This window comes from Streptomyces sp. NPDC052042 (genome assembly GCF_044548345.1).
Lineage (GTDB): Bacteria > Actinomycetota > Actinomycetes > Streptomycetales > Streptomycetaceae > Streptomyces.
The window spans coordinates 115,344-173,014 of sequence record NZ_JBIUBU010000003.1 but is presented as its reverse complement, the minus strand read 5'-3'; the positions used below and the strand labels follow the sequence as shown (position 1 = coordinate 173,014).

The 57,671-nt window shown below is 71.6% G+C and carries 45 protein-coding genes and 1 pseudogene; 29 read left to right on the top strand and 17 right to left on the bottom strand.

What is annotated here, in order from left to right; translation table 11 throughout:
• Positions 1–41: 41 nt before the first annotated feature.
• From ACIHCL_RS08175 to ACIHCL_RS08155, 5 genes are all read left to right on the top strand, one after another.
• Positions 42–560, top strand: coding sequence for a cupin domain-containing protein (locus ACIHCL_RS08175; protein WP_399858372.1), 519 nt, complete (start codon positions 42–44; stop codon positions 558–560).
• A gap of 315 nt (positions 561–875) precedes the next feature.
• Positions 876–1,754: a Scr1 family TA system antitoxin-like transcriptional regulator gene (locus ACIHCL_RS08170; RefSeq protein WP_399858371.1), complete on the top strand. Its 879-nt coding sequence runs from the start codon at positions 876–878 to the stop codon at positions 1,752–1,754.
• Positions 1,751–1,954, top strand: a complete 204-nt coding sequence (locus ACIHCL_RS08165; protein ID WP_399858368.1) for a DUF397 domain-containing protein — start codon at positions 1,751–1,753, stop codon at positions 1,952–1,954. Before ACIHCL_RS08170 ends, ACIHCL_RS08165 begins: the two co-directional genes overlap by 4 nt.
• 248 nt (positions 1,955–2,202) lie before the next feature.
• The gene (locus tag ACIHCL_RS08160) at positions 2,203–2,748 is read left to right on the top strand and encodes a GNAT family N-acetyltransferase (RefSeq protein ID WP_399858366.1); all 546 of its coding nucleotides are present in this window, start codon (positions 2,203–2,205) and stop codon (positions 2,746–2,748) included.
• A gap of 410 nt (positions 2,749–3,158) precedes the next feature.
• On the top strand, positions 3,159–5,192 hold the full coding sequence (locus tag ACIHCL_RS08155; RefSeq protein WP_399858364.1) for a M4 family metallopeptidase: 2,034 nt from the start codon (positions 3,159–3,161) through the stop codon (positions 5,190–5,192).
• A 133-nt stretch (positions 5,193–5,325) separates the two neighbouring features.
• On the opposite strand, the gene glgP is transcribed toward ACIHCL_RS08155, so the two are convergent.
• Entirely contained in the window at positions 5,326–7,950 is a 2,625-nt protein-coding gene (gene glgP, locus ACIHCL_RS08150; protein WP_399858362.1) for an alpha-glucan family phosphorylase, read from the bottom strand.
• A 590-nt stretch (positions 7,951–8,540) separates the two neighbouring features.
• On the opposite strand from glgP, the gene ACIHCL_RS08145 reads away from it, so the two are divergent.
• The 4 genes from ACIHCL_RS08145 (at position 8,541) to glgB (ending at position 16,748) form a co-directional block, all read left to right on the top strand.
• Entirely contained in the window at positions 8,541–10,613 is a 2,073-nt protein-coding gene (locus ACIHCL_RS08145; protein WP_399858360.1) for a maltotransferase domain-containing protein, read from the top strand.
• Positions 10,610–12,316, top strand: a complete 1,707-nt coding sequence (gene treS, locus ACIHCL_RS08140) for a maltose alpha-D-glucosyltransferase (protein ID WP_399858357.1) — start codon at positions 10,610–10,612, stop codon at positions 12,314–12,316. The genes ACIHCL_RS08145 and treS overlap by 4 nt, the downstream gene beginning before the upstream one ends.
• A gap of 349 nt (positions 12,317–12,665) precedes the next feature.
• Positions 12,666–14,066 carry a maltokinase gene (locus ACIHCL_RS08135; RefSeq protein ID WP_399858356.1) on the top strand — a complete coding sequence of 467 codons (1,401 nt, stop codon included), beginning with the start codon at positions 12,666–12,668 and terminating at the stop codon, positions 14,064–14,066.
• Between the two features lie 135 nt (positions 14,067–14,201).
• The gene (glgB, locus tag ACIHCL_RS08130) at positions 14,202–16,748 is read left to right on the top strand and encodes a 1,4-alpha-glucan branching enzyme (protein WP_399858353.1); all 2,547 of its coding nucleotides are present in this window, start codon (positions 14,202–14,204) and stop codon (positions 16,746–16,748) included.
• Positions 16,749–17,003: 255 nt separating this feature from the next.
• Here the strand turns inward: glgB and ACIHCL_RS08125 are convergent, their stop codons facing one another.
• Complete coding sequence (locus ACIHCL_RS08125) at positions 17,004–18,362, bottom strand: cation:dicarboxylate symporter family transporter (RefSeq protein ID WP_399858350.1); 1,359 nt, start codon at positions 18,360–18,362, stop codon at positions 17,004–17,006.
• Between the two features lie 169 nt (positions 18,363–18,531).
• On the opposite strand from ACIHCL_RS08125, the gene ACIHCL_RS08120 reads away from it, so the two are divergent.
• The 3 genes from ACIHCL_RS08120 (at position 18,532) to ACIHCL_RS08110 (ending at position 22,072) form a co-directional block, all read left to right on the top strand.
• Positions 18,532–20,340: an ATP-binding protein gene (locus ACIHCL_RS08120; protein ID WP_399858348.1), complete on the top strand. Its 1,809-nt coding sequence runs from the start codon at positions 18,532–18,534 to the stop codon at positions 20,338–20,340.
• Positions 20,337–21,008 carry a response regulator gene (locus ACIHCL_RS08115; RefSeq protein WP_399858345.1) on the top strand — a complete coding sequence of 224 codons (672 nt, stop codon included), beginning with the start codon at positions 20,337–20,339 and terminating at the stop codon, positions 21,006–21,008. The genes ACIHCL_RS08120 and ACIHCL_RS08115 overlap by 4 nt, the downstream gene beginning before the upstream one ends.
• A 422-nt stretch (positions 21,009–21,430) precedes the next feature.
• Positions 21,431–22,072, top strand: a complete 642-nt coding sequence (locus ACIHCL_RS08110) for a helix-turn-helix domain-containing protein (protein WP_399858957.1) — start codon at positions 21,431–21,433, stop codon at positions 22,070–22,072.
• A 76-nt stretch (positions 22,073–22,148) separates the two neighbouring features.
• On the opposite strand, the gene ACIHCL_RS08105 is transcribed toward ACIHCL_RS08110, so the two are convergent.
• Positions 22,149–23,174 carry an ATP-dependent 6-phosphofructokinase gene (locus ACIHCL_RS08105; protein ID WP_399858342.1) on the bottom strand — a complete coding sequence of 342 codons (1,026 nt, stop codon included), beginning with the start codon at positions 23,172–23,174 and terminating at the stop codon, positions 22,149–22,151.
• 296 nt (positions 23,175–23,470) lie between these two features.
• Between ACIHCL_RS08105 and pta the strand changes: the two genes are divergently transcribed.
• From pta to pyk, 3 genes are all read left to right on the top strand, one after another.
• On the top strand, positions 23,471–25,603 hold the full coding sequence (gene pta, locus ACIHCL_RS08100) for a phosphate acetyltransferase (protein WP_399858339.1): 2,133 nt from the start codon (positions 23,471–23,473) through the stop codon (positions 25,601–25,603).
• Positions 25,604–25,689: 86 nt separating this feature from the next.
• Entirely contained in the window at positions 25,690–26,907 is a 1,218-nt protein-coding gene (locus ACIHCL_RS08095; protein WP_399858954.1) for an acetate kinase, read from the top strand.
• Between the two features lie 74 nt (positions 26,908–26,981).
• Entirely contained in the window at positions 26,982–28,412 is a 1,431-nt protein-coding gene (gene pyk / locus ACIHCL_RS08090; RefSeq protein ID WP_399858337.1) for a pyruvate kinase, read from the top strand.
• A gap of 111 nt (positions 28,413–28,523) precedes the next feature.
• Here pyk and ACIHCL_RS08085 read toward each other — a convergent pair whose 3' ends face one another.
• The 4 genes from ACIHCL_RS08085 to ACIHCL_RS08070 form a co-directional block, all read right to left on the bottom strand.
• The gene (locus ACIHCL_RS08085; RefSeq protein ID WP_399858333.1) at positions 28,524–29,879 is read right to left on the bottom strand and encodes a hypothetical protein; all 1,356 of its coding nucleotides are present in this window, start codon (positions 29,877–29,879) and stop codon (positions 28,524–28,526) included.
• Positions 29,869–30,438: a DUF6114 domain-containing protein gene (locus ACIHCL_RS08080; protein ID WP_399858331.1), complete on the bottom strand. Its 570-nt coding sequence runs from the start codon at positions 30,436–30,438 to the stop codon at positions 29,869–29,871. The genes ACIHCL_RS08085 and ACIHCL_RS08080 overlap by 11 nt, the downstream gene beginning before the upstream one ends.
• A gap of 97 nt (positions 30,439–30,535) precedes the next feature.
• Positions 30,536–31,177: a DUF6230 family protein gene (locus ACIHCL_RS08075; RefSeq protein WP_399858328.1), complete on the bottom strand. Its 642-nt coding sequence runs from the start codon at positions 31,175–31,177 to the stop codon at positions 30,536–30,538.
• A gap of 632 nt (positions 31,178–31,809) precedes the next feature.
• Positions 31,810–32,784, bottom strand: a complete 975-nt coding sequence (locus ACIHCL_RS08070) for a tetratricopeptide repeat protein (protein ID WP_399858326.1) — start codon at positions 32,782–32,784, stop codon at positions 31,810–31,812.
• Between the two features lie 314 nt (positions 32,785–33,098).
• On the opposite strand from ACIHCL_RS08070, the gene ACIHCL_RS08065 reads away from it, so the two are divergent.
• Positions 33,099–33,728: a TetR/AcrR family transcriptional regulator gene (locus ACIHCL_RS08065; RefSeq protein ID WP_399858323.1), complete on the top strand. Its 630-nt coding sequence runs from the start codon at positions 33,099–33,101 to the stop codon at positions 33,726–33,728.
• 73 nt (positions 33,729–33,801) lie between these two features.
• Here ACIHCL_RS08065 and ACIHCL_RS08060 read toward each other — a convergent pair whose 3' ends face one another.
• The 4 genes from ACIHCL_RS08060 to ACIHCL_RS08045 all read right to left on the bottom strand — a co-directional run bounded on the left by ACIHCL_RS08060 (position 33,802) and on the right by ACIHCL_RS08045 (position 38,195).
• The gene (locus tag ACIHCL_RS08060; protein ID WP_399858321.1) at positions 33,802–35,502 is read right to left on the bottom strand and encodes a methylmalonyl-CoA mutase; all 1,701 of its coding nucleotides are present in this window, start codon (positions 35,500–35,502) and stop codon (positions 33,802–33,804) included.
• A gap of 106 nt (positions 35,503–35,608) precedes the next feature.
• Positions 35,609–35,941 carry a DUF3817 domain-containing protein gene (locus ACIHCL_RS08055; protein ID WP_399858317.1) on the bottom strand — a complete coding sequence of 111 codons (333 nt, stop codon included), beginning with the start codon at positions 35,939–35,941 and terminating at the stop codon, positions 35,609–35,611.
• 141 nt (positions 35,942–36,082) lie between these two features.
• Positions 36,083–36,592: a MarR family winged helix-turn-helix transcriptional regulator gene (locus ACIHCL_RS08050; protein WP_399858314.1), complete on the bottom strand. Its 510-nt coding sequence runs from the start codon at positions 36,590–36,592 to the stop codon at positions 36,083–36,085.
• Positions 36,593–36,602: 10 nt separating this feature from the next.
• Positions 36,603–38,195 (bottom strand): MFS transporter, encoded by a 1,593-nt coding sequence (locus ACIHCL_RS08045; protein WP_399858313.1) that lies wholly within the window; start codon positions 38,193–38,195, stop codon positions 36,603–36,605.
• A gap of 85 nt (positions 38,196–38,280) precedes the next feature.
• Here ACIHCL_RS08045 and ACIHCL_RS08040 point away from each other — a divergent pair, with 85 nt between their 5' ends.
• Positions 38,281–39,282, top strand: coding sequence for a DUF5937 family protein (locus ACIHCL_RS08040; RefSeq protein ID WP_399858310.1), 1,002 nt, complete (start codon positions 38,281–38,283; stop codon positions 39,280–39,282).
• Between the two features lie 130 nt (positions 39,283–39,412).
• On the opposite strand, the gene ACIHCL_RS08035 is transcribed toward ACIHCL_RS08040, so the two are convergent.
• Together ACIHCL_RS08035 and ACIHCL_RS08030 are read right to left on the bottom strand one after the other, a co-directional pair.
• Positions 39,413–39,709: an MTH1187 family thiamine-binding protein gene (locus ACIHCL_RS08035; protein ID WP_399858307.1), complete on the bottom strand. Its 297-nt coding sequence runs from the start codon at positions 39,707–39,709 to the stop codon at positions 39,413–39,415.
• Positions 39,706–40,056 (bottom strand): DUF3817 domain-containing protein, encoded by a 351-nt coding sequence (locus tag ACIHCL_RS08030; protein ID WP_399858305.1) that lies wholly within the window; start codon positions 40,054–40,056, stop codon positions 39,706–39,708. Before ACIHCL_RS08030 ends, ACIHCL_RS08035 begins: the two co-directional genes overlap by 4 nt.
• Before the next feature lie 294 nt (positions 40,057–40,350).
• On the opposite strand from ACIHCL_RS08030, the gene ACIHCL_RS08025 reads away from it, so the two are divergent.
• From ACIHCL_RS08025 to ACIHCL_RS08010, 4 genes are all read left to right on the top strand, one after another.
• Positions 40,351–40,983 (top strand): AIM24 family protein, encoded by a 633-nt coding sequence (locus tag ACIHCL_RS08025; protein WP_399858951.1) that lies wholly within the window; start codon positions 40,351–40,353, stop codon positions 40,981–40,983.
• Positions 40,983–41,633, top strand: a complete 651-nt coding sequence (locus ACIHCL_RS08020; RefSeq protein WP_399858302.1) for an AIM24 family protein — start codon at positions 40,983–40,985, stop codon at positions 41,631–41,633. Before ACIHCL_RS08025 ends, ACIHCL_RS08020 begins: the two co-directional genes overlap by 1 nt.
• A complete protein-coding gene (locus tag ACIHCL_RS08015; protein WP_399858300.1) occupies positions 41,630–42,343 on the top strand; it encodes an AIM24 family protein in 714 nt (237 codons plus the stop codon). The genes ACIHCL_RS08020 and ACIHCL_RS08015 overlap by 4 nt, the downstream gene beginning before the upstream one ends.
• A gap of 174 nt (positions 42,344–42,517) precedes the next feature.
• Positions 42,518–43,000 carry a MarR family winged helix-turn-helix transcriptional regulator gene (locus tag ACIHCL_RS08010; protein WP_399858297.1) on the top strand — a complete coding sequence of 161 codons (483 nt, stop codon included), beginning with the start codon at positions 42,518–42,520 and terminating at the stop codon, positions 42,998–43,000.
• 144 nt (positions 43,001–43,144) lie between these two features.
• On the opposite strand, the pseudogene ACIHCL_RS08005 reads toward ACIHCL_RS08010, so the two are convergent.
• From ACIHCL_RS08005 to ACIHCL_RS07995, 3 genes and pseudogenes are all read right to left on the bottom strand, one after another.
• Positions 43,145–43,549, bottom strand: a pseudogene (locus ACIHCL_RS08005) (ATP-binding protein); the annotation flags it as partial.
• Between the two features lie 38 nt (positions 43,550–43,587).
• Positions 43,588–44,544 carry a methylmalonyl Co-A mutase-associated GTPase MeaB gene (gene meaB / locus ACIHCL_RS08000; protein ID WP_399858295.1) on the bottom strand — a complete coding sequence of 319 codons (957 nt, stop codon included), beginning with the start codon at positions 44,542–44,544 and terminating at the stop codon, positions 43,588–43,590.
• Positions 44,545–44,736: 192 nt separating this feature from the next.
• The gene (locus ACIHCL_RS07995; RefSeq protein WP_399858293.1) at positions 44,737–45,936 is read right to left on the bottom strand and encodes an acetyl-CoA C-acetyltransferase; all 1,200 of its coding nucleotides are present in this window, start codon (positions 45,934–45,936) and stop codon (positions 44,737–44,739) included.
• Between the two features lie 134 nt (positions 45,937–46,070).
• On the opposite strand from ACIHCL_RS07995, the gene mce reads away from it, so the two are divergent.
• The 7 genes from mce (at position 46,071) to ACIHCL_RS07960 (ending at position 55,941) form a co-directional block, all read left to right on the top strand.
• On the top strand, positions 46,071–46,499 hold the full coding sequence (gene mce / locus ACIHCL_RS07990; protein WP_399858290.1) for a methylmalonyl-CoA epimerase: 429 nt from the start codon (positions 46,071–46,073) through the stop codon (positions 46,497–46,499).
• A 164-nt stretch (positions 46,500–46,663) separates the two neighbouring features.
• Positions 46,664–50,524, top strand: coding sequence for a polarized growth protein Scy (gene scy, locus ACIHCL_RS07985; RefSeq protein ID WP_399858288.1), 3,861 nt, complete (start codon positions 46,664–46,666; stop codon positions 50,522–50,524).
• A gap of 182 nt (positions 50,525–50,706) precedes the next feature.
• Complete coding sequence (locus ACIHCL_RS07980; protein ID WP_399858286.1) at positions 50,707–51,645, top strand: cellulose-binding protein; 939 nt, start codon at positions 50,707–50,709, stop codon at positions 51,643–51,645.
• A 95-nt stretch (positions 51,646–51,740) separates the two neighbouring features.
• Positions 51,741–52,874 (top strand): ABC transporter ATP-binding protein, encoded by a 1,134-nt coding sequence (locus ACIHCL_RS07975; protein ID WP_399858283.1) that lies wholly within the window; start codon positions 51,741–51,743, stop codon positions 52,872–52,874.
• Positions 52,875–52,879: 5 nt separating this feature from the next.
• On the top strand, positions 52,880–53,659 hold the full coding sequence (locus ACIHCL_RS07970; protein WP_399858280.1) for an ABC transporter permease subunit: 780 nt from the start codon (positions 52,880–52,882) through the stop codon (positions 53,657–53,659).
• 276 nt (positions 53,660–53,935) lie between these two features.
• Entirely contained in the window at positions 53,936–55,072 is a 1,137-nt protein-coding gene (locus tag ACIHCL_RS07965) for an ATP-binding cassette domain-containing protein (protein ID WP_399858278.1), read from the top strand.
• Positions 55,069–55,941 (top strand): ABC transporter permease subunit, encoded by an 873-nt coding sequence (locus ACIHCL_RS07960; RefSeq protein ID WP_399858275.1) that lies wholly within the window; start codon positions 55,069–55,071, stop codon positions 55,939–55,941. Before ACIHCL_RS07965 ends, ACIHCL_RS07960 begins: the two co-directional genes overlap by 4 nt.
• A gap of 59 nt (positions 55,942–56,000) precedes the next feature.
• On the opposite strand, the gene ACIHCL_RS07955 is transcribed toward ACIHCL_RS07960, so the two are convergent.
• A complete protein-coding gene (locus ACIHCL_RS07955) occupies positions 56,001–56,330 on the bottom strand; it encodes an ATP/GTP-binding protein (RefSeq protein ID WP_399858273.1) in 330 nt (109 codons plus the stop codon).
• Positions 56,331–56,542: 212 nt separating this feature from the next.
• Here ACIHCL_RS07955 and ACIHCL_RS07950 point away from each other — a divergent pair, with 212 nt between their 5' ends.
• The gene (locus tag ACIHCL_RS07950) at positions 56,543–57,616 is read left to right on the top strand and encodes an LLM class flavin-dependent oxidoreductase (RefSeq protein WP_399858271.1); all 1,074 of its coding nucleotides are present in this window, start codon (positions 56,543–56,545) and stop codon (positions 57,614–57,616) included.
• Positions 57,617–57,671 lie beyond the last annotated feature (55 nt).

The window sequence follows — 57,671 nt, the reverse complement described above, 5'->3', positions numbered from 1 at the left end:
GAGCCACCATGCTGGTGAAGACCTGCCGAGAGGAGCGCATCGTGTCGTACCCGGAATACCTGGAGTACCCGGAAGCCCGCTACCACGGCAACAAGGGCGAAGTGAACGCGGCCTTCCGCCCGGCCGACACCCCGCCGGACATCTCTTCACCCGGCGCCTTGACCCACTACCTCGCCACCAACGAGTCGACCGGCGGCGAGTTCGGCCTGTACAAGGTGGAGCTGGGTGCACGGTCCGCTGGAGCCGAAACCCACTTCCACAAGGCGATGTCGGAGTCCTTCTACATCCTCTCCGGCGAACTGGAGCTCTACAACGGCGAGAAGTGGGTCACGGGCCGCGTGGGCGACTTCCTGTACGTACCGGTCGGCGGCCTGCACGCCTTCAAGAACGTGACCGACGAGCCCATGTCCATGCTCATGCTCTTCTCCCCGGGCGCCCCTCGCGAGGAATACTTCGAGCGGGTTGCGGAGATGACGCAGCGCGGTGGCGAGGAACTCAAGCAGTTTCGCATCCGGCACGACAGCTACTTCCTGGAAGACATCGAGCCCGGGAAGGGGTAGTTCGGGGCCGTTGCAGGGCCATCGCTCCCCCGCCGCGACGGCTACCACCAGGGCGCGCCCGGCCTGTACCAGTTCGCCAACGGTGTCCCGCACGTCACGGGGGCGGCGCCGCGCACACCCTGCCGGGCGACGAGACGAAAGGCCGTCCGCAAGGGCACCAGAGCGCCACCCCGTACTCCGCGTCAGCGTACGGGCACACGGAGTGGACTCTCTCGTTGACTTTCCGTAACGATGATGGAGTCGGGTACGAGCACCGGGACGACACGAAGTCCCCCTTGCTCGAACGGAGTTGCGGGCCAGGGGAAGGCGGTACCAGTGGTGACGGACGGTGCGGGGGCAGGCAGTGGATTCATCAGCGGCCAACTCGCCTGCGGGGGCGAACCGCAGGCGCCGGACAGCCTGAAGGCGTTCGGCGAGGTCGTCAAAGCGTTCCGTAGGCGGGCGCGGCTGACGCAGGAGGAATTCGCCCCGCGGGTCCGGTACTCGGTCCCCATGGTGGCCTCCATCGAGCAGGGCCGCCGGTTTCCCTCGCATGAGTTCGTGGAGCGCGCGGAAGAGGTCCTGGACGCGTTCGGGGCGCTGCGGGGTGCGGCACGCCATCTGGCGCGGCGGCCGGGGCTGGCGAGTTGGTTCCGGCAGTGGGCGGGCATCGAGGCGAACGCGGTGAGCCTGTACACGTACGAGTGCCGCGTGGTGCCGGGCCTGTTGCAGACGGAGGCGTACACGCGGGCGGTGTCGCTCAGCGTGCCGCCGCTGCCGGACGAGGAGGAGCTGAACGCGCGCGTCGCGGTACGCCTGGACCGCCAGGACCTGCTGGCCACGAACCGGAGGCCGCCGACGGCGTTCAGCTTCATCGTGGAACAGGCGGTGCTGGAACGGCACACGGGCGGGGAGGATGTGACGCGGGAACTGTTCGACCATGTCCTGGAGGTGATCGAGCGGCACTGGAACGTCGAGTTCCAGCTGATGCCGCTGCGGCAGCCGGTGCACGCGGGGCTGGACGGGCCGCTTCAGCTGGCAGAGACACCGGAACATCGGTGGTTCGGGTACTCGGAGGGGCAGGAAAACGGGCGATTCATCACCGATCCGAAGGAGATCAGCCGTCTCCACCAGCGTTATGCTTCACTGCGCTCACAGGCTCTGCCCCCCGAGGATTCCCTCAGCCTGTTGAAGCGAATGCGAGGAGCGCTATGAGCACGTCCGAACTGACCTGGTTCAAGAGCAGTTACAGCGGCTCGCAGGGCGACAGCTGCGTCGAGGTGGCGCTGTCCGGCTGCCTCCAGGAACCGATCGCGGCCGTCCACGTACGGGACTCCAAGCTGGACAGGAGCCCCCGACTCACCCTCAACCCCGTTGCCTGGCAGAGCTTCCTCTCCTACGCCGCCCGGGACTGAGAGCTCCACACCACGCACGCGAGCAACGCCATGCCCTCGTTGCCCGGCCCCGCCACCCGCGCACCGCGGCGATGGCGGGGCCGGCCGGAACACCGACGCCCTGCCACCTTCCTGCCCGGCCCCGGGCCGTCCACCCCAGGCCCTCCACGCCGGTCGGCGAGACGCCCGCGCCATGCCCTCCGCCCGGGCCGACCGAAGCTCTCCAAATCCGTTTCCGGGCGCGATGATCGATCCGTAGGGTGCGCACCGTGGACACCACCTACCAACACCTCGACGCCTCCGACGCCGACGCTCTGGCCGACTTCCTGCTCCATGAGACATGGCCGTTCCACGGACCGACGGCGCTCGACCGTGACGCCATCCACCGACGGGTCCGCGACGGTTTCTACAACGGTGACGACAGCCGGACCTTCTGGATCACCGAGGACGGTGAAAGGGTCGGGCTGATCAGGCTGTTCGATCTGGCCGACGTGCCCCGAGGAGGCGCGCCGCTGTTCGACCTCAGGATCGGCCGGGCCCACCGCGGGCGGGGGCTCGGCGGACGTGCCCTGGCCTGGCTGACGCGCTACTTGTTCACCGAGTTTCCCGGTCTCCGGCGGATCGAGGGGCACACGCGCCAGGACAACCGAGCGATGCGCCGCGCCTTTCGTTCCGGGGCCTATGTGAAGGAGGCGCACCACCGCGACGCCTGGCCCGGCGAGGAGGGGCGCGTCCATGACGCGGTCGGATACGCGATCCTGCGCCGCGACTGGCTCTCCGGTGTGACGACTCCGCCCGACTGGCACGACGAGTAGCCGCCGGGGCCTGAAGTCGCCGCCGCACGACTCCGGTCGGCGTACGGGCCCCGGGCCGCATCGGCCACCGTCGACGCAGGGAAAGAATTCAGCCACATCCCACACCATCTCGGCCAGCCGGGAACCTCCGCCACCCCACCCGATGTTCGAATACGGACGCCCCGCCCCGACCCGTCCCGCGCTTCGGATTCAGCCGGTACGGGCCCCTCCGTGGCGACACGGCACGAGTCGGTGAAACGTCCGCTTAACGAACATGGTCTTTCCGGCAACGAACGAGAACCGGCCAAGTTGTTGACGCGCCCCTGACAGACGCACCTTCCGGCTGACACTCTTCACCCCGTTCTGCGCACTTCTCAATCGCCGGCCCGCTGACACCCACCGGCCGGTACCCCCCTGCAGAAGGAGTTCGCGTGAGATCCACGCCCAGCCGTCGCGCCACCGCGACCGGCGCTCTGATAGCCGCAGCAGCGCTTCTCGCCGTCGGAGTCCAGGCCGGCACGGCCACCGCCACCCCCAGCGACACCGCCGCGGCGGCGACCGCCGGGGCCAAGTTCGGTGCGCTGGCCAAGCAGCTCAGCCCCTCCCAGCGTGCGGAGCTGATCCGGGAGGCCGACGCGACCAAGGCGGACACGGCCAAGGAGCTCGGTCTCGGCTCCCAGGAGAAGCTCGTCGTCAAGGACGTCGTCCAGGACAACGACGGCACCACGCACACGCGTTACGAGCGCACCTTCGCCGGACTCCCGGTGCTCGGCGGCGACCTGGTCGTCAAGGAGTCCAAGTCCGGTGCGACCCAGAGCATCACCAAGGCGTCCGAGGTCACCAGCAGCCAGCTGAAGGCCGTCGACACCAAGGCCGATATCGCGCCCACCGTCGCCGAGAAGCAGGCGCTCGGGCTCGCCAAGGCCGACGGGTCGAAGAAGACCGAGGCCGAACAGGCGCCCCGCAAGGTGGTCTGGATGGCGCAGGGCAAGCCGCAGCTCGCCTACGAGACCGTCGTCGGCGGTCTTCAGGAGGACGGCACGCCGAACGAGCTGCACGTCATCACGGACGCCACCACCGGCGCGAAGCTGCACGAGTGGCAGGCCGTCCACAACGGCGTCGGCAACACCCAGTACAGCGGCCAGGTCACCCTCGGCACCTCGGGTTCGTACACGCTGACGGACGCGGGCCGCGGCAACCACAAGACGTACAACCTGAACCGCGGCACCTCCGGCACCGGGACCCTGTTCTCGAACACCTCGGACGTGTGGGGCAACGGAACACCGCAGAACGCCGAGACGGCCGCCGCCGACGCGCACTACGGCGCGGCGGAGACCTGGGACTACTACAAGAACGTCCACGGCCGCACCGGCATCCGGGGCGACGGCGTCGGCGCGTACTCCCGCGTCCACTACGGCAACAACTACGTCAACGCGTTCTGGCAGGACAGCTGCTTCTGCATGACGTACGGCGACGGCAGCGGCAACGCGAAGCCGCTGACCTCCCTGGACGTGGCCGCCCACGAGATGACGCACGGTGTCACCGCCAACACCGCGGGGCTGATCTACAGCGGCGAGTCCGGCGGCCTCAACGAGGCGACCAGCGACATCTTCGCCACCGCCGTGGAGTTCTACGCCAACAACGCCTCCGACAAGGGCGACTACCTCATCGGCGAGAAGATCGACATCAACGGCAACGGCACCCCGCTGCGCTACATGGACAAGCCGAGCAGGGACGGCATGTCCAAGGACGCCTGGTACTCGGGCATCGGTGGCATCGACGTCCACTACTCCTCGGGTCCGGCGAACCACTTCTTCTACCTGCTCTCCGAGGGCAGCGGCAAGAAGACCATCAACGGCGTCGACTACGACTCGCCGACCTCCGACGGCCTGCCGGTGACCGGCATCGGCATCGACAAGGCCGCGAAGATCTGGTTCCGGGCGCTCAGCACCAAGTTCACCTCCACGACCAACTACGCGGCGGCCCGCACCGGCACCCTCGCCGCAGCCGGTGAGCTGTACGGCGCCACCAGCGCCGAGTACAAGGCGGTCGCGGACGCCTGGGCCGGCATCAACGTCGGCTCGCGCCCCGGTGACGGCGGCGAGCCCAACCCCGGCGGCAAGGTCTTCGAGAACAGCGCCAAGGTCGCCATCCCGGACCGCGGCTCGGCCGTCACCACCTCGGTCAACGTCACCGGTGTCACGGGCAACGCGCCCAGCAACCTCAAGGTCGGCGTGGACATCTCCCACACCTACCGCGGTGACCTGGTCATCGACCTCGTCGCCCCGGACGGCGCGACCTTCCGGCTGAAGAACGCCCAGCTCGGCGACTGGGCGGCCAACGTCGTGGAGACCTACACGGTCAATGCCTCGTCCAAGGTCGCCAACGGCACCTGGAAGCTCAAGGTCCAGGACCTCTACTACGGCGACACGGGCACCATCAACGCTTTCAAGCTGACTTTCTGATTTCTCGTCAGCGCCTGGGACCGCACGGCACACCCTGAGGACCCTGTTCCGGGCCACCGGTCCGGGGACGACCGCCCGGGAGGAGCATCCGACTCCTCCCGGGCGGTTCGCCGTACGCGGCGCGGGGCCGGTCTCAGCGCATGAGCAGGCCCGCCCCGTCCCCGGCCGCCTCGGCGGGCAGGGCCACCAGGCCGAGTTCGGCGCCGACCGCGAGCAGCGGATGCGCGGGCAGCACCCGCACCGTGTACCCGTACGGACCGGTGCGGTCCAGGACCAGCGGCCCCTCGTAGAGCCAGCGGCCCTCCAGGTCCTGCCCGCCGGTGGGCTTCAACGGAAGGATCCGGGCGTCCGAGATCCCGTCGGCGGCGTCCACCCGACCGGCCACCGCCTGCACCTCCACGTCGTCCGGCTCCAGCGGCCCGAGGGCGATCCTGGTCCGCAGCAGCAGTGTCAAGCCCAGTTCGGCCGAATCGGCGGCGGTCTCGGGTGCCTCGGCCGCCACATGGTCCACGGCGACCTCCGGCCACGCGGCGCGGACCTCGGCCTTCCAGTCGGCGAGGCGGCGGGCCGCCCGCCGGTCCATCGCCCGCTGTGCGAGCGCCGCCGGCGCGTACAGCCGCTCCACGTACTCCGCCACCATGCGCCCGGCGAGGACCTTGGGGCCGAGATCGCGCAGCGTCCGCCGGACCATCTCGATCCAGCGCCCCGGCAGCCCCTCGCCGTCGCGGTCGTAGAAGCGCGGCGCGATCCGGTCCTCGATCAGCTCGTAGAGCGCGCCCGCCTCCAGATCGTCGCGGCGGTCCTCGTCCGCGGCCAGTCCGTCGGCGGTGGGGATCGCCCAGCCGAAGTCCGGCTCGTACCACTCGTCCCACCAGCCGTCGAGAACCGAGAGGTTGAGGCAGCCGTTGAGGGCGGCCTTCATGCCGCTGGTGCCGCACGCCTCCAGGGGACGCAGCGGGTTGTTGAGCCAGATGTCGCAGCCCGGGTAGAGCTTCTGTGCCAGGGCCATGCCGTAGTCGGGCAGGAACACGATGCGGTGGCGGACCCGGGGGTCGTCGGAGAACCGCACCAGCTCCCGCACCAGCCGTTTCCCGCCGTCGTCGGCGGGGTGGGCCTTGCCCGCGACGACGATCTGGACCGGGCGCTCGGGGTGGAGCAGCAGTTCCCTGAGCCGGTCGCGGTCGCGCAGCATCAGGGTCAGCCTCTTGTACGAGGGCACGCGTCGGGCGAAGCCGATCGTGAGGACGTCCGGGTCGAGCACGCCGTCGATCCAGCCGAGTTCGGCCGGCTCCGCGCCCCGGTCGCGCCATGAGACGCGGAGCCGTGCGCGGACCTCGTCGACCAGTTGGGCGCGCACGTCCCGGCGCAGGTCCCAGAGTTCACGGTCGGGGATGTCGTGGGCGCCGTCCCATTGGGCGGTGGCGCCGTCCCAGCGTCCGGGCGACCCGCCGTAACGGCCGCGCAGCCGGAGGATCTCGGGGGCGACCCAGGTGGGCGCGTGGACGCCGTTGGTCACGGAGGTGATGGGCACCTCCTCGGCGTCGAAGCCCGGCCACAGCCCGGCGAACATCTCCCGGCTGACCTGCCCGTGGAGGGTGGAGACGCCGTTGGCCCGCTGGGCCAGCCGCAGCCCCATCACCGCCATGTTGAAGAGGCGCGGCTCCCCACCGGGGTAGGTCTCCGTGCCGAGGTCCAGGATGTGTTCGACGTCCACGCCCGGCAGTTCACCGTCGTCGCCGAAGTGCCGGGCGACGAGTTCGCGGTCGAAGCGGTCGATCCCGGCGGGCACGGGCGTGTGGGTGGTGAAGACCGTGCCGGCCCGCACGTACTCCACGGCGGCGTCGAAGTCGAGTCCGGCGTCGGCGAGTTCACGGATGCGTTCGAGTCCGAGGAACCCGGCGTGCCCCTCGTTGGTGTGGAACACCTCGGGTGCCGGATGGCCGGTGAGGCGGCAGTACGTCCGCACCGCCCGTACCCCGCCGATGCCGAGCAGCATCTCCTGGAGCAGGCGGTGCTCGCTGCCACCGCCGTAGAGCCGGTCGGTCACTTCGCGTTCGCCGGGCGCGTTCTCCTCCACCGCGGAGTCCAGCATCAGCAGCGGTACCCGTCCTACCTGGGCCTGCCAGATGTGGGCGTGCAGCGTACGGCCGCCGGGCAGCGTGAGCACCACCCGGCCGGGGCTTCCGTCGGCCTCGCGGAGCTGGGTGAGCGGCAGCTCGTCCGGGTCGAGCACGGGGTAGTGCTCCTGCTGCCAGCCGTCGCGGGACAGGCTCTGGCGGAAGTAGCCGTGCCGGTAGAGCAGGCCGACGGCGACGAGCGGGACGCCCAGGTCGCTGGCGGCCTTCAGGTGGTCGCCGGCGAGGATGCCGAGCCCGCCGGAGTACTGGGGCAGGGCGGCGGTGATGCCGAACTCGGGCGAGAAGTAGGCGATCGCGGTCGGGAGCTCGACGTCCCGGCCGAGCTGTTCCTGGTACCACCTGGGCCCGTCCAGGTAGTTCCTGAGGTCCGCGGAGGCCTCGGCCAGCCGGTGCAGGAACTGCTCGTCCGCCGCCAGCTCGGCGAGCCGTGCGGCGGACACGGTGCCGAGCATCCGCACGGGGTCGCACTCCGCCGTCCGCCGGATCTCCGGGTCGACGGCCTGGAAGAGTTCACGGGTCTCGGTGTGCCAGGACCAGCGCAGATTGCGGGCGAGGTCACTGAGCGGTCGAAGGGGGTCGGGGAGGACGGGACGCACGGTGAATCGACGAATGGCCTTCACGCCGTCCACCTTGACAGGGGACGTACCGTTCGCCGTGGACGCGCCGCGGCGTGCGCCGCGCCGTCACCCCCGCCCGCCCCGATGGCGCCCGGCTCCTGTCGCCCGTTCGGTGCCGCGGCCCGCCGCGGTCGGCGAGAACGCCGGGCCGTACGGGGGATCCCGCGACGGCGTACGAGGACGTCCCGGTGGCGCGCGGGTGCGCGGGGGCGGGCGCTGTACGGGATGTCCCGGTGGCGCACGGGTGCGCGGGGGCGGGCGGCCTACGGGGGCCCCGGCGTCACTCGGATGCGCGGGTGCGGCCCGATTGGGCGAATACGGCCACGGAACACCACGGAGACACGTCGATTCCGCCCGAATGCACCAACGCCCCGAAGCCGTGCGGACCTTTTCGCGCCCGCGCGTCATATCCGCGCCCGGCTGTTCGAGTGCCATTTGAGTGAATGCGAACAGAAGCGGCCACGCCCGCGCACCGCCAGCCGCCGACCGAGCGGTTAGAAAGGACGGACCCCTGTCGGTCGCGGTGGGCGCATTCGGCCCTCCGCGATACCGGCACGCCCTGCTCGGCCCGAGCCCCGTCCTCAGAGGATTCCATGACCGGTCGCATTCCCGTCCTCGACGTCCGCCCCCTCGTCGACTGCGGCAGAAGGCCCGCGAAGGCCGTTTCCGGTGAGACCTTCCAGGTCACCGCGACCGTCTTCGGCGAGGGGCACGGCGCCGTCGGCGCCCGTCTGGTCCTGCTGGACCCGAGCGGGCGGCCGGGCCCCTGGACGCCGATGCGCGAACTCGCTCCCGGCACCGACCGGTGGGGCGCCGATGTCACCCCGGACGCCGAGGGGCACTGGTCGTACACGGTCGAGGCGTGGAGCGACCCCATCGGCACCTGGCGGCAGGAGGCGGGCGTCAAGATCCCGGCGGGGATCGACACGGCGCTCGTGCTGGCGGAGGGCGCAGAGCTGCACGAGCGGGCCGCGGCGGGCGTACCCAAGCGGGACGCGCGCGAGGCCGTGCTGGCCGCGGCCGACGGGCTGCGCGACGCGTCGCGCCCGGCCGCCGCCCGGCTGGCCGCCGCGCTCGCCCCGGAGGTGCGGGCCGCGCTCGACCGTCACCCGCTGCGCGAACTGGTCACCGCCTCCGCCCCGCTCCCGCTGCTGGTCGAGCGCCGCAGGGCCCTGTTCGGTTCCTGGTACGAACTGTTCCCCCGCTCGGAGGGCGCCAGGATCGAACCTGCCGCACCGGGTGTATCCGGCGTACCGGGTGCACCTGGTGTACCGGGCGTGGACCGCGGGGCGGCCGGGACCACGACGGCCGCGCCCGCGTCCCGGGTCGTCAGCGGCACCTTCCGCACCGCCGCCGAGCGGCTGCCCGCGGTCGCCGCCATGGGGTTCGACGTGGTCTATCTGCCGCCGATCCACCCCATCGGCACCACCCATCGCAAGGGCCCCAACAACTCGCTGTCCGCCGCACCGCACGATGTCGGTGTGCCGTGGGCGATCGGTTCGGCTGCGGGCGGCCACGACGCCGTCCACCCGGATCTCGGCACCCTCGACGACTTCGACCATTTCGTCGCGACGGCCCACGGACTCCGTATGGAGATCGCGCTGGATTTCGCTCTCCAGTGTTCTCCCGACCATCCATGGGTCGCGGAGCACCCGGACTGGTTCCGGCACCGCGCGGACGGTTCGATCGCCTATGCCGAGAATCCGCCGAAGAAATACCAGGACATCTATCCGATCGCCTTCGACAAGGACATGCGCGGCCTGGTCGCGGAAACGACTCGCATTCTCCGTTTCTGGATGAAGCACGGTGTGCGGATCTTCCGGGTCGACAATCCGCACACCAAACCGGTGGTGTTCTGGGAGAAGGTGATCGTCGAGATCAACGGAACGGATCCGGATGTGATCTTCCTGGCCGAGGCGTTCACCCGGCCCGCGATGATGCGGACGCTCGCCGCCGTCGGCTTCCAGCAGTCCTACACGTATTTCACCTGGCGCGAGAGCAAACGGGAGATCACCGAATACGTCACGGAACTCGCTGGCGAGACCGCCCCGTTCATGCGCCCCAACTTCTTCGTGAACACCCCGGACATCCTGCCCGGCCATCTCCAGGACGGGGGCCGCCCGGCCTTCGAGGCGCGGGCCGTGCTCGCGGCGACCCTCTCCCCGTCCTGGGGTATGTACGCCGGCTATGAGCTGTGCGAGAACACACCGGTGCGCCCGGGAGGCGAGGAGTACCTGGATTCGGAGAAGTACCAGGTCCGGATCAGGGACTGGGAGGCGGCGGAGCGCGAGGGCCGTTCGCTGGCTCCGCTCATCACCCGTCTCAACCGCATCAGACGGCGTCATCCGGCGCTCCAGCAACTGCGTGATGTGCACTTCCACTCCGTCGACAACGACGCGGTGATCGCGTACAGCAAGCGTTCGGGGCCGGATGCCGTCGTGGTGGTCGTCAACCTCGACCCGCACCACACCCAGGAGGCCACAGTCTCGTTGGACATGGTGCGACTCGGCCTCGACCGGCACGAGAGCGTGCCGGTGCGCGACGAGCTCACCGGCGACACCTATCACTGGGGCAGGACCTTCTATGTGCGCCTGGAGCCGGGCGTCATGCCCGCGCACATCGCGGCCCTGCGACCGTCCCCGCCGACCGGAGGGTCACCCACATGATCGTCAACGAGCCAGTCCCCGACACATTCGAGGACACTCCCGCCAAGGACCGCGACCCCGACTGGTTCAAGCGCGCCGTCTTCTACGAGGTACTCGTCCGAACGTTCCAGGACTCCAACGGCGACGGCATCGGAGACCTCAAGGGCCTCACCGCCAAGCTGGACTACCTCCAGTGGCTGGGCGTCGACTGCCTATGGCTGCCGCCGTTCTTCAAGTCACCGCTGCGTGACGGCGGTTACGACGTCTCCGACTACACCGCCGTGCTGCCCGAGTTCGGCGACCTGGCCGACTTCGTCGAGTTCGTCGACGCCGCGCACCAGCGCGGCATGCGCGTGATCATCGACTTCGTCATGAACCACACGAGCGACCAGCACGAGTGGTTCCAGCAGTCCCGCAACGACCCGGACGGGCCGTACGGCGACTACTACGTCTGGGCCGACGACGACAAGCAGTTCCCGGACGCCCGGATCATCTTCGTCGACACGGAGACGTCGAACTGGACGTTCGACCCGGTGCGCAAGCAGTACTACTGGCACCGGTTCTTCTCCCACCAGCCCGACCTCAACTACGACAACCCCGCGGTGCAGGACGAGATCCTCGCCGCGCTGCGCTTCTGGCTGGACCTCGGCATCGACGGGTTCCGCCTGGACGCGGTGCCGTACCTGTACCAGCGCGAGGAGACCAACTGCGAGAACCTGCCGGAGACGCACACGTTCCTCAAGCGGGTCCGCAAAGAGATCGACGCGCACTACCCGGACACCGTGCTGCTCGCCGAGGCCAACCAGTGGCCGGAGGACGTCGTCGACTACTTCGGCGACTACCGCTCCGGCGGGGACGAGTGCCACATGGCGTTCCACTTCCCCGTGATGCCGCGGATCTTCATGGCGGTCCGGCGGGAGAGCCGCTACCCGGTCTCGGAAATCCTCGCGAAGACACCGGCGATCCCGAACAACTGCCAGTGGGGCATCTTCCTGCGCAACCACGACGAGCTCACCCTCGAAATGGTGACGGACGAAGAACGCGACTACATGTACGCGGAGTACGCCAAGGACCCCCGGATGCGCGCCAACATCGGCATCCGGCGGCGCCTGGCGCCCCTGCTGGACAACGACCGCAATCAGATCGAGCTGTTCACCGCGCTGCTGCTGTCCCTGCCCGGCTCCCCGATCCTCTACTACGGGGACGAGATCGGGATGGGCGACAACATCTGGCTGGGCGACCGGGACGCGGTGCGCACCCCGATGCAATGGACGCCCGACCGCAACGCGGGCTTCTCCTCCAGCGATCCGGGGCGGCTCTACCTCCCCACGATCATGGATCCGGTCTACGGCTACCAGGTCACCAACGTCGAGGCGTCGATGGCCTCCCCGTCGTCGCTGCTGCACTGGACCCGGCGGGTGATCGAGGTCCGCAAGCAGAACCCCGCCTTCGGTCTCGGCTCGTTCAACGAGCTGTCGTCGTCGAACCCGGCCGTGCTCGCCTTCACCCGTGAGTACGGGGACGACCTCGTACTGTGCGTGCACAACTTCTCGCGGTTCGCCCAGCCGACGGAGCTCGATCTCCGGTCGTACGAGGGGCGCCATCCGGTCGAACTGATCGGCGGGGTGCGTTTCCCGGCCATCGGTTCGCTGCCCTACCTGCTGACCCTGGCGGGGCACGGGTTCTACTGGTTCCGGCTGCGGAAGGACGCACCGTCCAGCTGACGGTGCGTCACACCCAGCACTGACCGCGGGGCGGTGTCCGCCGCCCCGCACGGAGGCGCACCCCCGCCCCGAACGCCCCCGGCCCCGCGGGATGACCGGCCCGGCCCGGCCCTGCCGGACCCGTCGCCGCCCTCTTCCCGGCCCGCCGCCCTTCCCCGGTGCTTCCGGCCCTGTCGGCCTTCCGGCCCCGCCTGCGCCGTCGGCCCCACCAGCCCCACCGGGTCCTCCCTCAAGCCGAGTCCGTACGGACCATCCTGACCCGACACGTCCCGCACAGCCGGACAGCAAATGCCGCAATCCGGGACACTCTTCGCATCCTGTGGTGTGCCCGGGGAAAGGACGCGTTGCCATGTCGGAGGCTGCATCCACTCGGGTCGCTCTGGCCGACAGCACAGCCCTGCTTCCGTCGCTCGCTCCCCTGCTGCATGAATGGCTGCCCCGGCAGCGGTGGTTCGCGGGCAAGGGACAGCCGATCAACGGCTTCTCGCTGGTGTCGGCGACCGAGATGCTGCCGGTGGACGCCCCCTCCGTGACCGTCGGTTCCGGAGCCGGGCTGCTTCACCTGCTGGTGCGGGCCCATCAGCCGTCCGCGCCCGCGCGGTGGCCCGCCGACTGCTACCAACTGCTGCTCGGAGTACGGGCGGCGCTGCCTCCCCCGCTGGCGCCCGCGCTCGTCGGCCGTCCGGCCGGCGGACCGCTCGCGGGCCGCGCGGTGTACGAGGGGCTGCACGACCCCCGCCTCGCGGCGCTCCTGCTGGAACGGCTGCGCACCCCCGGCACCCTCGGCGCGCTGCGCTTCGGCCGGGGCGGCGCCCCCATCGCGGCGGGACCGGCGCCGCGGGTGCTGGACGCCGAGCAGTCCAACACCTCGCTCGTCTACGGCGACGCCTACATCCTCAAGATCTTCCGCCGGGTGTTCCCCGGCACCAATCCCGATCTGGAACTCCCGCTGGCGCTCACCCGCGAGGGATGCGGGCGGGTGCCCGCCCCCATCGCCTGGTTCGAGGCCGCCGCACGACAACCGCTCACCCTCGGCGTTCTCCAGCCGTTCCTGCGCGGCGCGGAGGACGGCTGGCAGCTCGCCCTGCGCGCCCTCGCCCGGGGCCACGCCTTCACCGACGAGGCGCACGCCCTCGGCAGGGCCACCGCCGAGGTCCACACCGCGCTGGCCGCCGCGCTGCCCACGCCCGCCCTGCGCCCGGCGCAGACCGAGAATCTGGCGGCGGGGATGGTGCGGAGGCTGGAGGCCGCGGCGCGTGCGGTGCCCGCGCTCATGCCGTACGTGCCCGGTCTGCGTGCGGCGTTCGACGCGGTCGCCTCGCTCGGGGACCGGGACCGCGACCGGGCGGCCCAGCGGGTGCACGGCGACCTTCATCTCGGCCAGACCCTGCGGGCGGCCGACGGATTCTGGTCGCTGATCGACTTCGAGGGCGAACCCGCCAGGCCGCTGGCCGAGCGCCGCCGCCCCCAGCCACCGGTGCGCGATGTCGCCGGCATGCTCCGCTCCTTCGACTACGCGGCCCGCTCGCACCGGCCGTGGAACGCCGAGTGGGCAGCGCGCTGCCGGACCGCGTACTGCGAGGGGTACGCCGAGGCCGCGGGCGTCGACCCGCGCAGCGAACCGGAGCTGTTGCGCGCCCACGAGACCGACAAGGCGGTGTACGAGGTGTTGTACGAGGCACGGCACCGGCCCGACTGGCTACCGGTTCCGATGGCGGCGATCCACCGCCTGGCCACCGTCACCGAGTGAACGACCGGACGTCCGGTGCCGCGCCGCCTCCCCGCTCCGGCACTCGTCCGGCCCCCTCCCCGCTTCGGTCCCCCGCCGGCCCGGAACCTGTCCGCCCCGTTCGCTCCGCCCCCACCCGCGAAGGAGGCCGTCCCCGTGACCGCCGACCAACCGTCCACCCGCAAGCCGTCCGCCCACAAATCGTCCACTGGCAAGCCGTCCGTCGGCCCGCCCGCCGGGGAAGCGCCCACCACGCCCCGGGCGACCAGCACCCCGCTCACCCCGGCACCGGGCGTCAGGACATCTGCGAAGGCCGAGGCGCCCCCCGCGACCACGGCGAGCCCGGCGACCGCCGCCCCGGTCGCCTCCGCGGCCTCCGCCCCCGACGCCGCCGTCGCCGCCGTCGCATCCACGCCACCCCCATCGGCCCGGCGAAGGAGGTCCGCCGCCGGACGGACCGCACCGGCTCGTCCGCGCGCGCGAGGCTCCGGCGGTCAGGGGGTCCGCGAGGCGCACCCCCTCGACACCGGCGACCGGGCCCGGCTGCTCGCCGGGGAGCACCACGATCCGCACGCCCTGCTGGGCGCCCATCCGGTGCGCGGCGGGGTGGTCTTCCGGGTGCTGCGCCCGCACGCGCGGTCCGTGACCGTACGCGCCAAGGGTCTGCGGGCGCGGCTCCACGACGAGGGGGACGGGCTCTTCTCCGGGCTGCTGCCCATGCCGTCGCTGCCCGAGTACCGGTTGCAGGTGGCCTACGAGGACACCGAGATCGAGGCGCAGGACCCGTACCGCTTCCTGCCCGCGCTCGGCGAACTCGACCTGCATCTGATCGGCGAGGGGCGGCACGAGGAGCTGTGGACCGCACTCGGCGCGCACGTCATGGAGCACCAGGACGTGACGGGGACCCGGTTCACGGTCTGGGCCCCGGACGCACGCGGGGTGCGGGTGGTCGGGGACTTCGGCTTCTGGGACGGCACCGGCTTCCCGATGCGCTCGCTCGGCGCCAGCGGGGTGTGGGAGCTGTTCCTGCCCGGGATCGGTGAAGGCACGCTGTACAAGTTCGACATCTGCCGCCCCGACGGTTCGCACACCACGCGCGCCGACCCGATGGCGCGCCGTGCCGAGGTGCCGCCCGCGACCGCGTCGATCGTGACGGCCTCGCACCACGAGTGGCGGGACCGGGAGTGGATGGCGCACCGCGCGGACGTACCGGTGCACGAGGCCCCGTTCTCCGTGTACGAGGTGCATCTCCCGTCCTGGCGCCCCGGGCTGACCTACCGGCAACTCGCCGAGCAACTCCCCACTTACGTAAGGGAGCTGGGTTTCACGCACGTGGAGCTGATGCCGGTCGCCGAGCACCCCTTCGGCGGCTCCTGGGGCTACCAGGTGACCGGCTTCTACGCGCCGACGGCCCGCCTGGGCACCCCGGACGACTTCCGCCACCTCGTCGACGCCCTGCACCGGGCCGGAATCGGCGTGATCATGGACTGGGTGCCCGCGCACTTCCCGCGGGACGACTGGGCGCTCGCGGAGTTCGACGGCCGCCCGCTGTACGAGCACTCCGACCCGGCACGGGCCGCGCATCCGGACTGGGGCACGCTGGAGTTCGACTACGGGCGCAAGGAGGTGCGCAACTTCCTCGTGGCCAACGCGACGTACTGGTGCGAGGAGTTCCACATCGACGGGCTGCGGGTCGACGCGGTGGCCTCGATGCTGTACCTCGACTACTCGCGCGAGGACGGGCAGTGGTCCCCCAACCAACACGGGGGCCGGGAGAACCCGGACGCCGTCGCCTTCCTCCAGGAGATGAACGCCACCGTCTACCGGCGCAACCCCGGTGTCGTCACCATCGCCGAGGAGTCCACGGCCTGGGACGGCGTGACCCGCGCCACCCACCATGTCGGGCATGGTGGTTACGGCGGGCTGGGCTTCGGGCTGAAGTGGAACATGGGCTGGATGCACGACTCCCTCCAGTACATGACGAAGGAGCCGGTCCACCGCAAGTACCACCACGACGAGATGACGTTCTCGATGGTGTACGCGTACAGCGAGAACTACGTGCTGCCGATCTCGCACGACGAGGTGGTGCACGGCAAGCAGGCGCTGGTCAGCAAGATGCCCGGCGACTGGTGGCAGCGGCGTGCCAACCATCGCGCGTACCTCGGCTTCATGTGGGCCCATCCGGGCAAGCAACTCCTCTTCATGGGACAGGAGTTCGCCCAGGGGGCGGAATGGTCGCAGGAGCACGGACCGGAGTGGTGGCTGCTGGACCCGGCGTACGCGTCGGCGGACGACCACCGGGGCGTACGCACCCTGGTAGGCGACCTGAACGCGGTGTACCGCGCCACTCCCGCGCTGTGGCAGTGCGACACCGTGCCGGAGGGCTTCTCCTGGGTGGACGGCGGAGCGGCCGAGGACAATGTCTTCGCCTTCCTCCGCTACGACAGGCACGGTTCGCCGCTGCTGGCCGTCAGCAACTTCTCCCCGGTGGTGCGGCACGACTACCGCCTCGGCGTCCCGGATGTGCTCGGCAGTCAGTCGGAGTGGGCGGAGGCGCTCAACACGGACGCGGCGCGGTACGGCGGCAGCGATGTGTGCTGCCCCGACCCGCTGAAGGCCGAACCGGTGGCCGCGCACGGCCGCCCCGGAAGCCTGCTGCTGACGCTGCCACCGCTCGCCACGGTCTGGTTCCGGCCCGTGTGAGCACGGGGCGGCTCGTGCTCCGGGCGACATGAGGACGAGGCGGCTCGTGATCCGGCCCGTGCGGCCGGACGCGGAGCCCGTGAGCGACAGGAGCCGGGCGCGGGCCACGCGAAGGGCCGCCGCGGGAGGTCCCGCGGCGGGAGGTCCCGCGGCGGCCCTTGCGGTGACCGTCCGGCTCGTGTCTGAAGGAGGTGTGCCTTCGGTCCGGTGGCCCGGTGGTCCGGTGGCCCACCCGGCGGCCGGGTGGTCCTGTGCCTATGCCTTGGCCATGGCGTGTTCCTGGTCGCCGGCGCGCGGCTCCGGAACGCTCGCCTCCTCGCCGTCGTGACCCAGCATCCGCTCGTCCCACGGGAGCGCGCCGGAGAGGACCTGGTCCACCCGCCCCTTGTCGATCTCCCTGGTCCAGGTGCCGATCAGAACGGTGGCCACGGCGTTGCCCGCGAAGTTCGTCAGGGCGCGGGCCTCGCTCATGAAGCGGTCGATGCCGACGATGAGCCCGACGCCGTCGACCAGTTCGGGCCGGTGGGGCTGGAGACCGCCCGCGAGGGTGGCCAGACCCGCGCCGGTGACCCCGGCCGCCCCCTTGGACGCGATGACCATGAAGACCAGCAGCGAGATCTGCTCACCGGCGGTCAGCGGGTCGCCCAGCGCGTTGGCGATGAAGAGCGAGGACATCGTGAGGTAGATCGCGGTGCCGTCGAGGTTGAAGGAGTAGCCCGTCGGCACGGTGATGCCGACGACGGGCTTGCTGACTCCGAGGTGCTCCATCTTCGCGATGAGCCGCGGCAGCGCGGACTCCGAGGAGGAGGTGGAGAGGATCAGCAGGAACTCGCGTCCCAGATACTTCAGCAGGGCGATCAGATTGACCCCGGCGACCAGGCGCAGGATGGTGCCGAGCACCACGAAGACGAAGATCGCGCAGGTGAGGTAGAAGCCGATCATGATCACGGCGAGGGACTTCAGCGCGTCGACGCCGGTCTCGCCCACCACGGCCGCCATCGCGCCGAACGCGCCGACCGGGGCCACCCACATGATCATGGCGAGGATGCGGAAGACCAGGCGCTGGATGTGGCCGATGCCGCGCAGCACCGGTTCGCCCGCCGCTCCCATGGCCTGGAGCGCGAAGCCCGCGAGCAGGGCGATCAGCAGAGTTTGGAGCACCTGGCCCTCGGTGAAGGCGGAGACGATCGTGGTGGGGATGATGCCGAGCAGGAAGTCCGCGGTGGACTCGCTCGCGCCCGCCGCCTGCTTCTCACCCGCGGCACGCACCGCCTCGGTGAGGTGCAGGCCCTGGCCGGGCTCCAGGAAGTTGCCGACGAGCAGGCCGATGGAGAGCGCCACCGTCGACATGACCAGGAAGTAACCGAGGGCGAGTCCGCCGACCGCGCCGACCTTGGCGGCCTTGCGCACCGATCCGACGCCCAGCACGATCGTGCAGAAGATGATCGGCGAGATCATCATCTTGATGAGGTTGACGAAACCGGTGCCGATCGGCTTGAGCTCGACGGCGACGCCCGGGGCCGTCAAGCCCACCAGAATGCCGAGCGCCACGGCCGCGATGACGGCCAGATACAGATAGTGCGTACGGTCCCGCCTGGCTGCTGCCACTCCCACGGGGGGTTCTCCTCGGCTCGTCCGGGTCGCTCCCCCGTCCCCGGGGGCGCCAGGGTCGTCCGGCACATCGGGGCCGGAAAAACCCTCGGCGAATATCTCGCTCCCTGTGAGGGCGGTCACTGTTGCGTACATTTCGTTTACATGTTTCCGGCCAGGCAGACTGGGCGGCATGCGTCTGTTCCGTACCCGTCCGCGCAGCCTGGCCGGCCAGCTCTTCGCCATGCAGGTGGTGCTGGTCGCCGCGGTGGTGGCGGGGTGCGCGTTCTTCGCGTACGCCTCCGGCCGGGCGCAGGCGGAGGAGACTGCGGCCCGGCAGGTCCGGGCGGCGGCGCTGGCGATCGCGGGCTCCCCGTCCGTGCGGGAGGCGATCCGCGCCCCGGACCCGTCCGTCGCGCTCCAGCCCTACGCGGAGCAGGTCCGCAGGGACACCGGGATCGCCTTCGTCACGATCATGTCGCCGGAACGGATCCGCTGGACGCATCCCGACACCGGCCGGATCGGGGAGGAGTTCCTCGGTCACACCGCGCAGGCGCTGCGCGGTGAGACGTTCACCGAGACCTACGCCGGCACCCTCGGGCCCTCGATCCGGGTCGTCACCCCGGTCCGGGACGGCGGCAGGATCACCGGACTGGTCAGCGCGGGCATCACGGTCGAGCGGATCTCCTCGCAGGTGCGTGCGGAGCTGAGGGCGCTGGGCCTGGCCGCGGGCGGAGCGCTGGCGCTCGGCGGCCTCGGCACGTACGTGATCAACGCCCGGCTCCGCCGGCACACCCACGGCATGAACGCGGCCGAGCTGAGCCGGATGCACGACTACCACCAGGCCACGCTGCACGCGGTGCGTGAAGGGCTGCTGATGCTCGACGGGCAGCGCCGGATCGCGCTGATCAACGACGCGGGCCGGGAACTGCTCGGGCTGGGACGGGACGTCCTGGGGCGCGGGGTCGCCGATCTGTCGCTTCCGGCGCCGCTGACCGGGGCGTTGCTCGCCTCCGAGGAGCGGGTCGACGAGCTGCATCTGACGGCGGACCGGGTGATCGTGGTCAACACCCGCCCGGTGGTGGGCGGTGAGCGGCGCGGTACCGTCGTGACGCTGCGCGATCACACCGAACTCCAGTCGATGTCCGGCGAGTTGGACTCCGAGCGCGGGTTCACCCAGGCGTTGCGCTCACAGGCGCACGAGGCGGCGAACCGGCTGCACACCGTCGTCTCGCTGATCGAACTGGGCCGGGCCGAGGAGGCGGTCGGCTTCGCCACCGCCGAACTGGAGTCGGCCCAGGCCCTCACCGACCGGGTGGTGGGCGCGGTCGGCGAACCGGTGCTGGCGGCGCTGCTGTTGGGCAAGGCGGCCCAGGCGAACGAGCGGGGGGTGGAGTTGGTGCTCGCGGACGACAGCATGATCGACGACGGCGCCCTGCCCACGACCCTGCTGGACCGGGATCTGGTGACGATCCTCGGCAACCTGATCGACAACGCGGTGGACGCGGTGTCGGAGGCGGCGGCCGATCCGGTCCTGCCGGGCGCATCCGGTTCGCCGGCTCCCCCGTCCGTGCCCGACGCATCCGATCCGGCCGCACCCGCAGCCGTGCCCGACGCATCCGCTTCCCCCCGGTCGGCATCCGTGCCCGGCCCGCGCGTCGGGGAACCACGGCGACCCTCGGGCGACGCGCGCCCGACCCGGTCGGGGCGGCCCAGGGTCACCGTCACCGCTCTGGCCGAGGAGGACGAGTTGCTGCTGAGGGTCGCCGACACCGGGGCGGGCATCCATCCGGACGACGTCCCCGTCGTGTTCGACCGGGGCTGGTCCACGCACGGCGCGGGCCGGGGGATCGGACTGGCCCTGGTGCGGCAGGCGGTGCGCCGCAACGGCGGGACGGTGAAACTGGACCGCGGCCCGGAGGGCGGTGCCCGGTTCACGGTCCGGCTGCCGCTGGCCTCGGGCGACCGGGCGAAGAGCGCCGCCGGGGAGGTCGTGCCGTGATCCGGGTCCTGGTGGTCGAGGACGACCCCGTCGCCGCGGACGCCCACCGGCTGTACGTGGGCCGCGTCCCCGGCTTCGAGGTGGCCGCGGTCGCGCACTCGCGCGCGGAGGCGGTGCGGGCGCTGGACCGGGCGCCGGTCGATCTGCTGCTCCTGGACCTGTACCTGCCGGACGGGTACGGCCTGCACCTGCTGCGTTCGCTGCGCGCGGCCGGGCACTCGGCGGACGTCATCGCGGTGACCTCGGCACGCGATCTGTCGGTGGTCCGGGAAGGGGTGTCGCTCGGTGTCGTCCAGTACGTGCTGAAACCGTTCACCTTCGCCACGCTGCGCGACCGGCTCGTCCGTTACGCCGAGTTCCGCACGGCGGCCGGTGAGGCGAGCGGTCAGGACGAGGTGGACCGCGCGCTCGGAGTGCTGCGCGCGCCGCAGCCGAACCGACTGCCGAAGGGGCTGAGCGGCCCGACTCTGGAGGCCGTCGTCCGCGTCCTGCGGGACTCGGACGGTGTGACGGCGGGGTCGGCCGGGGCCGAGCTGGGCATCTCACGGATCACCGCACGCCGCTATCTGGAACACCTGGTGACGACGGGACGCGCGGTGCGCAGCCCTCAGTACGGCCAGGTCGGCCGCCCGGAACTGCGCTACCGCTGGGTGCGCCGGGACCACTGACCCCGCGCGCGGACGGCGGCATCGGCCGCCGGGCGGGTCTTCGGCCCTCCGCGCCGGAGCACCGGCCGGGCCGGACCGCCCGCGTACCGGAACAGGGCCGCCCGCGTGCCGGAACGGGTCCGACCGAGTACCGGCACAGGACTTCCGTACCGGCCCAGTGCCCTCCGCACGGCATGGCCCCATCCGTGCGGGCACGGCACCTGGCCACCCGGCGTGGGCCTTCCGCGCGGCCCAGTGCCGGGAGCGGCACTAGGACCTTCCTACGAGCCGTGGTATCGGTGGAACGCACCGTAGTCGGGCGGCGGGCCCGCTCCTACGGTGAAGCCGTGCGCCCCTCCCGGTCCTCCGTCTCTCCGCCGCCCTTCGGTTCCACACCGCCCTTCGACGCCTCGGCCGCGCGCCGCCTCCGCGAGGGCCTGGGGATGCGGCCCGGCCATGTCGCGTACGGCCTCGGGGCCCAGTACGGCCTCCGGATCAGCACCGCGACGGTGATCGCCTGGGAGCACGGCAAGACCGTTCCGACGGAGTACGAACGCACCGCGCTGGCCGGGGTGCTGTGGTGTTCCCCGGGCGAGTTGCTCTCCGCCGCGCGCACCCTGCGGGAACACCGGACGGCCCGGCGGCTGTCCGTGGCGGAGCTGGCCGGTCTGGTGGGGCTGGCACCCGCCGCGTATCTGCGGATGGAGGAGGCGGGGCGCTGGCGGGGGAACGACCGCCAGTCCGCGGCGCTCGTCGAGGTGCTCGGGCTGACGCCCGCGGGGCTGGTGACGGTGTCCGGCCGGGACGAGGAGTTGGCGGAGCTGCTGCGGGCCGCGGTCACCACGCGCCGTCACGCCCATGTGCGGTCGGTGGCGAAGCTGGTGCGGCTGGAGCGGGGGCACCTCCAGGACGTGCTGGATCAGCTCCACGCCGACCACCGGGCGCTGAGGGCACCGGGCTCCGGCCACGCCGACGCGGCCGGGGAACCGTCCGGGGCGACGGGTGACGCGGGGCGGGCGTTCCTGGCGGGGATCGTGGAACGCTTCTGGCGGACGGCGGGGGTGACGCGGGGCGAGGAGCCCTGAGCCCCCCGCCTTCCGCGCCCGCCCCCTGCCGCGTCCGCACGCCACACCGCCCGGGGCCGGAGGGCCCGGGGCCGGATCAGAAGACCGACTCGGCCTCGTCCATCCGGTTCTTGGGGACCGTCTTGAGCTGGGTGATGGCGTCCGCCAGCGGAACCATCGCGATGTCGTTGCCGCGCAGCGCCGTCATGCGACCGAAGTCGCCGCGGTGCGCGGCCTCCACCGCGTGCCAGCCGAAGCGGGTGGCGAGCACCCGGTCGTACGCGGTCGGCGTGCCGCCGCGCTGCACATGGCCGAGGATGACCGGCCTGGCCTCCTTGCCGAGCCGGGTCTCCAGTTCGATGGCCAGCCGGTTGCCGATGCCCTGGAAGCGCTCGTGGCCGTACTGGTCGATCTCGCCCTTGGCGTACGGCATGGAGCCCTCGGCCGGGTGCGCGCCCTCGGCGACGCAGATCACCGCGAACTTCTTGCCGCGCGCGAACCGTGCCTCGACCATCTTGACCAGGTCGTCGACCTCGAAGCGTCGCTCGGGCAGGCAGATGCCGTGCGCGCCGCCCGCCATCCCGGACTCCAGCGCGATCCAGCCGGCGTGCCGGCCCATGACCTCGACGACCATGACCCTCTGGTGCGACTCGGCGGTGGTCTTCAGACGGTCTATGGCCTCGGTGGCGACCCCCACGGCCGTGTCGAAGCCGAAGGTCCGGTCGGTGGCGGAGATGTCGTTGTCGATGGTCTTGGGGACGCCGACGACGGGCATCCCGGCGTCCGACAGCATCCGTGCCGCGGTGAGGGTGCCTTCGCCGCCGATCGGGATGAGCGCGTCCATGCCGTAACGACGGCTCAGCTCCGCGCAGTTCTCGGCGGCCTCGCGCAGCCGGGCGCGCTCGAGCCGGGCCGAACCGAGTATGGTCCCGCCGCGGGCCAGGATGCCGCTGACCGCGTTGAGGTCGAGCGGGCGGAAGTGGCCGTCCAGGAGGCCCTTGAAGCCGTCCTCGAAGCCGATGACCTCGTCTCCGTGCCCCACCACCGCACGGTGCACGACCGAGCGGATCACTGCGTTCAGGCCCGGACAGTCGCCGCCTGCGGTGAGAACTCCGATGCGCATCGTCCTGTGTCTCCTGCCCTCGCTGATGCCGTGGGCTCCGGGGGTGAGGACGAAAACCCTCGCCGCACCGTGAACCATGACGATTGTCCCACGTGGTCTGGACCTCATGGTCTCGCCCGTTCCGGTGACGCCCGCCCGGGTGGCCCCTCGCATACCGGGGTGATTCCCCGGTGGGTCGGGCGCGGCGCGTGCGCCGTGGACACGGGGGCACGCCCGGCGGGCGGCGTCTCGCGCGCCCGGCGTATCGTCAACATGGCGATACGTCCCAAACCGCAAATATGGACGGGAGAGCACGCGTGGCGCGCAGCGTGTACGTGACCGGGATCGACCGGGGAGACGGCCGTCAGGTCGTCGATCTGGGAGTCATGGAGCTCCTGACGCGTCAGGTGGACCGGGTCGGGGTGTTCCGGCCCCTCGTCCATGACGGTCCCGACCGGTTGTTCGAGCTGCTGCGGGCCCGCTACCGGCTCGCCCAGGACCCCGCGTCGGTCTACGGACTGGACTACGAGGAGGCGTCCGCGCTCCAGGCCGAGCAGGGTACCGACGAACTGGTCTCCCGGCTCGTCGAGCGCTTCCACCAGGTGGCCCAGGAGTACGAGGTGGTGCTGGTCCTCGGCACCGACTTCGCCGCCACCCAGCTCCCCGACGAGCTGGCGCTCAACGCCCGCCTCGCCAACGAGTTCGGCGCCTCGTTGATCGCGGTGGTCGGCGGCAGGGGCCAGACGGCGCAGTCCGTGCGCGCCGAGGCGCGCAACGCGTACCGGGCGTACGCCGGGCTCGGCTGCGACGTCGTCGCCATGATCGTGAACCGGGTGGCGGCCGAGGACCGCGACGCCCTCGCGGAACGGCTGGCGTCGCAGTTGCCGGTCCCCTGCTCCGTGCTGCCCGACGACGCGGCACTGTCCGCGCCGACCGTGGCCCAGATCACCACGGCGCTCGGCGGCACGGTGCTGCTCGGCGACGAGTCGGGGCTGGCCCGGGACGCGCTGGACTTCGTCTTCGGCGGTGCGACGCTGCCGAACCTGCTGAAGGCGCTGACACCGGGCTGTCTGGTGGTCATGCCCGGCGACCGGGCGGACCTGGTGGTCGGCTCGCTGGCCGCGCACAGCGCCGGGACACCGCCCATCGCCGGTGTGCTGCTGACCCTGGACGAACGTCCCGGCAAGGAGATCCTCACCCTGGCCGCCCGGCTCGCACCGGGCACCCCGGTGGTCTCCGTGGTCGGCGGCTCCTTCCCCACCGCCGGGGAACTCTTCGCGATGGAAGGCAAGTTGAACGCGGCGACGCCCCGCAAGGCGGAGACGGCGCTGGGCCTGTTCGAGCGCCATGTGGACACGGGCGCCCTGCTGGAGCGGATCTCGGTGGCCCGCAGCGGGCGGATCACGCCGATGATGTTCGAGCACGAACTGCTGGAGCAGGCACGCGCCGACCGGCGCCGGGTGGTCCTGCCGGAGGGCACGGAGGAGCGGGTGCTGCGCGCCGCCGACGTGCTGCTGCGCCGCGACGTCTGCGATCTCACGCTGCTCGGCGAGCCCGACACCATTCGCAAGCGGGCCGCCGACCTCGGCATCGACCTCGCCGGTACGCAGATCGTCGACCCGCAGACCTCTGAGATGCGGCTGACGTTCGCCGAGCGGTACGCGCGGCTGCGCGCGCACCGCGGCGTCACGGCGGAGCTGGCGTACGACGTGGTCGCCGACGTGAACTACTTCGGCACGCTGATGGTCGAGCAGGGACTCGCGGACGGCATGGTCTCCGGGTCCGCGCACTCCACCGCGGCGACGATCCGCCCCGCCTTCGAGATCATCAAGACGAAGGGGGCCGAGCGCGGCGCGTCGGCCGGTGCGGCGGGCGACGGGATAACCGGATCCGGCCCCTCGATCGTCTCCTCCGTCTTCTTCATGTGCCTGGCCGACAAGGTCCTGGTGTACGGGGACTGCGCGGTCAACCCGGACCCGGATGCGAGGCAGCTCGCGGACATCGCGGTGCAGTCGGCCGCCACCGCCGCCCGCTTCGGCGTGGAGCCGCGGATCGCGATGCTGTCGTACTCGACGGGCACCTCCGGTTCGGGCGCCGACGTCGACAAGGTGCGCGAGGCGACGGACCTGGTCCGGGCACGCCGGCCGGACCTCCTGATCGAGGGCCCCATCCAGTACGACGCCGCGGTGGACCCGGGGGTCGCCGCGACGAAGCTGCCGGGCTCCGAGGTGGCCGGGCGGGCCACGGTGCTGATCTTCCCGGACCTGAACACCGGCAACAACACCTACAAGGCCGTGCAGCGCTCGGCGGGCGCGGTCGCCGTCGGGCCGGTGCTCCAGGGGCTGCGGAAGCCCGTCAACGATCTGTCCCGTGGCGCGCTCGTCCAGGACATCGTCAACACCGTGGCCATCACGGCGATCCAGGCGCAGGGCGAGGGGCGGCCCGCATGACCGCCCCGGCCCCGAACGTCTCCCCGGCCTCGCCGCCGTCCGGGATCCCGGACGGCTCCCCGATCCCGGAAGGCGGCTCCCCGACCATGGCGGCGCAGCACGTACTCGTCCTCAACTCCGGCTCCTCGTCGGTGAAGTACCAGCTCCTGGACATGAGCGACCACTCCCGGCTGGCGACCGGACTGGTCGAGCGCATCGGCGAGGAGACATCCCGGCTGGTGCACACCCCGCTGGCGGGCGGCATCGGCGAGCGGCGGGAGCGTACGGGGCCGATCCCCGACCACGAGGCCGCGCTGAAGGCGGCGGCCGAGGAGCTGGCGGCCGACGGGCTGGGCCTGGACTCCCCGGAACTGGCGGCGATCGGCCACCGGGTGGTGCACGGCGGACTGCGGTTCACCGAACCGGTGGTGGTCGGCGAGGAGGTGCTGGAGGAGATCGAGCGCCTGGTCCCGGTGGCCCCGCTGCACAATCCGGCGAACCTGCTCGGCATCCGTACCGCGCGGGCCCTGCGACCGGACCTGCCGCAGGTGGCGGTGTTCGACACGGCGTTCCACACCACGATGCCGGAGTACGCGGCGCGGTACGCGATCGACGTGGAGACGGCCGACACCCACCACATCCGGCGGTACGGCTTCCACGGCACCTCGCACGCGTACGTCTCCCGCAAGGCCGCCGAGTTGCTGGGACGCGCTCCGAAGGACGTCAATACGATCGTGCTGCACCTGGGCAACGGCGCCTCCGCGTCGGCGGTGGCGGGTGGCCGGTGCGTGGAGACCTCGATGGGCCTGACCCCGTTGGAGGGGCTGGTGATGGGCACGCGCTCCGGGGACATCGACCCGGCCGTCACCTTCCATCTCCAGCGGGTGGCGGGCATGTCGACGGACGAGATCGACGAACTGCTCAACAAGCGGAGCGGTCTGGTCGGGCTGTGCGGCGACAACGACATGCGGGAGATCCGGCGCCGGGTCGACGAGGGGGACGAGCGGGCGGCGCTGGCCTTCGACATCTATGTGCACCGGCTGAAGAAGTACATCGGCGCCTATTCGGCGGTCCTCGGGCGGGTGGACGCGGTGGTGTTCACGGCGGGGGTCGGGGAGAACTCGGCGCCGGTGCGGGAGGCTGCGATCGCCGGGCTGGAGGGGTTCGGCCTGGCGGTGGACGCGGATCTGAACGCCGTGCGGTCCGGTGCCCCGCGACTGATCTCGCCGGACCACGCACGGGTGGCGGTCGCGGTGGTACCGACGGACGAGGAGCTGGAGATAGCCGTCCAGACGTTCGCGCTCGTCGGACGGGACCACAACTGAGCACCCCCGCGCCCCTTTGTACCTTCCGCCAGACGGAATATTCCGTTGCTAAACAAACCGATAGGATCCGCCTCATGCGCCGTTCCAAAATCGTCTGCACACTCGGTCCCGCCGTCGACTCCCACGAGCAGCTCGTCGCTCTGATCGAGGCCGGCATGAGCGTGGCCCGCTTCAACTTCAGTCACAGCAGCCACGAGGAGCACCAGGGCCGTTACGACCTGGTCCGCAGGGCCGCGGCCGAGACCGGCCGCGCGATCGGCGTACTCGCCGATCTCCAGGGCCCGAAGATCCGTCTGGGGAAGTTCGCCGAGGGGCCCGTCGAGCTGGTCCGCGGGGACGAGTTCACCATCACCGCGGAGGACGTGCCCGGTGACAAGTCGATCTGCGGCACGACGTACAAGGGTCTGCCCGGCGACGTGGCCAAGGGCGATCCGATCCTGATCAACGACGGCAACGTCGAGCTGAAGGTCGTCGCCGTCGAGGGGCCGCGTGTGCGGACGATCGTCATCGAGGGCGGCGTCATCTCCGACCACAAGGGCATCAACCTGCCCGGTGCGGCGGTCAACGTCCCCGCGTTGTCCGAGAAGGACGTCGAGGACCTGCGGTTCGCGCTGCGGATGGGGTGCGACCTGGTGGCGCTCTCCTTCGTACGGGACGCCGACGACATCAAGGACGTCCACCGGGTGATGGACGAGGTGGGCCGCCGGGTCCCGGTCATCGCCAAGGTGGAGAAGCCGCAGGCGGTCGAGCACATGGAGGAGGTCGTCATGGCCTTCGACGGTGTGATGGTGGCCCGTGGCGACCTGGCCGTGGAGTATCCGCTGGAGAAGGTCCCGATGGTGCAGAAGCGCCTGGTGGAGCTCTGCCGCCGGAACGCCAAGCCGGTGATCGTGGCGACCCAGATGATGGAGTCGATGATCACCAACTCGCGGCCGACCCGTGCCGAGGCGTCCGACGTCGCCAACGCGATCCTGGACGGCGCGGACGCGGTCATGCTCTCCGCGGAGTCCAGCGTGGGCGCGTACCCGGTCGAGACGGTCAAGACGATGTCGAAGATCGTCGTCGCCGCCGAGAACGAGCTGCTCTCCAAGGGCCTCCAGCCGCTGGTGCCGGGCAAGAAGCCGCGCACCCAGGGCGGTTCGGTGGCGCGCGCCGCCTGCGAGATCGCGGACTTCCTGAACGGCAAGGCGCTCGTCGCGTTCACCAAGTCCGGTGACACGGCCCGCCGGCTCTCCCGCTACCGCGCGACGCAGCCCATCCTGGCGTTCACCACGGACGAGTCCACCCGCAACCAGCTCGCCCTGAGCTGGGGCGTCGAGGCCCGCGTCGTGCCGCACGTGGACAACACCGACGCGATGGTCGACCTGGTCGACGCGGAACTGATGAAGCTGGACCGCTACAACCCGGGTGACACCATGATCATCACCGCCGGCTCGCCCCCCGGCATCCCGGGCACCACGAACATGGTGCGCGTGCACCACGTGGGTGGCGGGGAGCGCGACTGACGCGACCGGCACGGACACGGGTACGCATACGACGAGGCGGTGGCCGCTTCCCTCCGGGGGGGGCGGCCACCGCTTCGTGCGGCTCCCTTACCGGTCCGGTCCGGCGTTGGCTCAGGTGAAGTAGTTGTGCAGCCCCGGCACCTTGAGCGTTCCGCCGAACTGACCGGCCTGCGTCACCTTGACCTTGGTGAAGAACGCGAAGGGGACGTTCAACGGCGGCGGGGTCTGCGGGCTGAACGTGACCGGGATGAGCCCGAAGAGATTCCCCTTCAGCTCCTCCGTGTACATGGTCACCGTGCCGTTGCGGATGGTGGACGTGGAGCCCTTGCGCGCCTCGACATGGGCCGTGGTGCCGTTCGGGCCGACCGTCTTCTGATGGAGGTTCCCGATGTCGATGGAGCTCGCGGTGAACTTCAGCACCTTCTTGACGGTGCCGTCGTACGTCTTCACCTCGACGATGCCCTTGTAGTCGAGCCCGTTCAGGGTGAGCAGCGAACTGTTCAGGATCCACGGGTCGGTGGGGAGCAGCGGCATGCCCGTCTCCAGGCCGGCCGCGGCCAGGGCCTCGGGGTCGGCGGTCGGGCACGGGAAGCGCGGTTTGGCGCCGTCCGGGATGTCCTCGTCCTTCTTGGGGTCGAGTCCCTTGACGTCGTCGTCGAGTTCCTCGACCGACGCCCCGGCCTTCCCGGCGGCCTCACGGATGGCGTCCGCGGTCCCGTCGCTGGTCTTCCGCGCCGTGTCCGCGGGCTTCTCCACGCTGTCGGCGGGCTTCTCCGGGGTGTCCACCGGCTCGGCGGTGTCGCTCGGTGAGGGCTTCGGGGACTCGGTGTCCGTGGTGGAGGACGGGGCCGGGGACGGGTCGGCCTGCGCCTTGTCCGGGATGCCGAAGAAGTCCCTGAGCGCGTCGCCGACGCCCAGCGGGTCGAGCGGGTTCCTCGACTTCGTGGGGGTGGGTGCGGCGCTCGGCGCGGCGTCCGGGGTCTCTGCGGCCCGCGCACCGGAGGCGGCCCCGGACGCGGACTCGGGCGCGGAATCGGGCGTGGACTCAGGCGCGGAATCGGGCGTGGAATCGGGCGTGGTCCCGGCCTCGGGCTTCGTCGTGTCGCTCGCCGAAGGGGTCACCGAGGGCTTCGGGGCCTCGCCCTTGTCCCCGGAGTCGGTGGCGGACGGCGAGGGTGACGTCGTGTCCGACGCGGACGGCGAGGGGAACTCGCCCGGTTCGTCGGAGCGGGTCACACAGGGGCCGGGCGCGAAGGGGATGTCCGGGTTGTCGTCGGCGAGTGCGAGCCGGGGCGTCAGCCCCATGCCCACGAAGACGGCCGTCGGCATCGCGGCGAGTGCGAACGCCTTGCCCGCGGGTATGTGCAGCTTCGTCAGCAGCGACTTCCTGGGGGCTGCGTGGCGCGGTCCGGTTGCCGTCCGGTAGTTCTGCCCGGTCGCGTTCAGCTCTGTCTCGTCACCCCGCACGATGCCCCCCGCCGTCGGCCTCGATCGTCGTGTCGTCCTGCTCCGGCTGCCGCTGGGGCACCACCGCCACCTTGTGGAGATCGGGGCCCCGCTCCCGTGTCCCCGTACCGACGTCCTCGGGCGCCCCGTCGCGCATGCCGGTGTCCGGGCCCGCGGGCTCCGGCTCTCCAGGGGCCCAGGAGACCGAGAGCGCGCCGCCGACCAGGGCGAACAGGAAGCCGATCACGAAGCCGCCGATGTTGGCCACGGGTATGGAGACCAGGGCCAGCAGGATCGTGGCGATTCCGGCGAACACTCTCACGATGTGGTGGAACCACATGGTGAGGCCCAGCGTGACCAGCAGGACGCCGATGATCAGCGATCCCGCGCCGGCGGTCGTGGACATCGCCAGCGTGACGTTGCCGAGGTGCATGTTGGCATACGGGAAGTACGCGATGGGCAGACCGCCCATCATGGTGAACAGGCCCGCCCAGAACGGCCGGTTTCCCCGCCAGGTGCGGAATTCGCGCCGGAAGACACGGAGAAAGTGCTCGTTCTGCCCTGTGGACTCGGGGCTCATGGAAAACAGCTCCCTGGAACCGGTACTGCTGTGAGAAGAGAAAGGGTGGGTGGCCGGGGCCCCGCAGCGGGCGCCCCGGCCACCCCTGGCCCAAGGCCTAGTAGCAAGGCTTGTTGCCCGACTTCAGCCGCAGGCTGAGGTCGGTGAGCTTGAAGGTTCCGGCCGTGGTCGCCCACGCCGTCTGCCTCACGTTGCTCAGCCTCGCCTCCTCGGCGCGCTGCGCGAAGCCGTTCGGGTTGACCTTCGCCTCCGTGCCGGGCTGGATGCCCGGCTTGCCGACGTCGCCCGCCGCCACACCGATGTCGATGTTCTTGAACTCGGCGTCCGCGTCGAGCTCGGCGACATCCAGATACAGGTTGGTCGCCGTGACCGGCTTGTTCGGGTTCGTACCTGCCGTCAACCGCAGCGTGATGGTGCCGAGTCCGAACGGAAGGTTCGGAGTGACCACCGACTGGCACATGTTGGTGATCGTGGCATCGCTGAAGCCGGACACGGCCACGGCGTGCGCCTCGTTCTTGCCCTCAAGGCTCTTGCCGGTGGCCACGGAACCGTACTGCACGAAGTTGTGGCCGACGAGGCTGTCCGTGCTCACCTTGAAGTCCTGGCCGGACACACTGAAGGACGCCGCGAGGGCGCCCTGCGCGAGACCGACGCCGACCGCGGCGGTCGCGGCGACGCTCGGCACCATGACCAGAGCGAAGCGCTTCCATCTCGTGCCGCCACGAACCTGGGAACTCATTTCTTTCCTCCTTCTCGGACGTACATCTCCGGTACGGGCGGGGCCCGTCCTGGGATGGGAGAAGTGCTACGTCCTCGGTAAGGAGAGCGCCCGCGCACGGAGGCGGGAACCGCGTCCGAATCACCGGCGATCACCCCCGAGCGACAACCACCGGCCGCGCAGCCGCGCGGCCTGATCGGACAGGCCCTGCCGAATGGCAGGAACCCCCCTGTCCGGAGCCGGCGTCACGACCGCCGGCCCACTCGGTGGGGACCCAACAAAGCCAGCGCACCGGCTGGCGGCCGGGCTTGGCGTCATTGGACCGAGCGTGGCCGATCGTGGTGCATTCAAGCCCGCCGCACAAGGGGTTCGTTACTCACTGGTAATGGCGTGGCGAACACAGCGCGACGGGCTGGCACCACGCGGCCACACACGGTGGCTCCCACCAGAAGGACGAAAGGGGGATTCAGTCTCTTTTCGGACAGAAACCAAGGGGTGATTTACTGCCAGTAACAGGCGGCCTCTTTATCAAGATTTGGTAAAGCGAAACCGTCTCTTGTCGCGCGATCGCGAAAACGGCCGCGGTACCCCGGAGGCACCGCGGCCGCGTTGTCAGAACGGAACAAGTCCCGCGCCGGAACGAGTTCCGCCCGTCAGAACAGGACGCGCGCCAGCGCCGCGCGCGCCGAGACCACCCGGGGATCGTCGGGGCCGATCACCTCGAACAGCTCCAACAGACGGACCCGCACCGCCTCCCGGTCCTCGCCGAAGGTGCGGCGCACCGCCTCGACGAGCCGCCCGAAGGCGTCCTCGACATGGCCGCCCACCAGATCCAGGTCGGCGGCGGCGAGTTGGGCGGTCACGTCGGCCGGACGCTCCGCGGCGTCCTGACGCGCCCGCTGCGGGTCCATGTCCTTGACCCGGGAGAGGAGTTCGGCCTGGGCCAGGCCCAACTTGGCCTCGGTGTTCGACGGGTCGTCGGCCAGGACGTTCTGGTACGCCTGCACGGCACCGGGGAAGTCATTGGCGTCCAGGGCCCGGACGGCTGCTTCGAGCAGGGCGTCGTACGGACCGGCGGGAGCCTCGACCGGGGCCGGGGCGGCGGCCTCGGCGGCGTCCTGGTCGACGGTGATGCCGGTGAGGCCGAAACGCTCCTCGCCGACCTGGATCAGCTGGTCGAGCGTCTGGCGGATCTGGGCCTCCGGGGCCGCGCCCTGGAAGAGGGGAAGGGCCTGCCCGGCGACGACGGCGAAGACCGCCGGAATGCCCTGGATGCCGAACTGCTGCATCAGCATCTGGTTGGCGTCGACATCGATCTTGGCCAGCACGAAGCGGCCGTTGTACTCCTGGGCCAGGCGCTCCAGGACCGGACCAAGCTGCTTGCACGGCTCGCACCACTCGGCCCAGAAGTCGAGGACGACCGGGACCTCCGCGGAGCGCTGGAGGACCTCGCGCTCGAAGCCCGCCTCATCGACGTCGATCACCAGGGCGGACGGCGGCACGGCGCCGACGTCCCCCTGCCGGGCGGCCTCGGCGCGGGCCTGCTCCGCCTTGGCCTTGGCCTCACCGGCCGCCTTCACCGCGGCGAGGTCGACGACACCGCTCATGGACATGTTCCTAGGCTGCATGCGTACATCCTCCCCCCTTGGCGTGCCGATACGGAAAGCGATGGCCGAACCGCACCCGTCCGCGGCCCCGCCGGTGTGCGGGGTGGACGGTCGGACACGGTCCGGGGGCCCCTGAATGGCCCGCTCGGCGCCGGGTCCCCACCCGGTGCCTGTGGCTGTCGTTCGGTTGCGGCGTCATGACGGCACCACCGCCGCCTTACGCTACGACCCGTAGCGTAACTGCCCCACCCCCCTCACGCACAGGGGCATCCGGTGATCTGTCTCACGGCGCCGGGGCCCGTTCGGTTCTCCCTACTGGCCGGTATGGTCACGGCATGCTGAGCCGCAGCCACCCCGAACCACCACGAACGGGACGCCCGCGCAGCGCCGCGGCCGATGAAGCGATCCTGGAGGCGACCAGAGCCTCCCTGGTCGACCTCGGCTGGTCGAAACTGACGATGGGCGATGTGGCGGCGCGGGCCGGGGTCGCCAAGACGACCCTGTACCGGCGGTGGGCGGGCAAGAACGAGCTGGTGGTGGATGCCGTCGCGGTCCTCTTCGACGAGCTGGAGCTACCCGACCTCGGGAGTCTGGCGGCCGATGTGCAGGCGGTGGTGCTGCAGTTCGCCGCGCTGCTGGCGCGGCCGGAGACCCGGACCTCGCTGATGGCCGTGGTCGCGGAGTCGACCCGGGACGAAGCGCTGCGGACCCGGATCCGCGACTCGATCGTGGCCCGGCAGAAACGGCTGGTGCTCCAGGGGCGTCGACGAGCCCAGGAGCGCGGCGAGTTGCCCACCGAGCAGGACGAGGGCCTGGCGGCGACGACCGCGGACCTGATCTTCGACGTGATCGCCGGGGCGGTCGTGCACCGGGTCCTGGTGAGCGCCGAGCCCGTCGACGCGGAATGGGCCCGCCGCTTCACCGTGCTGCTGCTCGGGGGGCTCGGGGCGGCAGCCTCGGCCTGATCCCGCCCCCGTCCCCCGGGTGGCGGACCGCCGGGCCCGTCGCGCGGCGTGTGACGGGCCCGGCGGTCCTGCCTCAGAAGCCGGCCGGCTCGGTGTAGACGCCCCATTCGTCGCGCAGGGCCCCACAGATCTCCCCGAGCGTCGCCTCGGCCCGCACCGCGTCGAGCATCGGCCCGATCATGTTGGAGCCGTCGCGGGCGGCGGTCAGCATGGCGTCCAGCGCTGCCTTCACCCGCGCGTCGTCGCGGGCGTCCTTGCGGGTGGCGAGCTCCCGGACCTGTTCGCGCTCGACCTCGTGGCTGACGCGCAGGATCTCCAGGTCGCCGGTGACCGAGCCGTGGTGGACGTTGACGCCGACGACGCGCTTGTCGCCCTTCTCCAGGGCCTGCTGGTAGCGGAAGGCGGACTCGGCGATCTCGCCGGTGAACCAGCCGTCCTCGATGCCGCGCAGGATGCCGGAGGTGATGGGCCCGACAGGGTGCTGCCCATCGGGGTGGGCCCGGGTACCGCGCTCCCTGATCTGGTCGAAGATCTTCTCGGCATCGGCCTCGATGCGGTCGGTGAGCTGCTCGACGTACCAGGAACCGCCCAGCGGGTCGGCCACGTTGGCGACGCCGGTCTCCTCCATGAGCACCTGCTGGGTGCGCAGCGCGATCTCGGCGGCCTGCTCCGAGGGGAGCGCGAGGGTTTCGTCGAGGGCGTTGGTGTGCAGCGAGTTGGTGCCGCCGAGGACCGCGGAAAGCGCCTCGACCGCCGTCCGCACGACGTTGTTGTACGGCTGCTGGGCGGTGAGCGAGACGCCGGCGGTCTGGGTGTGGAAGCGGAGCCACTGGGCCTTGTCGGTCTTCGCCCCGTAGGTCTCCTTCATCCAGCGGGCCCAGATCCGGCGGGCCGCGCGGAACTTGGCGATCTCCTCGAAGAAGTCGAGGTGGGCGTCGAAGAAGAAGGACAGGCCGGGCGCGAAGGTGTCGACGTCCAGCCCCCGGGAGAGGCCGAGCTCCACGTACCCGAAGCCGTCGGCCAGGGTGTACGCGAGCTCCTGGGCGGCCGTCGCCCCGGCCTCGCGGATGTGGTAGCCGGAGACGGAGAGCGGCTTGTAGGCGGGGATCTCACGGGCGCAGTGCTCCATGAGGTCACCGATGAGGCGCAGATGGGGCTCGGGCTGGAAGAGCCACTCCTTCTGCGCGATGTACTCCTTGAAGATGTCCGTCTGGAGCGTGCCGTTGAGGACGGACGGGTCGACGCCCTGGCGCTCGGCGGCGACCAGGTACATGCAGAAGACCGGGACGGCGGGTCCGCTGATCGTCATCGACGTCGTGACGTCGCCCAGCGGGATGTCCCGGAAGAGGACCTCCATGTCTGCGGCGGAGTCGATGGCCACCCCGCAGTGCCCGACCTCGCCGAGCGAACGGGGGTCGTCGGAGTCGCGGCCCATCAGCGTCGGCATGTCGAACGCGACGCTGAGCCCGCCGCCGCCCGCGGCGAGGATCATCTTGTAGCGCTCGTTGGTCTGCTCGGCGTTGCCGAAGCCGGCGAACTGGCGGATCGTCCAGGTGCGCCCCCGGTAGCCGGTCGGGTGCAGCCCTCGGGTGAAGGGGTACTCACCGGGCCAGCCGATCCGCTCGAAGCCCTCGTACGCGTCCCCGGGGCGGGGGCCGTAGACGGGCTCGACCGGATCTCCGGAAAGTGTCGTGAAGTCCGCGTCACGCTTGCGGGCCTTGTCGTAACGGGCCTGCCAGCGGCGGCGGCCCTCCTCGATCGCGTCAGCGTCCATACCATCGAATTTACTAGGACGTCCTAGTAAATGTCGATGGGGAACCGCCCGGTGCTGAACACGGGGCGGTTCGGGAGGGCGCCGGGCCGGGCCTGGGCCCGCTGGTTCAGGCCTTGGCCGTCGCCGGGGCGGCGTCGGCGATCAGCGGCTCGACCTCGCGGACGACCTTGCGCTCGACGAAGAACGCGGCGGTCGGGATGGTGCCGGAGATCAGGACCCAGAGCAGCTTGCCGACCGGCCACTTCGCCTTGGAACCGAGGTCGAAGGCGAAGACCAGGTAGATGATGTAGAGCACGCCGTGGACCTGGGAGACGACCAGCGTCAGCCCCTCGCCCATGTCGAAGCCGTACTTGAAGACCATGCAGGTGCAGAGCACCAGCAACATGACTGCCGTGACGTAGGCCATCGCCCGGTACCGGGTCAGCACACTGCGTTTCATGGCATCGAGCGTATCCGGAGGCCCGGGGCGATCTTGCAGCGGGCCGGGTACCGGAACGCCGCCTTCACTCCCCCGCGTCCCGGCCACCGCCCGGGGGCGATGGCCGGTCACGGACGGTGACGCGGCGGGAGCGGTGGCGTGTCACGACTCCTTGAAATCCTGGGCCGCGATCCGCAGCGGCCGCAGCATGGCGAAGATCTCCGCGCACTCCTCGGCGTCGTACACCCCGAGCCCGAAGTCCATGTCGACCAGGTCCCTGGTCGCCGCCTCGACGACCTCGCGGCCCTTGTCGGTGATGGAGGCAAGGGTGCCGCGCCCGTCGTTCGGGTTGGGGCGCTTGCCCACCAGCCCGGAGCGCACCAGCCGGTCCACCGTGTTCGTGACGGACGTGGGGTGGACCATGAGCCGTTCACCGATCTTGGACATGGGCAGCTCGCCGGCCTTGGAGAAGGCGAGCAGCACCAGTGCCTCGTACCGGGCGAAGGTCAGCCCGTACGGCTTGACCACGGCGTCGACCTCGGCGAGCAGGATCTGCTGCGCACGCATGATCGAGGTGATCGCGGCCATCGAGGGCACCGGCCCCCAGCGCTGCTGCCAGATCTCGTCGGCGCGGGCGATGGGATCGAAGGGGAGACTGAGCGGCTTCGGCACGCGACCGACCTTACCCACTGGTCATATGTTGGTCAGCCTCGTCTCGGACTTCGGTCCGCACCCCGTCTCGCGCTTCGGTCGCCGCGCCGTCCCGGTCACCGGGCGCCGCACCCTCCCGGGTACGGGTCGCCGCGCCGCCCCGGTCCTCGGCCGGACGGCCCTCCCGGCCCTCGGCCCGGGCGCCGCCCGAGGGCTCCGGGCCGAAGTCCGGGGCCTCGGCCCGGGCGGTCCTCCTCGCCTCCCGTACGAGCGGCAACAGGCACAGGAAGCCGGTCACCGCCGCCCCGGCGACCACGTGGTGCACGGGGAAGAACTCGGCCGCGAGCCCGGCGAGGGCCATGCCGACGCCCTGGAGCGTCATCAGCCCGGCGGTGAGCACGGTCATGGCCCGCCCGCGCAGTTCCTCCGGGGCTGCCGTCACGAACCACTTGTCCAGGCCGATGACATACGCGCCGCCCGTCCCCGCCAGTACCAGCACGATCGCCGCCGGGACCGCGCCGGGGCGCAACGCGTACAGCACCAGCGGCAGCAGTTGCAGAACCGCGGCGGGCAGCACGATCAAGGAGCGCAGCCGGGGCGTGAGCGCGACGCCCACGTACAGCTCCGCCGCGATCTGCCCGACCGGCAGCGCGCACATCAGCAGGCCGAGCGCGACCGGCCCGACCCCGATCTCGTCGGCGTACGGGGCGGCGAGCGCCTCGGGCGCGACCATGAACAGCGGCGGTACCCAGAACAGCAGCATCAGAACGCGGATCCGGCGGTTCCGGAACAGGACGCGGGCCCCGGCGAGCGACTCCCCGAGAAGCGCGGAGCCACCGCTCCCGCCGGCCCCGCCGGACCTGGCCGGGCGGGCGCGGGTGCCGAAGCGGAGCAGGACGGCCGAGCAGAGGAACGTCACGACGGTGATGGCGATCGCGCCACGCGGGGGCAGCACGGCGAGCAGCATCCCCCCCGCGCCGAAGCCGATGAGCACGGCGCTCTGCGAGACGATCCGCAGCAGCGAGCGGCCGAGGACATAGCGGTCGCCCTCGCCCAGGATCTCGGTGAGCGCGGCCATCCGCGTCCCGGCGAAGACCGGAGCCACCGCCGCGACCAGGCAGCGCAGGGCGAGCAGCCCGCCGACCGGGGTGCCCGGCAGCACCATCACCGCGACGCACGCCGCGCAGACCAGGTCGCAGGTGACGAGGACCCGGCGGGCGGGGTACCGGTCGGCGACCCCGGCGAGCAGCGTGCCGCCGACCAGGTACGGCAGGAAGCCGAGTGCGAAGGTGAGGGCGCTGAGCAGCGGCGAGCCGGTGAGGCGGTACACCAGGACGGTGAGGGCGAGTTCGCTGACGACGACACCGAGCAGGGAGAGCAGGTGCGCCGCGAAGACCGCCCGGAACTCCCGCACGGCGAAGACGGCGCGGTAGCCGCCGGAAGCGGGGGCCGCGGGCGAGCCCTCCGGTACGGCGGGGTGCTCCGGCGGGGAGGCGGCCGGGACGTCGACGGGATTCTCGGAAGGGCAGGCGGGCGGAGCCTCCGGTACGGCGGCGGGCCGGTGCTCGGGCGGGGCCTGTGCCGGGCGGGGGCGCTCCGCCGCGGCCTCGTTTCTACTCGGCATGGGCGCAGCTTGCTGGGCCGGGCCCGCCCGCCCTAAACTTTCGGCCCACGCCGAAAGTTCACGAGAGTTCACCGGAAGGCGGCACATGGCGTTCCGGCTGCACCTCGACAAGAACGATCTGCTCCGCTGCCGGTTCGCGCTCTCACCCCTGGGGGAGACGCAGGCGGCGGTGCGTGTGCTGGCCCGGCCCCACCGGCAGGGGTACCACCTGCCGTGGCTCCGGCTGATCCGGGAGGCGGCGGCCGGGCTCGATCTGGAGCCGCTGTGGCTGCTGATGCCGCACAGCGGACACAACCCGGACTTCTTCAGCCCGCCGCCGCCCGGTCCGGTCCCCACCTTCGAGGAGGAGATCGCGGGGGTGCGGTCGCTCGACCCGGCACTCGTCCGCCAGGACCTCGAACTGACGCTGGCGGGCCGTCCGGAGGCGCTCGGCTCCCCCATCGCGCAGGAGTTGCTCTCCGATCCCGCCCGGGCCGTGCTGGTCCTGGCCGATCTGCTGGAACGGGCCTGGCGGGTGCTGGTCGAGCCGCACTGGCCACGGCTGCGCACCCTGCTGGAGGCGGACATCGCCTATCACTCGCGGCGCCTCGCGGCGGTCGGCTTCGAACAGCTGCTGGGCGAGCTGAGCCCCCAACTGAGCTGGTCGGAGTCGGCGCTCACCATCGTCGGGCTCCGGGGGCGGCACAGCCGGGCGCCGGGCGGGCAGGGGCTCGTCCTGATTCCGAGCGTCTTCTGCTGGCCGGACGCGGTGAGCGGCTTCGAGCCGCCGTGGCAGCCGGCGATCGTCTATCCGGCGCGCGGGATCGGGGGGTTGTGGACGCGGTCCGCCGACCGCACCCCGCAGGCCCTCGCGCGGCTGCTCGGGCGGGGGCGTGCCGAGGTCCTGTGCGCGCTCGACGAACCGGCGGGCACGAGCGCGCTCGCCCACCGGCTGGGCCTCGCGCTCTCCTCCGTGTCGGAGCATCTGTCGGTGCTGCGCGCGGCGGGGCTGCTCACCTCGCGGCGGTACGGCCACCAGGTGCTGTACGAGCGGACCCCGCTGGGCATCGCCCTGGCGACGCCGGACCGCCCCGACGGGCGGCAATAGCGGGGCGGGCGGGAACAGCCCGGAAGCCCCCGGGCCGGGGGTTTCCTCCGCGTGTGCGCGGGAGGCGCCGATCGGACGCCGCGCGGCCGGACGTCCGCGAGTTCCCCGGGCCTCGGGGCCCCGGGGCGGGTCAGCCCTCGGCGAGATACCGCTCGACGGTCTCCACCTTGGAGGTCAGTCCCCCGGTGACGCCCGGCCGGATGTCGGCCTTCAGCACCAGGGAGACGCGTCCGGCACGGGCCTCGACGGCGGCGACGGCGCGCTTGACGACGTCCATGACCTCGTCCCACTCGCCTTCGATGGAGGTGAACATGGCGTCCGTGCGGTTGGGCAGCCCGGACTCGCGGACGACCCGGACGGCGTCGGCGACGTACTCGCCGACGTCCTCGCCGACCCCCAGCGGGCTGACCGAGAAGGCGACGATCACGCGCCCACCACTCCCTCACGGCGGGCCCGGGCGGCGATGACGTCGTCGGCCTCGTAGCGCTTGAGCAGCTTGTCGCCGTACAGCCCGCCGAACGGCACCACCGCGAGCAGGAAGAAGAACGCGACCCGCTTCAGCGGCCACTTGGTCTTGGACCATACGTCGAGCAGCAGCACGGCGTAGATCACGAAGAGCACGCCGTGCAGGATGCCGAGCGGCATCATCAGGAAGTCGATGTCCGAGACCCGGCTGAGGATCGAGCCGAAGAGGATCAGCGCCGGGAAGGAGAGCGCTTCGGGGATCGAGATGAGGCGCAGCCGGTGCAGGGCGGTAGCGGTCTTGATGTCCACGAGGGCACCTTCGGTGGGAGGGTCGTGACAGCTTGTGAACGCGGGCACAAGCGCTCCCCATTGTGGCATCGGCACGGGCGGTGTCCGGCGCCGGGGGCGTATGTCCCCGGTCACGGCCACGCGCACGGGGGCACGTTCCGCCGTCGTACGCGTCCGGGGGCGCGCCCGAGGCGATTCGTTCCGGGTCTGTCCGGATTCGGTACCGGCTGTGCATCAGGGGTGATTCAGAGGCGCTGTTCGGCCTCCGGGCCCTGTCCGGGCCGGGACGCTGCGGATACCGTCGGGCGGGTGGCGATGTTCCGACTCCAAGGCAGCAGGACCCTGGCCGTCGACCTGGCCGGCGACGCCGTCAAGGCCAAGAACGGCTCGATGGTCGCGTACGACGGCCGGATGACGTTCAAGAGGCTGACCGGCGGCGGCGACGGCCTGCGCGGCATGGTGACGCGCCGGCTGACCGGCGAGCAGATGACCGTGATGCAGGTGACGGGCAAGGGCACCTGCTACTTCGCCGACCGCGCGAGCGAGATCAGCCTCGTCTCGCTGCACGGCGACAAGCTCTACGTCGAGGCGAGCAATCTGCTCTGCAGCGACGCCGGACTGCGCACCGGTACCGCTTTCACCGGTCTGCGCGGCGGGGCGAGCGGCAACGGACTGTTCACCACGACCGTCGAGGGCACCGGCCAGGTGGCGATCATGTCGGACGGGGCGGCCGTGGGGCTGCGGGTCTCTCCGCAGTACCCGCTCTTCGTCGACCCCGGCGCCTATATCGCCCATCAGGGTGATCTGCGGCAGCAGTTCCAGTCCGGGGTGAACTTCCGGACGCTGATCGGCGAGGGCTCGGGCGAGGCGTTCCAGATCCGGTTCGAGGGCGAGGGGATCGTGTACGTGCAGCCCAGCGAGCGCAACACCCTGGGGGGCAATCTCTGATGCCGTTCCGTGAGGTCAACCCGAAGATGGTCGAGGCGACGGTGGTCCCCGGCCAGAAGCTGTACAGCCAGCGGGGCGCGATGCTCGCCTACCGGGGCGAGGTGTCGTTCACGCCGAACATCCAGGGCGGCCAGGGCGGTGTGATGTCGATGATCGGCCGGCGGGTGGCGAACGAGGCGACCCCGCTGATGACGGTCGAGGGGAACGGCACGGTGATGTTCGGCCACGGCGGCCACCACATCCAGGTGATCGAGTTGTCCGGGGACACCCTCTACGTCGAGGCCGACCGGTTGCTGGCCTTCGACGGCTCGCTCCAGCAGTCCACCATGTTCATGGGCTCGCAGGGCGGGGTGATGGGGATGGTGCGCGGCCAGGTGACCGGCCAGGGCCTGTTCACCACGACGCTGACGGGTCATGGGGCGGTCGCCGTGATGGCCCACGGCGGGGTGATCGAGTTGCCGATCACGCCCGGGCACGAGGTGCACGTGGACCCGCAGGCGTACGTCGCCCACCACGGGGACGTGCGCAACAAGCTCTCCACCGCGCTCGGCTGGCGCGAGATGGTGGGGCGCGGCTCCGGCGAGGCGTTCCAGCTGGAGCTGAGCGGCAGCGGGGCGGTCTACGTCCAGGCGTCGGAGGAGAAGCTGTGAGCACACCCCTCGTCCTCGACCCGATGACACTGCCGTCGAACGACAACGTCAACGCGTACACCTTCTGCGTGGAACTGGCCGGGAGTCAGTGGTTCCTGCAGAAGGGCAAGATGATCGCCTACTACGGGCGGATCGGGTTCGACGGCGTCGGCCACGGCCGTTTCGAACACCTGTTGCGGACGAGTTTCCACTCGCCACTGCACGCGAGCGACTGGGTGGTGGCCGAGGGCAGCGGGAAGATGCTGCTCGCGGACCGGGCCTTCGACGTCAACTCGTTCGACCTGGATGACGGGAACCTGACGATCCGTTCGGGCAACCTGCTGGCCTTCCAGCCGTCCCTGGCCCTGAAGCAGTCGATCGTTCCGGGGTTCCTGACGCTGATCGGCACGGGGAAGTTCGTGGCCGCGTCCAACGGCCCGGTGGTTTTCATGGAGCCGCCGCTGCGGGTCGATCCGCAGGCGCTGGTCGGCTGGGCGGACTGCCCCTCGCCGTGCCACCACTACGACCACGGCTATCTGACCGGGGTCCTGGGTGGTCTGCGCGCGCTGACCGGGTTCGGCGGCACCTCGGGCGAGGAGCACCAGTTCGAGTTCGCGGGGGCGGGCACGGTGCTGCTCCAGTCGTCGGAGGCCCTGATGCCCGAGCAACCGACGGGCGCCATGCCCCCGCAGCCGGGGGTGCCCGGCGGCTGGGGTCAACCCGGCGCCTGACCCCGTCCGTCCGGTCGGCCCGCGGACGCCCGGCGCCGCTCCGGTCGGTGAACGGTAGCCTGCGGACTGTGACGCCGGACGTCCGTACCGAGTGCTCCGAGCCGCGTTCGAGCGCGCCCCGGATTTCACCCACCCCTTTCGTCCATCTTTCAACTTCTTAGGTAGAATCGTTATATGGAGACCGAGACCGAGACCGCCACCCGCTGGCTGAACAATGCGGAGCAGTGCGCCTGGCGCACCCATCTGGAGGTCAACAAACTGCTGATGCACCAGCTCGAGAAGGACCTCCAGCCCTTCGGCCTGACCATGAACGACTACGAGATCCTGGTCAACCTCTCGGAGTCGGAGGACCAGCGCATGCGCATGAGCGACCTCGCCACGGCGACGTTGCAGTCCAAGAGCAGGCTCTCGCACCAGATCACCCGCATGGAGAACGCGGGTCTGGTCCGCCGGGAGAACTGCGAGTCCGACCGGCGCGGACTGTACGGCGTCCTCACCGAGCACGGCGCGGAGACGATGCGGAAGGTGGCGCCGCACCACGTCGCGTCGGTGCGCCGGCACTTCATGGACCTGCTGACCCCGGAGGCACTGGACAACCTGCACACGGCACTGACCCCGGTCGCCGAGCATCTGCGGGGGCGGCGCGGAAAGCTCTGACCGCGCGTGACACGAACCCGCGCGTGACACGAACTTGCGGGCGAGGCGGTGCCCGCGTGGTGCAGGGCGTCCGGCTCGGCCCGCGACCGGCGGCCACAGCCCGAAGTGCGCCCCATCCTCCGGCGCGTCGCCCCTCGTCAGCCGGCCCCCGTGCCGGACGGCGACGTCACGCGCGACGGCCGGGCCCGGCCCGGCGCCGCCCTCGTCCCGCGTGCGGGCGTCGTCGAGCCGTACGAAGCGCTCGAAGGTCCGCTCATGCTCGTCCGGCGGCACCCCCGCCCCCTCGTCGGTGACCGCGACGGCGATCCCGCCGCGCTCCCGGCGGACCGGGACCGTCACCGCGTGCTCCGCGTGGCGCTCGGCGTTGTCCAGCAGATCGCCGATCGCCCTGGTCGGCCGCCCCGGGAACGAGCTGCCGGCCTGCCCGGCTGCCCCCGGGAAACGGCCGCCTCGAAGCTGTCGGAATCCGCCCCACGCACCATCGGGGCCATCCGGTCGCCGGTGTGCCGGGAGACCTCCTCGTGGACCAGCGCGCCGGAGCGTCCGCATGCATCCGGTATGCGGACGCCCCTGCGCCGTGCGATGCCTCAGGCTTCGGTGAGCCCCGCCACCAGTTCGTCCGCCGCCGCGTACGGGTCGAGCTCCCCGGCCACGATGCGTTCCGCGAGCGCGCCGATGTGGCGGTCGCCGTGCAGATCGCCGATGCGCTCGCGCAGCCGCGTGACGGCGATGGTCTCGACCTCGCGGGCCGCGCGGGCCATGCGCCGCTCGGCGAGGACGCCGCGCTCCTCCATCCACGCCCGGTGCTTCTCCAGCGCCTCGACGACCTCGTCGACGCCCTCGCCCCGGGCGGCGACCGTCTTCACGATGGGCGGGCGCCAGTCGCCGGGGCCCCGGGCCTCGCCCAGGCCCAGCATGTGGTTGAGCTCGCGCGCGGTGGCGTCCGCGCCGTCCCGGTCGGCCTTGTTGACCACGTACACGTCGCCGATCTCCAGGATCCCGGCCTTCGCCGCCTGGATGCCGTCGCCCATCCCGGGTGCCAGCAGGACGACGGAGGTGTCGGCCTGGGAGGCGATCTCCACCTCCGACTGGCCGACACCGACCGTCTCCACCAGGACCACGTCGCAGCCCGCCGCGTCCAGCACCCGGATCGCCTGCGGCGCCGCCCAGGCGAGGCCGCCCAGATGCCCGCGGGTGGCCATGGAGCGGATGTAGACGCCCGGGTCGGAGGCATGCTCCGACATCCGCACCCGGTCGCCCAGGAGCGCCCCGCCGGAGAACGGCGAGGACGGGTCCACGGCCAGGACGCCGACCCGCTTGCCGGCCCGCCGGTACGCCGAGACCAGCGCCGACGTCGACGTCGACTTGCCGACGCCCGGCGAGCCCGTCAGGCCGACGACGTACGCGTTGCCGGTCAGCGGCGCCAGGGCCGCCATCACCTCGCGCAGCTGCGGCGACGCCCCCTCCACCAGGGAGATGAGCCGGGCCACGGCCCTCGGCCGGCCTGCCCGGGCCTGCTCGACCAGGGTGGGGACGTCCACCATCACCGCTCCGTTCACTCGCGCGTGCTCTACGTGTACTACGTGCGGCCCACCCGGGCCGTTCCCCGCTCGCGTACGAACGGGCCTTCTCCCACTCGCAGACGGCGGGCCTTCCCGCTCGCGGGCGTACGGCCGCCGCGGGACGCGGCCCCGGACCGGGCCGCTCCCGGACGCGGGCGTACGGGCCGCCGCGGCCTACTTCGGGACGCGGACGATCAGCGCGTCGCCCTGGCCGCCACCGCCGCACAGCGCCGCCGCGCCGACGCCGCCGCCCCGCCGCTTCAGCTCCAGCGCCAGGTGCAGCACCAGCCTGGCGCCGGACATGCCGATCGGGTGACCGAGGGCGATGGCGCCGCCGTTGACGTTCACCTTGTCGGAGGTGACGCCGAGGTCCTTCATGGACTGGACGGCGACCGCCGCGAACGCCTCGTTGATCTCGATCAGGTCGAGGTCCTCGGCCTGGATGCCCTCCTTCTTCAGGGCGTGCTGGATCGCGTGCGACGGCTGCGACTGGAGCGAGTTGTCCGGGCCCGCCACGTTGCCGTGGGCGCCGATCTCCGCGATCCACGCCAGGCCCAGCTCCTCGGCCTTGGCCCTGCTCATCACCACGACGGCGGCGGCGCCGTCGGAGATCTGCGAGGAGGTGCCCGCGGTGATCGTGCCCTCCTTGGTGAAGGCCGGGCGCAGCCTGGCGAGGGACTCGGCGGTCGTCTCCGGCCGGATGCCCTCGTCCTTGGCGAAGAGGACCGGGTCGCCCTTGCGCTGCGGGATCTCGACCGGGGTGATCTCGGCCTCGAAGACGCCGTTCGTCTGGGCCGCGGCGGCACGCTGGTGGGAGAGGGCGCCGATCTCGTCCTGCTCCGCCCTGCTCAGTCCCAGGCGGGTGTTGTGGTGCTCGGTGGACTCACCCATCGGGATGTTGTCGTAGGCGTCGGTCAGGCCGTCGTGCGCCATGGAGTCGAGCATCTCGACGGCCCCGTACTTGTAGCCCTCGCGCGACTTCGGGAGCAGGTGCGGGGCGTTCGTCATGGACTCCTGGCCACCCGCGACGACGACGTCGAACTCTCCGGCGCGGATCAGCTGGTCGGCCAGCGCGATCGCGTCGAGCCCGGAGAGGCACACCTTGTTGATGGTGAGCGCGGGGACGTTCATCGGGATGCCCGCCTTGACGGCGGCCTGACGCGCCGGGATCTGCCCCGCCCCGGCCTGGAGCACCTGGCCCATGATCACGTACTCGACCTGGTCGCCGCCGATGCCGGCCCGGTCCAGCGCCGCCTTGATGGCGATGCCGCCGAGCTCGGCGGCGGAGAAGCTCTTCAGGGAGCCCAGCAGACGGCCCATGGGCGTACGCGCGCCCGCGACGATCACTGAGGTGGTACCGGTCGTTCCTGACATGAGGCGCAGCCCCCTGGGTGAGGTGTGAACGAGGGTTTACTCGAATGTACTGAGCGGTACCCCGCCCGTCATCCGGCAGCGGGTGTGACGGCGCGCACGTTGCGTAACCATCGGCGGGGCGTTGCACTGGTTCCATGCTGACGCGAATCGACCACATCGGAATCGCCTGCTTCGACCTCGACAGGACCGTGGAGTTCTACCGGTCGACGTACGGGTTCGAGGTGTTCCACACCGAGGTCAACGAGGAACAGGGCGTGCGCGAGGCCATGCTCAAGATCAACGATACGTCCGACGGCGGCGCTTCGTACCTCCAGTTGCTGGAGCCGATCCGGGAGGACTCGCCGGTCGGGAAGTGGCTGGCGAAGAACGGGGAGGGCGTCCATCACATCGCCTTCGGCACCGCGGACGTCGACGCCGACGCCGCGGACATCCGGGAGAAGGGCGTCAGGGTGCTCTATGACGAGCCGCGGAACGGGTCGATGGGGTCCCGGATCACGTTCCTGCACCCCAAGGACTGCCACGGTGTCCTGACCGAACTGGTCACGTCCGCAGCGGAGCGCTGACCTCCGGATACCTTGCCCGGTAGAGTGGGCCGTTCCGGGCCGGGGCCGGGTCGGGGCCGCGGCGCGTCCCCAGCCGTTGATCTGTCACCATTCCCCGGGGGACCGTTCACCGGCGAACGGTACTCGTTGGAGAGTTGCGACCATGGGACGGATGGGACCGCGCAGTGCGGGGCTACGAACGCCAGGAGAGCCACCGAGCTGACGACGACCATCTCTCACGGTTCGAAGCCGAGATGGACCGGCTGAGGACCGACCGGGAGAAGGCCGTCCAGCACGCCGAGGACCTCGGTTACCAGGTCGAGGTCTTGCGCGCCAAGTTGCACGAGGCTCGGCGCAACCTCGCCAACCGCCCCGCGTACGACAACGCGGACCTCGGTTACCAGGCCGAGCAGTTGATCCGCAACGCGCAGATCCAGGCCGAGCAACTGCGCAGCGACGCCGAGCGGGAACTGCGCGAGGCCCGCGCCCAGACGCAGCGGATCCTGCAGGAGCACGCCGAGCATCAGGCGCGGCTCCAGGCCGAGTTGCACAACGAGGCCGTGCAGCGGCGCCAGCAGCTCGACCAGGAACTGGCCGAACGCCGCCGCACCGTCGAGTCGCACGTCAACGAGAACGTCGCCTGGGCCGAGCAGTTGCGGGCCCGGACGGAGTCGCAGGCGCGCAGGCTGCTGGACGATTCCAGGGCCGAGGCCGAACGGGCGCTGGCGGCGGCACAGACGGAGGTCGGCCGGCTGGCGGAGGAGACCCGGCAGCGGCTCGGCGCCGAGGCCGAGACGGCCCGTTCCGAGGCCGAGACGCTCCTGCTGCGCGCCCGCAAGGACGCCGAGCGGATGCTGAGCACCGCCTCCGCGCAGGCGCAGGAGGCCACCAGCCACGCCGAACAGCTGCGTTCGTCGACCACCGCCGAGACCGAGCAGGCCCGGCAGCGGACCGCCGAGCTGAACCGGGCCGCCGAACAGCGCATGCAGGAGGCCGAGACCCGGCTGCGCGAGGCCCGGCTGGAGGCCGAGAAGGCCACCGCGGAGGCGAGGGAGGCGGCCGTCAAGCGGCTGGCCGCCGCCGAGTCGGAGAACGAGCAGCGCACGCGTACGGCCAGGTCGGAGGTAGCCCGGCTGGTCGGCGAGGCCACCAAGGAGGCCGAGACGCTCCGGGCCGAGGCCGAGCAGGCGCTCGCCGACGCCCGCGCCGAGGCGGACCGGCTGAAGTCCGAGGTGGCCGAGAAGGCCCGTTCGGCCGCCGCCGAGGACGCCGCTGCCCAGCTCGCCAAGGCCGCCCGGTCCGCCGAGGAAGTGCTGACCAAGGCGGCCGAGGACGCGAAGTCCACCACCCGCGCGGCGAGCGAGGAGGCCGAGCGGATCCGGGGCGAGGCCGAGGCCGAGGCGGACCGGCTGCGCGCCGAGGCGGCCGAGCAGGCCGATCAGCTCAAGGGCGCGGCCAAGGACGACACCAAGGAGTACCGGGCCAGGACCGTCGAGCTCCAGGAGGAGGCGCGCCGACTGCGCGGCGAGGCCGAGCAGCTCCGTTCCGAGGCGGTCGCCGAGGGCGAGCGGATCCGGGGCGAGGCCCGCCGCGAGGCCGTCCAGCAGATCGAGGAGGGCGCGAAGACCGCCGAGGAGCTGCTGGCGAAGGCCAAGGGCGACGCGGAGGAGCTGCGCGCCACCGCGACCACCGAGAGCGAACGGGTCCGTGCCGAGGCGGCCGAGCGCGCCGCCTCGCTGCGCAAGCAGGCCGAGGAGGCCCTGGAGCGCGCCCGCGGCGAGGCGGAGCAGCTGCGGGCCGAGGCCGAGGAGCAGGCCGGGTCCACCACCACCGCGGCGGAGCGGGCGGCGGCGGAGCTGCGTGAGGAGACCGAGGGCGCGGTCGCGGCACGGCAGGCGGAGGCGGCCGAGGAGCTGGCCCGGCTGCGCGCCGAGGCAGAGGCCAAGGTCACCACCGCCGAGCAGGAGCTCACGGACGCGCGCGCCGAGGCGGAGCGCATCCGGCGCGAGACGAACGAGGAGTCCGAGCGGCTGCGCGCGGAGGCCGCCGAACGGCTGCGGACGCTGCGCGAGCAGACGGAGGCCGAGGCGGAGCGGCTGCGCGACGAGGCCGCCGCGGACGCCGCCAAGGCGCGGTCGGAGGGCGAGTCCGCGGCCGTACGGCTGCGGTCCGAGGCCGCGGCCGAGGCGGAACGGCTCAAGTCCGAGGCCAAGGAGAGCGCCGACCGGCTGCGGTCCGAGGCGGCGGCCACCGCCGAGCGGGTGGAGAAGGAGGCCGCCGAGGCGCTGGAGGCCGCGCGGGAGGAGGCCAACCGGCGCCGCCGGGAGGCCGAGGAGACCCTCGAAGCGGCCCGGTCCGAGGCGGGCCGGGAACGCGAGCGGGCCCGCGAGCAGAGCGAGGAACTGCTCGCCTCCGCCCGCAAGCGGGTCGAGGAGGCTCAGGCCGAGGCCCAGCGCCTGGTCGAGGAGGCGGACGGCCGGGCGGCCGAGCTGGTCGCCGCGGCCGAGCAGTCCGCCCAGAAGGTGCGGGACGCCGTCAGTGGGCTCCACGAACAGGCCGAGGAGGAGATCGCCGGGCTGCGCTCGGCCGCCGAGCACGCCGCGGAGCGGACGAAGTCCGAGGCGCAGGAGGAGGCGGACCGGGTCCGCACCGACGCGTACGCGGAGCGCGACCGGGCCGGCGAGGACGCGGCCCGCATCCGCCAGGAGGCGCGCGAGGAGGCCGAGGCCGCGAAGGCGATGGCCGAGCGGACCGTCGCGGAGGCGATCGCCGAGTCGGAGCGGCTGCGCGCGGACGCCGCGGAGTACAGCCAGCGGATGCGTACCGAGGCGTCCGACGCGCTGGCGTCGGCCGAGCAGGACGCCTCGCGCAGCCGGGCCGAGGCCCGCGAGGACGCCAACCGGATGCGGTCCGAGGCGGCTGCCCAGGCCGACCGGCTGGTGGGCGAGGCGACGAGCGAGGTCGAGAAGCTGCGCACCGAGTCGACGCGGCAGGCCACCGAGCTCGTCGACGCGGCGAACCAGCGGGCCGCCCAGCTGGTCGACGAGGCGAAGCAGCAGGCCGCGCAGGTGACGGGCGAGGCGACGGCCGAGGCGGAGCGGCTGCGCGCGGAGGCGGCGGCCACCGTCGCGTCGGCGCAGGAGCACGCGTCCCGCACCCGCGAGGAGGCGGAGCGGGCACACGCCGAGGCGGAGGCGGCTGCCGAGCGGATGCGCGCCGAAGCACGCGAGGAGGCGGACCGCCTGCTCGACGAGGCGCGGGAGTCGGCGGCGAAGCGCCGCTCCGACGCCGCCGAGCAGGCGGACCAGCTCGTCGAGAAGGCCCGCGAGGAGTCGCTGCGCACCGCCACGGAGGCGGAGAAGCAGGCCGACACGATGGTCGGCGCCGCCCGCAAGGAGGCCGTGCGGATCACCTCGGAGGCGACCGTGCAGGGCAACTCCCTGGTGGAGCAGGCCCGCACGGACGCCGACGAACTGCTGGTCGGCGCGCGCCGGGACGCCACGGCCATCCGGGAGCGGACCGAGGAGCTGCGGGCCCGGATCGAGGGCGAGATCGAGGAGCTGCACGACCGGGCCCGGCGCGAGACGGCCGAGCAGATGAAGGCGGCGGGCGAGCGCGTCGACAAGCTGATGAAGGCGGCGACCGAGCAGCGCGAGGATGCCGAGGCCAAGGCCAAGGAGCTGCTGGCGAACGCGAATTCGGAGGCGAGCAAGGTCCGGATCGCGGCGGTGAAGCGGGCCGAGTCGCTGCTGAAGGAGGCCGAGCAGAAGAAGGCCACGCTGGTCCGCGAGGCCGAGAAGCTGCGGGCCGACGCCGAGGCCGAGGCGAAGCGCATGGTGGACGAGGGCCAGCGCGAACTCGACGTGCTGATGCGCCGTCGCGCGGACATCAACACCGAGATCTCCCGCGTGCAGGACGTGCTGGAGGCCCTGGAGTCGTTCGAGACGCCGGCGAACGGCAAGGGCTCGGGCGGTGGTTCCAACGGCGCCGTCAAAACCGGGGCCTCCGCGAGCGGTCGCTCGGGGGGCAAGTCGTCCAGCAACTAGCGTCGCGTCATGTCCGCGCCGAGAATGGGAGGTTCAAGCCTCCGGGTGGCAAGAGTTACGGGGGCCGGCCACCCAAAAGGGGCGTCATTCTCCAGATCAAACCCGCATCCACTCGATGACACGCCGTTCCGGCGCCTAGGATTCCCCCTAACACCTCACCGGTCTCTTTCGACAGGAACCTCATGAGCGACCCTTCCTCCCCCTTTGGCTTCGAGCTCGTGCGGCGTGGGTACGACCGCGGTCAGGTGGATGACCGCATCGCCAAGCTCGTCGCCGACCGCGACGGAGCCCTCACCCGCATCACGTCTCTGGAAAAGCGGATCGAGGAGCTGCACCTCGAGACGCAGAACGCCCAGGCCCAGGTGGGCGACGCGGAGCCGTCGTACGCCGGTCTCGGCGCGCGTGTGGAGAAGATTCTCCGCCTGGCCGAGGAGGAGGCGAAGGAGCTGCGCGAGGAGGCCCGCCACGCCGCCGAGCAGCACCGCGAGCTCGCCGAGTCGGCCGCCCAGCAGGTGCGCAACGACGCCGAGACGTTCGCCGCCGACCGCAAGGCGAAGGCCGAGGACGAGGGCGCGCGCATCATCGAGAAGGCCAAGGGCGAGGCCGGCACGCTGCGCGCGGACGCCCAGAAGGACGCCGCGCAGAAGCGCGAGGAGGCGGACGCCCTCTTCGAGGAGACGCGGGCCAAGGCCGCCCAGGCCGCCGCGGACTTCGAGACCAACCTGGCCAAGCGCCGCGACCAGTCGGAGCGCGACCTCGCGTCCCGTCAGGCCAAGGCCGAGAAGCGTCTCGCCGAGATCGAGCACCGCGCCGAGCAGCTCCGCCTGGAGGCCGAGAAGCTCCGTACGGACGCCGAGCGCCGGGCCCGCCAGACGGTCGAGACCGCGCAGCGCCAGTCCGAGGACATCGTGGCCGACGCGAACGCGAAGGCCGACCGGATCCGCAGCGAGTCGGAGCGCGAGCTGGCGGCGCTCACCAACCGCCGCGACTCGATCAACGCCCAGCTGACGAACGTCCGCGAGATGCTGGCGACGCTCACCGGTGCCGCGGTGGCCGCCGCGGGCTCCCCCGTCGACGAGGAGTCGTCCGCCCGGGGTGTCCCGGCCCAGCAGACCCGCTGACCCGGCAGGCCGCGACCGTATCTCCGCGTGCACCTGACGCGCCCGGCTCCACCCCTGTGGTGGCGCCGGGCGCTCGGGCGTTCTAGCGTGAACTCATGATCGAGCTCGATGGCCTCACGAAACGCTTCGGGAGCAAGGTCGCGGTGGACCGGCTCTCGTTCCGGGTCCGCCCCGGCATGGTGACGGGTTTTCTGGGACCGAACGGGGCGGGCAAGTCGACCACGATGCGGATGGTGCTCGGTCTCGACAACCCGACCGGCGGTTCGGTGCGCATCGACGGCCGGCACTACAGCCGGCTCGACGATCCCCTGAAGTGCGTCGGCGCGCTGCTGGAGGCCAAGTCCATGCACGGCGGGCGCAGCGCGTACAACAATCTGCTCTGCCTCGCGCAGAGCAACCGCATCCCGGCGAGCCGGGTCGCCCAGGTGCTGGACATCGTCGGCCTGACCCCGGTCGCGCGGAAGAAGTCGGGTGGCTTCTCACTCGGCATGAGCCAGCGGCTCGGGATCGCGGCGGCACTGCTCGGCGACCCCCGGGTGCTGCTCTTCGACGAACCCGTCAACGGACTGGACCCCGAGGGCATCCACTGGATCCGCCATCTGATGAAGGCCCTCGCGGCCGAGGGGCGGACGATCTTCGTCTCCTCGCACCTGATGAGCGAAATGGCCCTCACCGCGGACCACTTGATCGTGATCGGCCAGGGCCGGCTGCTCGCCGACACCTCGATGGCCGACTTCATCCAGCGGAACTCCCGCAGTTACGTGCGGCTGCGCTCCCCGGAGCAGGAGCGGCTGCGGGACGTGCTGCACGCGGAGGGGCTGACCGCGGTCGAGGCGGAAAGCGGTGTGCTGGAGATCGACGGCGCCACCAGCGAGGCGCTGGGCGAGCTGGCGGCCCGGCACCGGATCGTGCTGCACGAGCTGAGCTCCCAGCGGGCCTCCCTGGAGGAGGCGTTCATGCGGATGACGGCCGACGCGGTCGAGTACCACGCACACTCGGAACCCGGGGCACCGCTGCCTCCGGGCCCGCGCTGGGGTGAGCAGTACGACCGGCTGACCGCCGGCACCACTGGCACGGCCGGCGCCGCAGGCGCCCCCGGCGCCCCCGACGCCCCCGACGCCCCCGACGCCCCCGACGCCCCCGACGCCCCCGACGCCCCCGGCGCCCCCGACGCGAACGGCCTCACCGGCACCACTGGCACGGCCGGCACCGCCGGCAAGGAGGTCTGACGACGATGGCATCGGTACCCGCGGTCCTGACCTCCGAGTGGACCAAGATCCGTACGGTCTCGTCGACCGTCTGGACCCTGGTCTGCGCGTTCGTCGTGACCGTTCTGATGAGCGGGGCGCTCTGCGCCCTGATGAACGCCCAGTTCGACGACCTCCCGCCCATGGAACGGGCCACCCTCGACCCGACCCTGATCAGCTTCTCCGGCATGGTCCTCGGTCAGCTCGCCATGGTCGTCTTCGGCGTGCTCGTGGTCGGCACGGAGTACAGCTCGGGCATGATCCGCACCTCGCTGGCGGCCGTGCCCCGGCGCGGCACGTTCCTCTTCAGCAAGATCGCGGTGGCCGGTGTGCTGGCGCTGGCGGTCGGCATCGTGACCGGCTTCGTCTCGTTCTTCCTCGGCCAGGCCCTGCTCGGCGACCTCGGCACGGACATCGGTGCGCCCCACGTCCTGCGCGCGGTCGTCGGCGCCGGACTGTACATGGGCCTGATCGGGATCTTCTCCATGGGCGTGGCGACGATACTGCGCAGTTCCATGCTGTCGCTCGGCATCCTGATGCCGTTCTTCTTCCTGGTCTCCCAGATCCTGTCGGTGGTGCCCGGCGCGAAGAAGGTCGCCCGCTACTTCCCCGACCAGGCCGGTTCCAAGATCATGCAGGTGGTCCCGGATGCCATGAACAGCACCCCGAGCCCCTACGGGCCTTGGGGCGGACTGGGCATTCTGGTGGCCTGGGTGGCGGCGGCGCTGGCCGGGGGCTACCTCGTACTGAAGAAGCGCGACGCGTGAGAACCGAGTGAGCGCGGGGAGAAACGCGGCGCGCGCGTGCGAAGGGGTAGGCCGCCCGGGGCACGCGGTACGAGGAGGACCGACGCGTGATGGGGGAGGGCGAGGCACCCCCCGCGACGCCCCGCACGGCCCCCCGCAGACGTCCGGTCCACGACGCCGCGCGGCGGTGCGGCTTGGCCGCATCCGTCAAGGGCTGGATATTCTCTTAACCCTTACGGGGGTGTGTGGCCGGACGGCCCGGCCCCGACGACGGACAAGAGTCAATGGGGCTGAAGCATGATCGAGGCAGTCGGCCTGACCAAGCGCTACGGCGCGACGACGGCCGTGGACAACCTTTCCTTCCAGGTGCGGCCCGGTACCGTCACCGGATTCCTCGGCCCCAACGGGTCGGGCAAGTCCACCACCATGCGCATGATCGTTGGACTGGATCAGCCCACGTCGGGCCAGGTCACGATCGGCGGCCACCCCTTCCGCCGGCTGCCGAACGCCCCACGCCAGGTGGGCGCGCTGCTGGACGCCAAGGCGGTGCACGGCGGGCGCAGTGCCCGCAATCACCTCCTCTCGCTCGCGCAGTTGGCGGGCATCCCGGCCGCACGGGTCGACGAGGTGCTCGGGGTCGTCGGCCTGCAGGAGGTCGCGCGAAAGCGCACCGGGGGCTTCTCGCTCGGCATGGGCCAGCGGCTCGGGATCGCGGCGGCACTGCTCGGCGACCCCCAGGTGCTGCTCTTCGACGAACCCGTCAACGGGCTCGACCCCGAGGGCATCCTCTGGGTCCGCAATCTGATGAAGGCCCTCGCGGCGGAGGGACGTACGGTCTTCGTCTCCAGCCATCTGATGAGCGAGATGGCGCTCACCGCCGACCATCTGATCGTGATCGGCCGGGGACGGCTGCTCGCCGATATGAGCGTGAAGGACTTCATCGCCGCCAACTCGGCCGACTTCGCCCGGGTGCGGGTCCCGGACGGCGCTCTCGACCAGCGGGAGAAGCTCAGCGCCTCGCTCATCGAGGCGGGCGGCCGGGTGCTGTCGGAGTTGGACGGGGCCCTGCGGGTCACCGGACTGGCACTGCCGCGGATCAGTGGCGTGGCCCATGAGGCGGACGTCCGGCTGTGGGAGCTCTCGCCGCACCAGGCGTCGCTGGAGGAGGCGTACATGCGGATGACGCAGGGCGCCGTGGACTACCGTTCGACGGCCGACGAGAAGGCCGGGCTGCGGCAGCCGACGCCCGACGAACCCGGTGAAGCGGACGCCTGGCAGCGGGTCCCCGAGGTGCCGCAGCAGAACTGGTACGCCCCACCGCCCCCCGGCAAGGACCTCTCCGCACCTCCCGCGTCCGCGACGCCTGTCCCGGGTGTGCCGCCCGCGCCGCACGCGGACCCGACCACGAGCCAGACCAGCGAGGACGCCCGATGACGACACCGCCGACCCCGCAGGCATCCGGCCAGCCGCGGGCCCCCCTCCCCCACCCGGCCGGACGGGGCGTCCCGGCCGGGTCCTACACCTCCCCGATCCCGGTGCGGCCCGCCACCCTCACCGACGCGTTCTTCGCCGAGTGGACCAAGATCCGCTCGGTGCGCTCCACCGTATGGACGCTCGGCGTCATGATCGTTCTGGTGCTCGGCCTCGGCGTCCTGGCTGCCGTCATGCTCACGCTGACCGACGCCCGCATGGACGATGTCCCCGAACTCAGCTTCGGTTTCTTCGGGGTGCTCCTGGGCTCGATCTGCGTGATCACGCTCGGCGTGCTGACCATCACGTCCGAGTACGGGACGGGCCTGGTCCGGACGACGCTGACGGCCTGCCCCAGCCGTTCCCGGGTGCTGACCGCCAAGGCCTGCGTCTTCTTCCTGCTCACCTTCGCCGTCACCACCGTGTCGACCGCCGTGGTCGGCGCGGTGCAGACGTCCATGCTGGACGGCAAGGAGGCGAGCACGGACGACTGGCTGCGCGCCACGATCGGCGTCGGGCTCTACATCGCGCTGCTGGGACTGCTCTCCCTGGCGGTCGGCGTACTCGTCCGGCACTCCGCCGGTGCCATCACGATCATGATCGGCGTGGTGCTGCTGCCGCTGGCGCTGGGGATCTTCATGTTCTCGGAGTCCCTGGCCGGTCTGCGCGAGGCGCTCTTCCTGTACTCGGTCCCCAGCCAGCTCAGCTCGCTCTACGACACCTCGGTCGTCGGCTCCGGCCCGACCGGCTGGGACGCGCTGTGGATCACGCTCGGGGTGACGGCCGTGGCCATGGCCGCCGCCTACGCGACGCTGGAGCGCCGGGACGTGTGACCGTCCCCGCCCGGACACCGGCTCCGCCCCGGCCCGAGCCTCCCGAACCGCCCGGAAGGTCAGTACCGGGGCGCGTTCCTGGACCGCTGCACCCGCGTGGTGCGGCGGTCCTTCGCATTCCAGCACGCCTTGTGCCAGTGCCTGCGGTCGTCGACCCCGCCGTGCTCGGACCAGGCCACCAGGTGCGGGACGCCGGGCGGGATCTCCTGGTCGCAGCCGGGGCAGCGGTACCGCTTTCCCCCCGCGCTCGCGCCGCTGACCGGGCGCACCGACCACTCCTCCCCCTGCCACTCCTCGACGCGTCCGCCGCCCCCGTAGCGGACCCCCTGCTCCACTGCTCGCTCGTGGAAACTCTCGCCGCCTCGGGGGCGGTTGCGGCGCGGGGACACGGGACACCTCACAGATGGACCGGGCAGTTCTCCCCAAGCGTAGAGCCATTCGGCCCAGCCGCACGCCCCCCGTCACGCGGAAACGTTCCGTCAGACTTTACCGACTTACCGGACAATCGGAACAGCCTGTCGCCGTGCCGTGCCTTGGGCACGTGTCAGACGTTGTTGCCCGTAGGTGAGAGACCGCGTCGGCCGCGAGGAGGCAATTGGCGATGCGCGTGGGAACGTTCGTACTGGCAGCCCAGTTTCCGGGACAGGGTCCGGGTGAGGCGCTGCATCGCGCGATCCGGTCCACCGAGGTCGCGGAGGAATCGGGGCTCGACTCGGTCTGGCTGGCGGAGCACCACTTCGTTCCGTACGGGGTCTGCCCGTCCGCCGTCACCCTGGCCGCGCTGCTGCTCGGCCGCACCCGCAGGATCCGGGTGGGCACGGCGGTGAGCGTGCTGCCGACCCAGCATCCGGTCGCGCTGGGCGAACAGACCGCGCTGCTCCACCTCTCCAGCGGCGGCAGATTCACGCTCGGCGTCGGCCGGGGCGGCCCGTGGGTGGACCTGGAGGTGTTCGGCGGGGGCCTGGAGGCGTACGAGAAGGGCTTCCCGGAGTCCTTGGAGCTGCTGCTCGACTGGCTGTCCCGGCCGAGGGTCGCGGGGAAGGGGCCGCGGTACGGCTTCCGCGAGGTGGCGGTGGTCCCCCGGGCCGACGAGCCGCTCGCCGGATACGGCCCCGCCGGACCCGAAGCCCCCGGGCGCGGGGGCGAGGGGGCCCAGGGCCCGGAGGTGGTCGTCGCGTGCACCTCGCCCGGGACGGTGCGGCTCGCCGCGGAGCACGGGCTGCCGATGCTCCTCGGCATGCACTGCGGGGACGAGGAGAAGGCGGAGATGATCGCCCTGTGGCGCACCACCGCCCTCGCCGCGGGCCGTTCGCCGGAGAGCGTCCGGGCGGCCGGACATGTGTCCGCCGGAGTCGCCCAGATCGCCGACCGCGCCGAGGACGCGGTGGAGTCCCTCGTCAAAGCGATGCCCGGCTGGCTGCGGGAGGGCCTGGGCGCCCATGTGACGGCCGACGGCCGGCACCGGGTGATGCGCGACCCCGTCGCCTACACGGAACTGCTGTGCGGTCTTCATCCCGTGGGTCCGCCCCGGCTGGCCGCCGACCGGCTCGCCGCCACCGCCGAGCGGACGGGCATCACCCGCTTCGCCCTCCTGGTGGAGGGCTCCGGGGAACTGACAGCCACGGAGGAGAACGTGGCGCGGCTGGGCACGGAGGTGCTGCCGCTCCTCGCCTGAGCCACCGCGGGACGTGTGGGCCGCTGCCCTGCCGATGCGTCGTCGGACACAGGGG

Coding starts and splice junctions, on each gene's coding strand:
- ACIHCL_RS08165 (WP_399858368.1), top strand. CDS start 1,751: ATGAGCACGTCCGAACTGACCTGGTTCAAGAGCAGTTACAGCGGCTCG.
- ACIHCL_RS08145 (WP_399858360.1), top strand. CDS start 8,541: ATGACCGGTCGCATTCCCGTCCTCGACGTCCGCCCCCTCGTCGACTGC.
- treS (WP_399858357.1), top strand. CDS start 10,610: ATGATCGTCAACGAGCCAGTCCCCGACACATTCGAGGACACTCCCGCC.
- ACIHCL_RS08135 (WP_399858356.1), top strand. CDS start 12,666: ATGTCGGAGGCTGCATCCACTCGGGTCGCTCTGGCCGACAGCACAGCC.
- ACIHCL_RS08120 (WP_399858348.1), top strand. CDS start 18,532: ATGCGTCTGTTCCGTACCCGTCCGCGCAGCCTGGCCGGCCAGCTCTTC.
- ACIHCL_RS08110 (WP_399858957.1), top strand. CDS start 21,431: ATGCGGCCCGGCCATGTCGCGTACGGCCTCGGGGCCCAGTACGGCCTC.
- ACIHCL_RS08105 (WP_399858342.1), bottom strand. CDS start 23,174: ATGCGCATCGGAGTTCTCACCGCAGGCGGCGACTGTCCGGGCCTGAAC.
- ACIHCL_RS08095 (WP_399858954.1), top strand. CDS start 25,690: ATGGCGGCGCAGCACGTACTCGTCCTCAACTCCGGCTCCTCGTCGGTG.
- pyk (WP_399858337.1), top strand. CDS start 26,982: ATGCGCCGTTCCAAAATCGTCTGCACACTCGGTCCCGCCGTCGACTCC.
- ACIHCL_RS08080 (WP_399858331.1), bottom strand. CDS start 30,438: ATGAGCCCCGAGTCCACAGGGCAGAACGAGCACTTTCTCCGTGTCTTC.
- ACIHCL_RS08075 (WP_399858328.1), bottom strand. CDS start 31,177: ATGAGTTCCCAGGTTCGTGGCGGCACGAGATGGAAGCGCTTCGCTCTG.
- ACIHCL_RS08070 (WP_399858326.1), bottom strand. CDS start 32,784: ATGCAGCCTAGGAACATGTCCATGAGCGGTGTCGTCGACCTCGCCGCG.
- ACIHCL_RS08065 (WP_399858323.1), top strand. CDS start 33,099: ATGCTGAGCCGCAGCCACCCCGAACCACCACGAACGGGACGCCCGCGC.
- ACIHCL_RS08060 (WP_399858321.1), bottom strand. CDS start 35,502: ATGGACGCTGACGCGATCGAGGAGGGCCGCCGCCGCTGGCAGGCCCGT.
- ACIHCL_RS08055 (WP_399858317.1), bottom strand. CDS start 35,941: ATGAAACGCAGTGTGCTGACCCGGTACCGGGCGATGGCCTACGTCACG.
- ACIHCL_RS08045 (WP_399858313.1), bottom strand. CDS start 38,195: ATGCCGAGTAGAAACGAGGCCGCGGCGGAGCGCCCCCGCCCGGCACAG.
- ACIHCL_RS08040 (WP_399858310.1), top strand. CDS start 38,281: ATGGCGTTCCGGCTGCACCTCGACAAGAACGATCTGCTCCGCTGCCGG.
- ACIHCL_RS08025 (WP_399858951.1), top strand. CDS start 40,351: ATGTTCCGACTCCAAGGCAGCAGGACCCTGGCCGTCGACCTGGCCGGC.
- ACIHCL_RS08020 (WP_399858302.1), top strand. CDS start 40,983: ATGCCGTTCCGTGAGGTCAACCCGAAGATGGTCGAGGCGACGGTGGTC.
- ACIHCL_RS08010 (WP_399858297.1), top strand. CDS start 42,518: ATGGAGACCGAGACCGAGACCGCCACCCGCTGGCTGAACAATGCGGAG.
- meaB (WP_399858295.1), bottom strand. CDS start 44,544: ATGGTGGACGTCCCCACCCTGGTCGAGCAGGCCCGGGCAGGCCGGCCG.
- ACIHCL_RS07995 (WP_399858293.1), bottom strand. CDS start 45,936: ATGTCAGGAACGACCGGTACCACCTCAGTGATCGTCGCGGGCGCGCGT.
- mce (WP_399858290.1), top strand. CDS start 46,071: ATGCTGACGCGAATCGACCACATCGGAATCGCCTGCTTCGACCTCGAC.
- ACIHCL_RS07980 (WP_399858286.1), top strand. CDS start 50,707: ATGAGCGACCCTTCCTCCCCCTTTGGCTTCGAGCTCGTGCGGCGTGGG.
- ACIHCL_RS07975 (WP_399858283.1), top strand. CDS start 51,741: ATGATCGAGCTCGATGGCCTCACGAAACGCTTCGGGAGCAAGGTCGCG.
- ACIHCL_RS07970 (WP_399858280.1), top strand. CDS start 52,880: ATGGCATCGGTACCCGCGGTCCTGACCTCCGAGTGGACCAAGATCCGT.
- ACIHCL_RS07965 (WP_399858278.1), top strand. CDS start 53,936: ATGATCGAGGCAGTCGGCCTGACCAAGCGCTACGGCGCGACGACGGCC.
- ACIHCL_RS07960 (WP_399858275.1), top strand. CDS start 55,069: ATGACGACACCGCCGACCCCGCAGGCATCCGGCCAGCCGCGGGCCCCC.
- ACIHCL_RS07950 (WP_399858271.1), top strand. CDS start 56,543: ATGCGCGTGGGAACGTTCGTACTGGCAGCCCAGTTTCCGGGACAGGGT.